The following is a 57,671-nucleotide window of genomic DNA, read 5'->3' on the forward strand; positions in this document are numbered from 1 at the left end:
AGCGGCCACGGTATCCGGGCCCTCTTCCAGAATCATGGCTTCCAGTTTCTCGGCGCAGTAAGCGGAGAACTCAAGCTCGGTCATGCCGTGCTGTTCGGCGGCGCGCAGGTAGTAGTGCGGCGCTTCGGTATGGCGAATGGTATCGATGGGCAGATCGAAGTGATCGTGAAATGCTTTCAGACCGGTCAGCGAGCCAGAGGCGATGCCGGAACCGTGGTAGCCGCGCATGCGTGAGATGACTTTTTTCTTCTGCGGGCGGCCCAGCACGTTGTTGTAGTAACGCACGATTTTGAGCTGGGTTTCGTTGGCGTCCGAGCCGGACATGCCGTAATAAACCTTGGACATGTTCATACCGGCGATTTTCAAAATGCGCTCGGAAAGCTCGATCTGCGGTTCGTTAGAGTGACCCACATAGGTGTGATAGTAAGAGAGCTCTAGCGCTTGTTTGTAGATCGCTTCAGCGACTTCGGTGCGACCATAGCCGATGTTGACGCAGTAAAGCCCAGCAAAGCCGTCGATAAATTCACGGCCATCTTTATCCACGATGTTGATGCCTTTACCGCCGGTAATCACGCGGCCCGGTGCATCGCCCTGGGCGAAATCACGCAGGTGGGTAGAGGCGTGGAAAGTGACTTTACGGTCGCGTTCGATCAAATCCTGATGCAAGCTCATAGCGTTCTCTCTATACGGTAAACCTCCCCGATCTGCGGGGAGGGTGTTGTCAATTATTTGGGGCTTGGCAGCTAGCTACCAGAAACGGAACCCAGCGCACCCAGGCAGTAATACTTCGTTTCCAGGTATTCATCGATACCCGTGGCGCCGCCTTCACGGCCAAGGCCCGACTGCTTCACGCCGCCAAACGGCACCGGCGGGCCAGTCATTTTCACTGAGTTGACGCTGACCATGCCGTACTCGAGCGCGCGCATTAGTTTCCAGATACGGCGGATATCGTGGGTATAGATATAGGCAGCAAGGCCGTACTCGGTGTCATTGGCCATTTCGATCACTTCGTCATCGGTGCTGTAAGCGGTAATACCGGCTACCGGAGCGAAGTTCTCTTCCCGCCATACCTTCATTTTTGGCGTTACGCCGGTCAGCATCACCGGCATAAAGAAGTTCTCACCGGGCGCCTGGCTTTGATCACCACCGATCACGGTAGCTCCTTTAGAGATGGCGTCATCGACAATCGCGGCGGCTTTTTCTACCGCCTGGCGGTGAATCAGCGGGCCAAGGTCTATCTCGCTTTGGAGGCCATTGCCCACGGTAAGCGCCGCCATACGCTCGCTGAAATGCTCGACGAATTCATCGTGAATGGATTCGTGCACCAGAATGCGGTTGGCTGCCAGACAATCCTGCCCAGCGGTTTGGAACTTAGCGTCTATTGCCGCAAAGGCCGCCTCTTTAGGATCCATATCAGGCCCGACGATAAACGGCGCGTTGCCCCCCAACTCCAGGGAGAGCCGCTTGACGGTATTTGCGCTTTGCTCAATCAGCAGACGGCCCACTCGGGTGGAACCGGTGAACGACAACGCCCGAATACGCGATTCGGCGCAGAGAATCTTAGAAACTTCAGCTGGGTCGCCCAGCACCACATTGAAAATCCCCGCGGGAATCCCCGCACGCTCGGCCAGCTCCGCCAGCGCCAACGCCGAGTAGGGCGTTTCATTGGCGGGTTTGACGATCACCGGGCAGCCCGCTGCCAGTGCCGCCGCGGCTTTGCGGGTAATCATCGCCAGCGGAAAGTTCCAAGGCGTAATCATCGCCGCGATACCCACCGGCTCTTTAATGGTACCGAGTGAGGCGTTGGGAATATGGCTAGGGATGGTCTCGCCGTAGGTGCGTTTGCCCTCTTCGGCGAACCAGCGCACGAAGCTGGCACCGTACTGCACCTCACCACGGGCATCAGGCAGCGGCTTACCCTGCTCCAGCGTCATAATAGTGGCGAGGTCTTCGCGGTTGGCTTGAATCAGGTCATACCAAGCCAGTAAGCGCTCGCAGCGCTCGTCGGCGCGTAGTGCCCGCCACTGTACAAAAGCTGCTTCAGCGGCATCTACGGCGGCGGTAATCTGCTCTGCTTCCAGCAACGGGATATGGCCAATGGCTTCATTGGTGGCGGGGTCATAGACAGCCTCTTCGCGACCGCCTTCCCCGTGGGTCCACTTACCGTTCACGTAGGCGTACTGCCGGAACAGACGCGGATCTTCCAGGCGTTTGGCAAGCGTGGTCGATAGTGTGGTCATGGGAACCTCTCCTCAAATGCAGTCTGGCTAACCGAGCGCTGCAGTCACTGTGTGGCATTGTCAGCAAGCGCTCATTAGCCTTGCCATCGAATGCCTCCAGGTTAATGGAGAGGAGCCACGAAGTGTTTTTGAAAACCAAGCCTTATCGCGCGACTTTTTTTGTCAGTGGGCGTTTGGCAGTGCTTTTTTTTTGTTGTACTTGGTAATAACTTTTGGTGAGGCCTAAAGAATGTCGTCGGTATCAATACCTATGGGAACGCGCTTGACGGTTTTGGTCACGATATAGGTGAAATAGCGCTCGATACCGGCTTCGGAAACCAGCCACTTATCCATTAGGCGTTGATAGCTATCGATAGTGCGCGCTTCAAACTTCACCAGGTAATCAACCCCGCCCCCCACCGCCACACACTCGGTAACTTCCGGGGTTTGCATCACCAGGGCTTCAAAGCGGTTGAAGCTTTCGGCGTTGTGCTGTTTAAGCTCGATTTGCACCCAGACAGGGTTGCGCGGTACCAATACCTCGCTATTGATGCGCGCGCTATAGCCCTGGATAACGCCGGCTTTTTCCAGGCGTTTTACCCGCTCCCAGCAGGGACTGACCGAGAGATTGATTGCTTCGGCCAGCTTCGACTTGGTGATTCGCCCATCGCGGGAGAGGATGTCGAGAATTTTCAGATCGTAACGGTCAAGTTTCATCATGCCGAGGACTACGCCTCCAGGCGTTCAACAACATCGGCAATCACCGCCAGGGTATCCCCCATATTGATCAATGAGGGTGCACGGCGAGCCATCAGAATACCGTCGCGCTCGGCTTTATAGGCAACCGGGTCGGTGCCACTGCGGGTCATGTCGTACACGTAGGCGATGGTTTGGCCTTTTTTCACCTCATCACCCAGCGCTACCAACAGCTCTAATACGCCGGAGTGCTGGCTCTGCACGTAACAGCTGGCGTCCGGCATATCGAGATACATCTGCCCACCTGTGGGCATTTCCACTTCGCCTTCTACCAGACCGTAGTGAATCAGGAAATTGCGCACGCCGCGCTCGGCAATGGCAATGCTTTGTGGAGTGGAAGTGCCGCCGCCGCCAAGCTCGGTGGCCACAAAGACTTTGCCCTGGCGCTCGCAGGCGGTGTCGAAGAGTTTTTCCGCATCCAGCTCAAACATCACCATGGCGTAGGGGGCGCCGAACGCTTTGGCGCCTTCCAGTGCGGACTGCTGCTGCGCTTTGTTATCCAGCACGTGGGACGCGCCAAAGGGCAGAATATCCAGCGTGCGGCCGCCCGAGTGAAGGTCTAGCACCACGTCCGCCATGGGCACCAACACGCGGGTGAAGTAGTCGGCAATTTGCGGCGTGACGCTGCCGTTGGGGTCGCCGGGGAAACTGCGGTTGAGGTTGCCTTTATCCATCGGCGAGGTGCGCTTGCCCGCCATGACCGCCGGAGTATTCATACACGGTACGATAATCACTCGCCCCGTGACGTCTTCTGCCTTCAGCGTTGAAGATAGCTTCAGCAGCGAGGTAATACCCTCATATTCATCGCCGTGGTTACCGCCGGTCAAAAGCGCCGTGGGGCCGTCGCCGTTTTTAACCACGGTCACCGGAATCATCACCGCACCCCAGGCAGACTCATCGGTAGAGATCGGCAGCTTTAAAAAACCGTGCTGCACGCCATCGACATCAAAATCAACGGTGGCGGAAATTGGGCTAGGCCGCAGTTGGCTCGCTTGATCGGTCATTGGATGTTCCTTTGTTTACAAACCACTGTTTACAAACCACTACTTAACAAACAGCTGGCGCGGAAAATTGGCCAGGGTTTCGCAGCCATCTTCGGTAATCAAGATGCTTTCGGTAATTTCCAAGCCCCAGTTTTCTTCCCAGAGCCCCGGCATAAAGTGGAACGTCATGCCCGGCTCCAGAATAGTGTCATCCGAGGGGCGAAGGCTCATGGTGCGCTCACCCCAGTCGGGTGGGTACGAAATACCGATGGGATAACCACAGCGGGCACCGCCGCGGTCAAAACCGTATTTATCCATGGCAGCACCTAACGCCATAGCAATATCTGCCGTGCGATTCCCTGGTTTGGCCACCGCCAAGCCGTTTTCGATGCCTTCCAAAAGGGCGGACTCCGCACGAATAAAATCCGTTGGCGGTGTGCCCAGAAACACGGTGCGCGACATCGGTGCGTGGTAGCGCTTAAACACCCCGGCAATCTCAAAGAAGGTACCTTCACCTTTGCGAAACGGCGTGTCGTCCCAGGTCAGGTGCGGCGCGGCGGCGTCTTTACCAGTAGGCAGCATGGGCACAATGGCGGGATAGTCGCCGCCAAATACTTTGCCGTTCTCATCCACAAAACCTTCGATACCAACGCGGTAAATCTCCGACACCAGCTTGCTCTTGGGCAAGCCTGGCTCAATGACTTCCAGAATACGCGTATGCATGCCTTCCACGATCTTGGCAGCAATGCGCATATAGGCCACTTCTTGCGGCGATTTGATCGCCCGGCACCAGTTCACCAGCGAATTGGCATCCATAAAGCGCGCATGGGGTAGCTCGCGCAACAGGCTTAGGTAGGCTTTGGCGGAGAAGTAGTAGTTATCCATCTCCATGCCCACTACCCCCAGATGCCAGCCGCGATCAGGCATGATCGACTGAGCCAGATACTCCATCGGGTGCATGTCCGGATTCTGTACGTAGTAATCCGGATAGTAGGTAATGTTGTCGGGATCGATCCAGCAGGTACGCAGGGCACCGTTGGCGTCCATGCGCCGTCCGAACCATACAGGTTCGCCTTCAAGGCCCACCAGCACACACTGATGCACATAAAACGACCAACCGTCGTAGCCGGTTAGCCAAGCCATATTGGAAGGGTCACTGACAATCAGTACGTCAATGCCACGACTGGCCATTTCAGCGCGCACTTTCCACAGGCGGGTAGCGTACTCTTCGCGCGTGAAAGGCAGGGAAACCTGAGTCATCGGCCAACTCGCCATTAAGGATCACCAAGAACCAGCGCACTACCTACTATAGGCACGCAACGCTGGGCCACAGGATCGACCTGGCCACCACCGATCAGGCGTCGGGGTTGCATCTGCTGCCGTTGCAGCAGGCCCGCCAATGTCGTCTTAAGCCGATACTAGCACCGACCCTTGGTTAGTGGTCAAAGGCTTTATGACAAAAAGTGTATACGGCACCGTTATTTGCACAAAGCGAGCTTGCAACAACCTTGAGTGCTCACCATGATAGCTTGCAGTAATGACACTTTTATCAAGAGGGGAACAAGATGAAAATTGTTGTGCATATTGATGAGGCTGAACAGTGGCAAGCGGCGCTTGCTGAAGCGCTACCCCAAGCCACCGTTCTCACCAGCGAAGCGCCAGCGGATGAGCGTAAAAATGCTGACTATCTCGCCATCTGGAAAGCTCCCGCACATTTGCTGCAAGAGCAGACCCAGCTCAAAGGCATCATCAATTTGGGCGCTGGAGTGGATTACCTGCTCAAAACCCCAGGCCTGCCCAGCGATGTACCGATTGTAAAATTGCGTGATGCGGGCATGGGCGAGCTGATGGCCGATTACGCCCTGTATGGCGTGCTGCACTTCTACCGCAGTATGGATCGTTACCTAGAGCAGCAGCAAAACGCCACTTGGAAGCCGCAAGAAGTGGTGGAAAAATCACAGTGGCCGGTGGGCGTATTAGGTCTGGGTGCTATTGGCAGCTTTGTGGCCAGCGCCGTGCAGCAAGCTGGCTTCCCGGTGCTGGGCTGGAGCCGTTCACCCAAGCAGATCAGTGGCGTGCACTGCTTTCATGGTGATGACGGGCTAACCGAACTGCTCGGCCAAGTGCAAAGCCTTATTACTATTCTCCCCGACACGACGGCGACTCAACATATTCTCAACGCCCAGCGGCTGGCCCAACTTCCCCAAGGCGCTAGCGTGATTAACCCAGGGCGGGGCAGCTTGATTGATGAACAGGCGCTATTAGTAGCATTGGGTAGCGACCACCAGTCGGGGCACCTGCGGGGTGCGCTGTTGGATGTATTCCAGGAAGAGCCGTTACCCACTGACAATCCGCTATGGCAACACCCTAAGGTAATCGTAACACCACATATGGCTGCCCCCACACCGCTAAATGATGCTATCGACCAGGTGATCTCCTATTTGCATGCCTTTGAATCGGGTGAAAAACTTGCCACGATCAATCCGGAGGCAGGCTACTGACGCCACACCCCGCCCCGGTTATACTGGGGGGCAGAGAACCAAGTGCTCATTATAGGCTCTTAGGAAGATACCACTTATGGAGGAAGGGCCCTTGGTCAATGTTCTCGCACGACTGTCAGGCCGCGTGGTTGCATGCATGGGGTTGAGTCTTTCCGTCTTGTGTTCTAGTGACATGGCGTTAGCAGCATACACTCTAAAAGACCCGCAGCTCTTTGAAGCCCCCAGGCCTTTTGAAGCACAATACCGGCTTGAGGTTCGCGGTTGGCCTGGGGCTACCATTACCCATAGCCTCTCTAACGAAGGGAATCACTGGTTAAGCGATATGCGCTTTTCGATTACCGTGGCACGCGGCCAGGAGTTCAGCCGCTTTTCGCTTGATGGCGATGATACTCACGCACTGCTCTTTAACAGCAGCTACTCGGTGCTGGGCATGGGTGATAGCTACCAATTAAACGAAAGTGATATTCCCACCCTAGATCGTCAAACGGCGCTGTTTGATCTCTCGCGCCGAGCGGGACACGAAAACTGTATAGAGAGCGCTCCCTGCACGATTGAGTTTGTTGATCAAAAAGGTCGCGATGAGCACTTCCAATACTACGTTACCGACCCAGGCAGCATTGAGGTTCCCGCTGGAGAGTTCGAAGCACTGAATGTGTCGCTCATTGATATCGAGAAGCCCGACCGCCTGCTAACCATTAGCTTTCACCCCGACTGGCCTGGGCTGATCCTCTCTGCTGTGTACCATAAAGAGGGCCGCCGTGAAACGCAGCTGACATTAACTCGATTCCAACCAGACGGGGGCGCGACGCCCTAAATGTTTTCCGGTTTATTGATTGTTCTACTACCGCTATTCCTCGGCTACTTGGTTCGTATTCGTTCCACGCAGCTACAGAATCTGATCAACCGAGCGGTTAATAGCTCGGTCTATCTGATCCTACTGTTCATGGGGATAAGTCTTGCCGGCCTTGAAAACCTGTCTAGCCAGCTTTCACGCTTGGGCGGTAACGCCTTACTATTGTTTAGCATTACCACGCTGTTTAACTTAGCAGCGCTATGGTGGCTTTCCCGGCGGGTGCGTTTAAGCACGGGTGACTCTCCGGTGGTTAAAGACGCCCCTACCAGCAAACTAGCCGCCATGCAGGGTTCGCTGTTGCTGGTGGGTGTGGTGGCTGTCGGCGTCACGCTCGGGCTACTGCTTGGCCCCATGGTAGGCGAAACACTTTTTACCACGGCAGACTGGCTCGCCGAATGGGTGCTTTATATTCTATTGGCACTGATTGGCTGCCAACTGCGCAACTCCGGCATGCCGCTCAAACAGATTTTGCTCAACCGTATGGGACTGGCGATTGCTGTGACGCTGGCAATAAGTTCGCTGCTAGCAGGCTTAGCCGCCGCCCCGCTGCTCTCGCTGAGCTGGAATGAAGGCCTTGCCATGGCATCAGGCTTTGGCTGGTACTCGCTTTCCGCCATCTTGATCGGCGATCAGCTTGGCCCATTGATGGGCGGCGTGGCGTTCTTCAACGACCTGACACGTGAACTGCTGGCGTTTATCCTGATTCCGCTAGTCATTCATCGCCACACCGCCTTGGCGATTGGCTACGGTGGCGCCACCTCCATGGATTTCACTCTGCCGGTGATTCAACAGCACGGTGGCGTGGCCTGCGTGCCTATCGCCGTGGTCAGTGGGTTTATTCTCTCGCTGCTTTCGCCGCCGCTGATTCTGTTTTTTCTTTCGCTGTCAGGTTAGCTGTTTAAGCAATAGAGCAAGCGTGCGCGCTCTAAGTGCTTACGCATCTCCTCTACAGCTGCTTCCTTATCGCCCTGCTCAATACAGTCAATAATTTTGGCGTGCTCCAGCAGAGTAATATCTTCATTCCCCTCCCAGTGCAGCAAGCTCGCGTGAAAACGCGCCAGCCAGCCCAGCATGGCTTGACTAGTTGCCATAAAAATGGGATTGCGGGTTATCCCGGCAATGGCGGTATGAAACGCCATATCGACCTCAATAAAGGCCTGAGCATCGCCATTTAAATGCCCGCGCTGTTGCTCCAACAGCTCTCTCAACTGAGCAATGTCTGCCTCAGAGGCCTGACCTGTCGCCTTCTCCACCATACCCAGTTCAAAAAATATGCGTGCCTCTTTAAGTTGCTCAAGCGACTGTGACGAGCTAGCTAGCATATGACGAGCGGTTAAATCGATCTGCGACATCAACCCCACCGCCGTCGGCTGCAGCACTTTAGGTCGCTGGCCATGATTTATTTCAACCAGCCCGATACGTTCAAGTGTTTGCATCGCCTCTCGAATGGCCGGCCTTCCCACACCATAGCTATCCATCAGCTCGCGCTCAGAAGGCAGCATATCTCCAGGCGTGTACTGGCCCGCCTCAATCATTTCATACAAACGATCAAACACCTCATCTGACAGCTTGCGCCGAGTAATTTTAGGGGCTGGTTGCACGGCTATTTCTCCTCGCAAGCCAAATAGCGGCTTGGTTATCCATTAAGCATCAGCAGTCTAGCGCTGCAGTTCGATAAATTTGGCAAATTTTACTTAAATACGACCAAAGCAGCATTTGACAGACTGCTATAGATATTATGTCATCATACCAGTTGCCGGGTAAACAACCTTCCTACTTTCTCCTTCGGCAACCAGATGGCTAACGCCATAAAACATCTTCACTGGAGTCTGCTATGACCAATATTGCCCTTATCGGCGCTGGCGGAAAAATGGGTTACCGCCTGTCGAGCAACTTAAAACAATCGGATTACATCGTTAGCCACGTCGAGTTGAGTAACGCAGGCCGCCAGCGCCTCTCGGAAGGCCTGGGGATTAGCTGCGTAGATGCCCAACAGGCGGTGCCTGAGGCTCAAGTGGTGATACTCGCGGTTCCCGATACCCTAGTGGGGCGGGTCGCTGAAGAGCTATCACCACTGATGGCCAGCGGCACCATGGTAATCACACTGGATGCCGCGGCGCCTTTTGCTGGCCACCTGCCCAACCGTGACGACTTAGTTTACTTCGTGACGCACCCTTGTCACCCACCGATCTTCAATGATGAAACAGATCTAGATGCCAAGCGCGACTACTTTGGCGGCGCCAAGGCTAAGCAGCACATCGTCAATGCCCTGATGCAGGGGCCTGAAGAGCTTTATGCATTAGGCGAAGCAATCGCTAAAACCATTTATGCGCCAGTGGTTCGTTCGCATCGAGTGTCGGTTGAACAGATGGCGCTGCTAGAGCCGGGCCTTTCAGAAACGGTGTGCGCCACCCTGCTGGTGGTAATGCGCGAAGCAATGGATGAAGTCGTCGCCCGTGGCGTTGACCAAGAGTGCGCGCGCGACTTTTTGCTTGGTCATATGAATATTCTGGCGGCAGTCATTTTCGATGAGCAACCCGGCGTATTCTCTGATGCTTGCAACAAAGCGATTGAGAATGGCAAACCACAGTTGATGCGCGATGACTGGAAACGCGTATTTGAACCCGAAGAAATTGCCGAAAGCATTCGACGTATTACCTAGCACTGCTGTGTCACAAACATCTGTGTCATAAACATCGTCATAAAAACCTAAGCTCTACCGCTAATTACAATAAACTGAAGTAGAACATGACCACTTACAAGCTCAACAAAATCTCAGTCAGCATTGCGGCCACCCTCGCCTCAGCCATTGCACTGACTGCCAGTACCTCAGCGTTTGCCGCCCAAGAGATGAACTTGGCGTTCACGCCGCCGCTCAACTCTCACTATGGTGAGGCAGGTCGAGCATTTGCTGAGGAAATTGATCGGCTTAGCGATGGTGAGTTTAAAATCAACCTACGCCCTGCTAGTGCGCTAGGCGGCGAGCGCGACGTACTTGAAGGCCTACAAATCGGCTCAGTGGAGCTGACACTAACGTCAACCGGCCCTATCGGTAATTTCGTCCCCTCGGTTTACGCCCTAGATTTCCCGTTTTTGTTTCGCGACTACGATCACGCCCATAAAGTGCTGGATGGCGAGATTGGTCAATCGCTACTGGAGGAATTCGAAGATGAAGGCTTAATTGGCTTGGCCTGGGCGGAAAACGGTTTTCGACACTTAACCAATAGCGTGCGTCCTGTTGAAACGCCCGAAGACATGCAAGGCATGAAGATTCGTACCATGGAGAACCAGGTGCATCTGGAAACCTTCAAAGCCTTGGGCGCCGCGCCAACGCCTATTTCGTGGACAGAAGTCATTACCGCCCTACAGCAAGGCACCATCGACGGCCAAGAAAACCCGATACCCATTTTGACCGTAAACAATATGTGGGAGATCCAGGATTACCTGACACTGACTGGCCACGTTTACTCCCCCACTGCCCTGGTGATGTCCAAGATCTATTGGGATGACTTGAATGAAGAGCAGCAGGAGTGGTTCCGAGAAGCCGCCCAGGTAGCCGCTCAAACCTCGCGCGATGCCGTACAACGTATCGAGGCGGAAGGCGTAGATCTGCTGCGCAGTAATGGCATGGAAGTGGTGACCGAGATCGATTACGAGCAGTTCCGGGCCGCCGCCGAGCCTGCCTACGAACGCTACGCAGATCAGTATGGCAGTGAGCTACTAGAGCGTATCCGCGCAACCGAGTGAGCCGTCCGTTGCTGCATGCCTCCCTTACGGGAGGCACTTTCTCCCCGACGATGAGGTTTACGCTTATGTTGTCGCTTCTCAATAGCTTGGCCCAGGGGCTCATCAAGCTCACTCATAATCTTGCTGCCATACTTCTCGCCATTGCGGTCGCTTTAGTCTCCTTCCAAGTCTTTACCCGCTTTATTCTCGGCGACCCAGCCGCTTGGTCAGAAATCCTGGCGCGAGGATTAATTATCTGGAGCGTGTTTTTAGTCAGTGCTGCGGCTTTCTGGTATGGCGCCATGATTTCCATTGACCTTTTCCTTGATCGCTTACCACCGCGCTTACGCATCTATGGCCAGCGTTTGGTGTGCACCGCCGTATTAACACTGCTCACTATTCTTGTCTGGCAAGGGTACCTGATATCACTGCGCGTCTCTGGTCAGCAAATCGCCATGCTCGAAATCCCTATGTCATGGTTTTACGCCTCTATACCCACTGGCTGTGCCGTCGCCATCGTCGCCGTGGTGGCACGTCAACTTTGTGCCGAATATCAGCATCATCAAAACCAACACCGAACAAACCCTATCCGTTCTGATGCAGGAGAAACACCATGAACCTGGCGATCGGCTCAGCGTTGATCGCGCTGTTTGCCCTGTCGATACCCATTGCGGTTGCCATCGCCTTAACCGCGGTGATTGGTCTTTACTTCTTCAGTAGCGTTCCGCTTATGGTCGTCCCACAGCGCATGTTTGTGGGGCTGGATAGCTTCCCGCTAATGGCGGTACCGTTCTTCATTTTAGCTGGCCACATTATGAGCAACGGTGGTATTGCCACTCGCATGGTTGAGTTTGCCCGCTCGCTGGTAGGTGGCATTCAGGGCGGTTTAGCCTGCACCTGCGTGGTTACCTGCATGATGTTCGCCGCTATTTCAGGCTCCAGTGTGGCCACCACCTTTGCCATCGGCGCCATCTTGATTCCCGCCATGGTCGCTCGGGGCTATCCACCGCCGATGGCCGCGTCCATCCAGGCCTCTTCCTCTGAACTAGGTATTATCATTCCGCCTTCGGTGCCGTTGATTCTCTACGGTGTCAGCACAGAAACGTCTATTACTCAGCTGTTTCTAGCCGGTTTTGGCCCTGGCTTATTAATTGGCGGTGCATTGATCGTCATGGTGATCATCTGGTGCCGAATAAAAGACTACGGTACTCACGATGGTGATTTACGCTCGCCGATTTGGCCCGCCTTTCGCAGTGCCTTTCTCGCTCTGTTAATGCCAGTCATTATTATCGGTGGGATTTACGGCGGCATCTTTACCCCCACCGAAGCCTCCGCGGTGGCTGTGTTGTATGGGCTGTTTTTAGGCATGGTGGTTTATCGCACCATCAAACTGAGTGATCTGCCGCGTATTTTTCGCGAGAGCGCCCTGTCAGCAGGTTCAATCATGCTGATTATTGCTGCGGCCTCCATCCTCAGTTTTGTCATTGGACGTTCAGGCTTGGCCAGTGATATTGGCGTCTGGGCCCAAAGCACCTTTGATAATCGCTACACCTTCCTATTAGCAATCAACATGTTGCTACTGGTGGTCGGCATGTTTATCGAAACCTCTGCCGCCATTTTGATTCTTGCCCCTATCTTGGCCCCCATTGCGATTGGGTTTGGCATTGACCCCGTGCACTTCGGCATCGTGATCGTCGTTAACTTAGCGCTGGGTATGTTTACCCCGCCCCTTGGCGTCAACCTTTTTGCCGCTGCGCAAGTCGCCAAACTGCCCGTCGAACAGCTATTTCGCTTTTTGTTGTCGCCGGTACTCACCATCATCACCTGCCTGATGCTGATTACCTATGTGCCGATGATCTCGCTGTTTCTGCGCGACCTTCTTTTTTGAACTACCGGAGTCTAATTGATGAGCACACGCATTCACGCCCGCTACCTGATTGAGACGCCCTACCCGGTTGAAAAAGCGGCTCAAGTCATGGCCGGTGAGCAGTCGTGCGGTACCTTTACTCGCTTAGCTAATGAAACTGACGCCTTGAGGGAAGCCCACGGTGCGGTCGTCGAAAACGTTGAAACACTAGATGCGGTTAGTGCACCTTCGCTCCCCATGCGCGCCGATCTGGCACCTCAAGGCCACACCCTTTTTCAGCGCGCGCTAGTAGAGCTCTCCTGGCCGCTTGAAAACATGGGCCCCTCTTTGCCCAACCTGGTTTCTACCGTTGCAGGCAACCTGTTTGAACTCAAAGAGTTTTCCGCACTGAAGCTATTGGATATCAACTTGCCCAGCGCCTTCGCAGACGCCTACCCTGGCCCACAATTTGGGATTTCGGGCACACGACAGCTAACCGGCATTAGCAACGGTCCGCTGATAGGCACCATTATCAAGCCCAGCGTGGGCTTATCTGCGGCTGAAACTGCAGATATGGTGGCGCAACTTGTGGCGGGAGGTATTGATTTTATTAAAGACGACGAGCTGCAAGCCAACGGCCCCCATAACCCACTGCGCGCGCGCGTCGATGCCATCATGCCCATTATCAACGCCCATGCAGAGCGCAGCGGTAAAAAGGTCATGTACGCCTTTAATATCAGCGGTGATATCGATGAAATGCGCGCACAGCATGACTACGTGGTGGCCGCTGGCGGCACCTGCGTCATGGTCGCCGTCAACAGTGTTGGCCTAGCCGCTGTCGCGCACTTGCGCCGCCACTGCCAGGTAGCCCTACATGGCCACCGCGCAGGCTGGGGCATGTTGAGCCGTTCACCTCATTTGGGGATGGCGTTTGACGCTTACCATAAACTGTGGCGGCTAGCGGGCGTGGATCATATTCACGTTAATGGCCTGCGCAATAAATTCAGCGAAGAGGACGCTAGCGTGATTAACAGCGCACGCGCCTGCCAAACGCCCATGTTTGAGGCGCCTGCAGCGGGTTATCAGATAATGCCGGTTTTCTCTTCAGGGCAAAGCGCCGCCCAAGTGGCTGATACCTATCAGGCATTAGGCAATAGCGATCTGATTTACTGCTGTGGCGGCGGCATTATGGCTCACCCCGGTGGTATTTCCGGTGGTGTAGCTAGCCTACGCCAAGCGTGGCAAGCCGCCATGAAAGGTATTCCGCTGGCAACTTATGCCCGTGAGCACCAAGAACTTGCCCAGGCCATGGAGACCTTTAGCGTATGAGCACGCCTCTCCTTCTCTCTTATTACGGCGATGACCTCACTGGTTCAACCGATGTCATGGAAGCGTTAAGCCTGCATGGGGTAAAAACAGTGCTTTTCCTGGCACCTCCAAGCGAAGAACAATTAGCCCCGTTTACCGATTACTCCGCGATTGGCTTAGCGGGCACCAGCCGCAGCGAATCCCCTGAGTGGATGGAAACACACCTCAACAACGCACTGGCATGGCTGAAATCCCTTAACGCTTCGCTATGTCACTACAAGGTGTGTTCAACCTTTGATAGCGCACCGAATATTGGCAATATCGGCAAGGCGCTAGAAATAGGCAAAGCCATGTTCGCGCAACGCTGCGTACCGCTGGTGGTCGGTGCCCCTCAGCTAAAGCGCTATACCGTATTTGGCCAGCATTTTGCTGCCTTCGATGGAGAGGTACACCGTATAGACCGCCACCCGGTGATGAGTCGTCACCCGGTAACCCCGATGGCAGAGGCTGACCTGAGACGACATTTGGCGAAACAAACCCAGCTCGTCATTGGTTTAGCCGATTTGCTGTGTCTCGAAGCTGACAATACCGCCACACAAGTCGACCAGCTTAGCCACGCCAATGACGTATTGCTGTACGACTCGCTGAACCGTAACCATCAGGCAAAAGTAGGCGAACAGCTGTGGCGAACGCGCTTACCCGATGGCAGCTTCGTTGTGGGTTCATCCGCTGTCGAATATGCGCTAGTGGACACATGGCGCAAGCAAGCGCTGATCCCCGCAAGTCCACCACTGTTCTCCTCTCCTGGAGCGGTTGAACAAATTGCCGTGGTGTCGGGCAGTTGCTCTGAAGTGACTGCTCGGCAAATTCGACACGCGGAAACCAAGGGTTTTCGCGCCATTGCTATTGATGTCGTCAAACTTATCGACGATCGGACTCATGCCGACGCCATGAACAAGGCATTGAAAGACGCTACCGAAGCACTCAATCAGGGCGAAAGCGTCATTGTGTATACGGCTATGGGGCCAAATAGCGATGCCGATGCTGTGCATCAGGGCGGGGAAAAGGCACGCCACCTGATTGGTCGCTCACTAGGTCAACTGTTACGTCAGATGGTAGAAGCCAATGGGCTTAAGCGCATAGTGATCGCTGGGGGAGACACTTCCAGCCATGCACTTAACCAACTTGGCGTACACGCTTTGACCACGCGCTTGCCACTACCAGAAACGCCCGGCTCCCCGCTCTGCACCGCCCATAGCAACCAGCCAGCCTTTGATGGCTTGGAAGTCGCCTTAAAAGGCGGGCAGATCGGGAGTGAAAGCTACTTTCTCAGCATTCGTGACGGCATAGTCTAGGGTCTGTTGACCCCACTAGCGTTGTAGCGACTTGGTTTGGATAGGACTGGCGTCATCGTGCGTTTCGCTGCAGTAGGCCTTAACGGTTAGACTCACCGCGCAAGGACGCGCTCAGTGCCTTGCACAGCGCTTGCCCCACCAGCCCTTGTCCAGTTAACACAATGAGCTTCGCGATGGCGGCTTCCAGGGTGATATCGCCACCAGGAATAACGCCTGCTTGATTTAGTTCGGCACCGGTGGCGTAGGCCCCCTGTACCACTTCGCCCTGGGCACACTGAGTCACATTGAGCAACGCGACGCCTTGCTCGTTGGCCGCCTTCAAGGCGTTAAGCAGCTCGCCTTCAAAACTCGGCGGATTGCCAACCCCGTAGCTGTGTAGCACCAGTCCTCTTAGCGTTTCATCCTCCAGCAGTGCCTTCGCGCGGCGCAGCGACATTCCAGGGTGCAGCGGCAATACCGCTACCGCCTCGTCGTCCACCTCAATAGGCGCAAAGTTGGGTAGACCGCTTAGCAGCGCTGAGGGCTGGGTAAAACGAATGCCAATGCCCAGCTCGGCAAGCCAGGGGAAGTTGGGTGAGTCGAAGGCATCCAAGCCTTGCGTGCGCACCTTGCACGCCCGGTTACCGCGCAGCAGGCGGTCGTGAAACGCCAGGCTGACTTCGCAAGGAGTCGCGGGGTGAGCCGCAAGCTGCAGCGCGCTGACCACATTATTCAGCGCATCGCTTCTTGGCTCGCCCAGTGGAATTTGGGAGCCGGTGAAGATCACCGGCTTGTTCAACGCACCGAGCATAAAGGAAAGCGCGGCAGCGCTGTAGGCCATGGTATCGGTGCCGTGCAACACCACAAAGGCATCGTAGCGCGGCCAGTGATTTTCCAACTGCGCCACCAGGCGGTTCCAGGCCTCAGGCATTAGCTCTGCGCTATCAATCAGCGGCTGCATTTCCAGCACATCAAACGCTGGCAGCCGATAAGGATCACCCAGGGCCAAATGCGTTGATAGACGTTCGGCCAGCCCCGCGCAGGGCACGTAGCCTTGTGGCGATGGCTGCATACCAATCGTCCCACCGGTATAGAGCATCAGTACGCGGGGCATGGGCGCTCCTCTCCTTATTAATACAATTTAGATACCCACTTACTTCGCAGGTGCGCCTTCTAGTCGCTGTTTTAACGCTGCAGCCTCTTCAGGGTCCAGTTCCCAGGCTTTGGGATCCAAATCGAGATCTGGGTGCTGGTTAGCATCAAAAATCGGCTGTTTGATGCCCTGCCGACGCTGCACATCGAAGTCTTTCAAAATGCGCAGGCCACACTTGAACAGCAGAATCAGCGCAAACAGGTTAACGACCGCCAATAGCCCCATGGTGACATCCGCAAAACCGAATACGGTGCCCAAATCGGTAGTGGCACCCCAACAAACCAGCAGCACGATGGCCACGCGGAAGGCGTTAAACAGGTTTTGGTTGTCGCGGCTAAAGAAGTTCAGGCTGTTCTCGCCCAGGTAGTAGTTATAAAGAATCGTACTGAAGGCAAACAGCAGCAGTGCCAGGCTGACAAAGGTGCGGCCCCACTCACCCACATGGTCGGCCAATGCGGCTTGAGTTAGCGCGATACCTTCAACGCCAGCGCCCGCAGTGGGGTCATAAGCACCGCTAAGCAGAATCAAGAACGCCGTAGCAGAACAAATAATCACGGTATCGATGAATACCGAAAAGGCCTGAACGATGCCCTGGTTAGCCGGGTGCGCTACGTAGGCAACGGCCGCCACGTTGGGCGCACTGCCCAGGCCCGCTTCGTTGGAAAACAGGCCGCGTTTCAGACCCATCATGATCGCCGCGCCAATCCCGCCACCAATCAACGGTTCAAGACCGAAGGCGCTTTTGACAATCAATGCAATCACGCCAGGGATTTCGGTAATATTCATGGCGATAACCAGCAGCGCAATGGCGATATAGCTCACCGCCATAAAGGGCACCAGCACCTCGGAAATACGCGCAATACGCTTAATACCACCGAAAATAATCAGCCCTACCAGCATGGCCAGGGCAATACCGCTATACAGCACCGGCACGCCAAAAGCGTCACCAAAGGAAGTAGCCACCGCATAGGATTGCAGCGCGGTAAAGGCAAAGCCGAAGGTCAACAGCAGCAGTACCGAGTAAAACGCTGCCAGCCAGCGCCACTGTTTACCCAGCCCTTTAACAATGTAGTACGCAGGGCCGCCGCGATAGGTGCCGTCGCCTTCGGCCTCTTTATACGTCTGCGCCAGGGTGCACTCCAGGAAGCTAGTGGCCATGCCCATCAAGCCCACCAGCCACATCCAAAAAATCGCCCCTGGGCCACCCAGCGTAATCGCGACCGCCACACCGGCGATGTTGCCGCCACCGACGCGCCCGGCCACTGAAAGCACCAGCGCCTGAAACGAGCTTAAATGGCCGTGTTTGTTGCGCTTAAAGGCTTGGCCGGAACCCAGGATACGAAACATCTCACCGAAATAGCGAAACTGCACAAAGCGGGAGGCAACGGTAAAACCGATGCCAACGCCAACCAGCAGCACTAGCAGAACCTTCCCCCACAGGAGGTCATTGAGCATATCGAGCATGTGATTCTCTCCGCGTTTTTGTATTAGCGTTATGTTTGAATTCGCGTCGTTTGCTATCGCGCTTGTGGAATTCGCGCCGCGGAGAATGTTTTACCAAGCGTGGGGCAGGATTAAATTTGGCGCAGCGGTGCAGTTGTGTGCACTCACTGCATCAGCGGGTGCACCAGAGTGCATCAGTCCAGCCGTCAGATCTTCTCGGCAATGCGGTGAGCTAACTTATGAATAAAGGGGCCGCTGATAAACGCGATGATCCCCGCGGCTGGCCAAGCAAGCAGCCAGGCATGCATCCAGATGCCAACAAAATCAGGATGCATGCCGATATTCACGTAGGTTATCCAGGCAGACATAATCAGCGATAGCGTAAACGACATGAGAATAGCGAAGATAATTCTGTGTTTCATGGCAGTACCTGAGGGCTGAGTTTAAGTGCAGGCAGATTAGCAAACATCTATAACGGTAATATATGCCAATATATGAGAACCAATTTTACAGAATTGCAAAATGCGCAAACCCTCTCTAGATGATCTAAACATCTTTATCGTGGCCGCCAATCAACGCAGCCTCACGGCTACGGCGGCAACGTTGAAGATGACGATTGCTACCGTATCGCGGCGCATTAGTGCGCTGGAGGCAACGTTGGGCATTGAGTTGCTCTATCGCTCAACCAAGGGGTTAACGTTGACGCCTCACGGTGAGTCCTACTACCGCGAGTGCGAGGAGCTGGTGCTCGCGCTAGACCAGCGTATTTTGGATCTGGATCAGGCGCTGCATAGCCTAAGCGGGCCGTTGAAGATTATGGCACCCGTCAATTTGGGCAGCGGGCCGCTAGATGCATTTTGGCGTCACTTTATACACCGCTACCCTGACATTGCGCTGACGATCGAACTCGATAACAACGTGGTTGATATTCGCGACCATCAAGCTGATATTGCGCTTCGCTCCGGGCCACAAAAAGATTCAACGCTGATCCAGAAATACCTGGGTTATATAGAGCCGGTTTTGGTGGCTTCACCGACGATGAAGCACTCTCTTCCCCATACGGTTGAAGAATTGCAGGCGTGCCCCAGCGTGGCAGCAAAGATGTTTAGCGAGTGGCAGCTGTTCCACCAAGCGGGTAGCCAGCACGCTTGTCATAAGGGCCATTTTCATATCAGCAACGATATGAATATTGTGCTCAATCTCACTAAATCGGGCGCAGGCATCGCATTGATGCCCGCCAGTATGGTGGCAAACAGCTTACAAGCGGGAGAGTTAATACGGGTACTCCCTGAATGGCGGGGGCGCCACCGAGAGATCTTCTTGGTATGGCCCTACCGGCGTAGCCTTTCAGCGCGGGCCAAGCTGTTTCGAAGCGAGTTAATCGAATTTCTCAGCCAACAAGCCTGGTTCCACTCTGCTGGTTAGACCATCTGTTCGGAGCAACTGCACAAAGCTAGCTTTGCTGGCGCCATAACGCCAGCAGAGATCTATTGCCACGTTTGGGTAATGCTTAGATACCCGCCTTCGCCGCCCGTGCCGCGTGAAGCTTCTTATAGCTTTCGATCAAGCGCTGGTGGCGCTCAAGGCCTTCCAACTGCATGTTCGTTGGCGTTAGGCCGTGGAAACGTACCTCACCACTCACAGAGCCAACCACCGCCGCCATGGTCGCTTCGCCGAACATGCGCTGGAAGTTGTGCAGGTAATCGTCTAGTTCCAGCTCGTCATCTAGCACTATTTCCAGCACCGCGTTCACTGCTTGGTAGAACAGGCCGCGCTCGACGGTGTTGTCGTTGTACTGAAGGAACATCTGCACGCAGTCCAGCGCCTCTTCATGACGCTCCAGCGCCAGGTAGACCAGCAGCTTCAGTTCCAGAATGGTCAGTTGGCCCCACTCGGTGTTCTCGTCGAACTCGATACCGATCAGGGTGATGATATCGGCGTGGTCATCCATCTGGCTCTCTTCCAACCGCTCGACCAGATCGGTGAGCTGGTCGTCGTCAAGGCGGTGCAGGTTGAGAATATCTTCGCGGTAATCCAGTGACTTATTGGTGTTATCCCAGATCAGATCTTCTATCGGGTACACCTCGGAGTAGCCCGGCACCAGAATACGGCACACCGGCGCGCCCAGGTCTTCGTGTACCGCCATATACACTTCGGCCCCCAGCTCTTCAAAGATACCAAACAGCGTTTCGGCCTCTTCATCGTTGCTGCCGGAGAAGTCCCATTCGCTGAATTCAAAATCGGGTTTGGCGCTAAAGAAGCGCCAGGAGACCACACCTACAGAGTCGATAAAGTGCTCAACAAAGTTATTGGGCTCAGAAACCGTCTGCGAGTTAAACGTCGGTATCGGCAAATCGTTCAGGCCTTCGAAACTGCGGCCTTGGAGCAACTCGGTCAGGCTGCGCTCCAGCGCTACTTCAAAGCTTGGGTGGGCACCGAAGGAGGCAAACACGCCACCCGTTCGCGGGTTCATCAAGGTGACGCACATCACCGGGAACTGCCCGCCCATGGAGGCATCTTTGACCAACACTGGGAAACCCTGGGCTTCCAGAGCGTTAATGCCTTCAACAATGCTGGGGTATTTCGCCAGTACCTCTTGCGGCACATCCGGCAGGGTTAACTCCTGCTCGAGGATTTCACGTTTTACCGCCCGCTCGAAGATTTCTGACAGGCACTGCACCTGGGCTTCCACCAGGGTATTGCCAGCGCTCATGCCGTTACTCAGGAACAGGTTTTCGATCAGATTGGAAGGAAAGTAAACCGTCTCACCATCGCTTTGGCGCACAAAAGGCAGCGAGACGATGCCCCGGTCTTCGCGTCCGGAGTTGGTATCGATCAGGTTGGAGCCGCACAGCTCGCCTTCCGGGTTATAGATCGACAGGCAGTGCTCGTCGAGGATCTCCGCAGGCAGTTCGTCGTTCGGGCCCGGCTTGAACCACTGCTCATTGGGGTAGTGAACGAATTCGCTATTGGCAATCTGTTCGCCTAAGAACTGGTCGTTATAGAAGAAGTTGCAACTCAGGCGCTCGATAAACTCGCCCAATGCCGAACACAGCGCGCTCTCTTTGGTCGCACCCTTGCCGTTGGTAAAGCACATCGGCGAGGCCGCATCGCGAATATGCAGCGACCAAACGTGAGGCACGATATTGCGCCATGAGGCGATCTCGATTTTCATGCCCAGGTCAGCAAGTATCGCGCTCATATTGGCGATAGTTTGCTCCAGCGGCAGATCCTTACCTTCAATGTAGGTGCTACCGCCTTCCGGCGCGCCCATCAGCAGCGCCTGGGCGTCCTCATCGATATTCTCCACCGTCTCGATCTGGAAGTCAGGGCCAGTTTGCACCACTTTCTTAACCGTGCAACGGTCGATGGAGCGCAAAATGCCCTGGCGATCTTTTTCAGAAATATCCTCCGGCAGTTCGACCTGAATTTTAAAAATCTGCTTATAGCGATCTTCCGGGTCGACGATGTTGTTCTGGGAAAGGCGGATATTTTCGGTAGGGATATCGCGGGCGTTGCAGTACACCTTAACAAAGTAGGCCGCACACATGGCAGACGATGCTAGGAAGTAGTCAAACGGCCCAGGTGCCGAGCCGTCACCCTTGTAGCGAATCGGCTGGTCGGAGATGACCGTAAAATCGTCGAACTTGGCCTCCAGGCGGAGGTTGTCGAGATAGTTAACTTTGATTTCCATGAGCGGGCGTCCGGGGTAATGAGTGTGCCTAAGCCGTGAATGCCATCAGCAGATAGGCGAATGGCGGCCATTATCCAGTTTTTTACCCGCTTCGTCTTGGGCAGTCGCCCAAATCATCTACCACACATCGAGCCAAAATGGTCGTGCTTGCTACAGCAGCGCCTTGGCGATCTCGTCAGCAAATGGCCAAACTATTGTGCTTGCATCATACGCTCTGCCTCGGTTTCGCTGACCCCGAGCATCAGTAAAATCTGGCGCTGTGTGGCTATCAACACCTGCTTTCGCTCCACCTCCCCCGGCAGACTTTTGGCAATGGCGACTGCCCCTACCAGGGAGGCCAATATGACGCGGGATTTATCAGAAATCGCTTTGCGGTCATTGGTAAAGGGGAGTTGTTTCAACTTACTCAGCGCTATCAACCGGGTCTCAAGCATCTTTTTCATACTCATATATGACGCTTCAAACAGGGTGCGGATTTCTGCTTTTTCACTGCCTATTTCGTTGAACAGAACCGCTTCAGGCCCCGGCTTATGCTTAGCTTCCAGCTCCTGGAGATTGCAGTAGTTGGCGACTAATTCTGTTAGGTGCTGTAACGAAAGCGGGCCTTTTACCAGTCTAGCCGCCCGGCTGTTATCAATGGTCAGGCGAACAGACTCATTGTAAAGGGCCTCTTTTGAGGCGAAATGGGCATAAAAGGCACCGTGCGTCATCTTCGCTAGCTTCATGATCTGGCCAATCGATACTTTTTGAAATCCATTGCGGCTGAATAGCTCCGTCGCCGAAGCCAAAATGCGCTCTTTGGTTTTCAATTTATGGCTCTTGGGATAAGGCATATCTACCTCGTCGTGCGTCAGCTAAATATTATCTTGATCATATACTGCCCATTGCTAGGGTGACCATATCAATAAATTAGGAGTCACTATGCACTCACCTATCGTGATTACCGGCATGGGTATGGTCAGCCCACTAGGCAACAGCGTCAGTACAAGTTGGCAGCGGCTGATTAACGGCCAGTCTGGCATCAGCACCATTGACCGCTTTGATACAAGCAATATCCCAATCAAAATTGCTGGTGTGGTGCCGAGCATTAGCCATGACCCCAGTGGCGGTATTGACCTGGATGAGATAGCCGATCCCAAAGAACAGCGCAAAATGGATTTGTTCAGCCTTTACGCACTGGCGGCAGCCAAAGAGGCACTGTCACAGGCCAACTGGTTCCCCGTTGAGCAGGCCCAAAAACGCAGAACAGCGACCATTATTGGTTCTGGTATTGGCGGTTTCCCTACCATTACTCAAGCTCAAAGGACCCTTGCTGAACGCGGCTATCGCAAACTCTCCCCCTTCACGGTGCCCGCCTTCCTAGCCAATTTGGCTGCTGGCAATCTGTCCATTCGTTATGGCTTTCAAGGCCCGCTGGGTTGCCCGGTAACGGCTTGCGCGGCAGGTCTACAGGCGATTGGCGACGGCATGCGCATCATACGCAACGGAGAAGCTGATGTTGCCCTCGTCGGCGGCGCCGAGGCGTGTATTGACCCACTTTCGCTTGCCAGCTTTAACGCCTTGAAGGCCGTTTCCACAGAAGCAGACAACCCTGAACGCGCGTCCAGACCCTTTGATAAAGCCCGTAATGGTTTTGTGATGGGAGAAGGCGCTGGCGTTATGGTGATCGAAACGCTTGAGCATGCGGTCGCGCGGGGCGCGACGCCATTAGCGGTAATTAGCGGCTACGGCACCAGCGCGGATGCCTACCACCTAACGGCAGGCCCAAAGGATGGGGCCGGCGCAGCAGCCGCGATTCAAGCGGCACTAGGCATGGCGAACCTTACCACTGATGCTATTGACCATATCAATGCTCACGCCACCTCGACGCCCGTTGGTGACCGAGCTGAAATTGCCTCATTACGTAACGTATTCGGTGGGCGCTTGCCAGCCATCCCTATTTCGGCCACAAAAGCCGCCACAGGCCACCTATTAGGCGCAGCGGGAGGCATCGAGAGTATTTTTTCTGTCTTGGCCATCAATACGCAGCAACTACCACCCACCATTAATCTTGAGCACTGCGATGAGGATATGCAGGATTTAACCTTCGTCACGGCGACTCATCAAAAGCACATTACCCAGCATGTCTTGTGCAACGGGTTCGGTTTTGGTGGCGTCAATGCAGCGCTGATCATTAGCAGTATTGAACGTTAAAGACGGGAGTCGAAAACCGATCTGCCATCTGGCTATGATCGGTTTTTCTAAATCCTATTGTCACCCTTCCTTACATAAAAACGGCAGTGCTTCCTCAAGCAATATTTCAGGGATTTCCTCGGCGATATAGTGACCGCAAGGGAGCGCTTTGCCGTCTACTTGGGTGGCTACCTTGCGCCATTCAGCCAAGGCATCGAAGCAGGATTCAATGGCACCTTCAGCGCCCCACATCACTTTTAGCGGGCAGGTGAGTTTAACGCCTGCGTCGATATCTGCCTGATCATGCACTAGATCAATCGTGGCGCTGGCGCGGTAGTCACCGCAAATACCGGTGGCGGTGCCAGGGAGTGAAAGGCAGCGCTCGTATTCCGCTAGCACTTCTGGGGAGAAAGGCGCCATACCGGCGCTGCGGGCGCCCATTACGCTTTTAAGGTATTGAGCAGGATCGCTCTGAATTAGCCTTTCTGGCAGTGGCTGGGGGCGAATCAGGAAGAACCAGTGCCAATAGCTGCGCGCAAAGGCCTCGTTAGTGCCGCAATACATGGCAAGCGTCGGGGCGATATCCAACAGCACCATACGCTCTACGCGCTCAGCGTGGTCAACGCCTAAGCGGTGGGCGACCCGCGCCCCGCGATCATGGGCTAACACCTTGAAACGCTCAAAACCCAGCGCAGTCATTAATTCAGCCATGTCGGCAGCCATAGCACGTTTGGCATAATTAAAGTGCTCGGGGTCGTCGTCAGGTTTACTGCTGTCGCCGTAGCCGCGCAGATCCGCCGCAATGACAGTGAAGTGCTGGGCCAGCGTCTCCGCCACTTTGTGCCAAATCACATGGGTCTGAGGGTGGCCGTGGAGCAGCAGTAGCGCAGGCCCGCTGCCGCCCTTGCGAAACACAATCTCGACGCCGTTAACCTGGCGCTGCAATTTTTCAAACCCGTGAAACATGGCTTACTCCTGGTTTGTTGCAGAAGTCTTTTGCTGTGCATGTTATTAATGTAGCTGACTATTATATAGCATGGCTTTATTCGCCAGTGAGCCACGACGTCGCGGGTTGCCCGGCAAACGGGAAAGCGTTGCACTCTTTGGCGCGAGGCATCACATTAGGCAGCCACGACACTAAAAGAATCGAGTCACCCCATGCATGACGATTTTGTGGCCAACCTGCGCCTGCTCTGCAGCTACTACCCGTCTATTGCTGAGGTTTGTCGGCGTTTATCGATCAACCGTGCTCAGTTTAACCGCTATCTGAGTGGGCGCTACCGTCCCAGCCACGCGGCACTGCAACGCATTTGCCACTTTTTTGGCGTCACTACTGAGGATATCGCTCTCCCTCACCACGATTTTCGTGCCCTGGTGCAAACCGGCCAATTGAATACAGAAGTCACTCCGGCAACACTACCTTGGCCGAACGCGCTGGTTCAGCGCGGCAGCGAAGGCATGGAGCGCTATATCGGCCGCTACTTTGAGCTTTATCACTCAATGTCGCGGCCAGGGCAGTTAATGCGAACCTTGGTTTGCTTAGAAGCACGGGAAGGTGGCATGGTCTATCAGCGCACCGAGCGGATGCAAACCACACCCGACGCCCGCCCGTGTCACAATCGCTATGTGGGCACCGCGGTGAAGCTTGCTGATCGGCTGTTTTTGGTCGACCACGAAACCCTTAACGGCCATGAAATCACTCAAACGATTCTGTTTCCGAGCTATCAAAGCCAAGTGACGCGTTTGACCGGCTTAAAAATGGGTGTGGCGGATAATAGCGAGCGCATGCCCTGCTGTGTGCGGGTGGTATATCAGCGCCTGGATGAACAGGTCAGCCTACGTGAAGCGCTGGCCCAGTGCGGTTTAATCGCACTGGATGACCCTTCACTTGATGACGCCCTAATAGCCGCAACCCGCAACGATGTAACCGATGAAGAGCATCACTTTCGTGCTCGCCACTAGAGCACAAGTGTTTAGGTAGGCAAGCGTTAAGAGGAAGACACCAGCACCTGCTGAAACAGAATCTTTTCAAAGTGCTCCATGGGCTCGACGGACTTCAACGTCTTGGCACGCAGAATAGCGCCTTCCCAGCCGGTAAGAATAAAGCTGGCGAGTGCTTCTGGGGTCGTATGGGTGGCGATATCTCCCCGCATCTGGGCATCTTGCAAGCAGCGCACAAAGCACTGCTCCCAGCGCTGAAACACTAGATTTAGCGCATCGCGGAAGGTGTCACTCTGACCCGAAAGCTCTTGGCCAAGGTTGCCGATTAAACAGCCAGTGGCGTGGTCGCACTCAAGCATCTGCTCACGGCCAGCCGCAAAGTAGCGTCTTAGGCGTTCAAGTGGCGGCGTGTGACTATCTTCTAGCAGCGCCACCAACATTTCATCGTAGGTGGTGGCAAAGCGCTCGATCACCGCCAGCCCGAAATCTTCTTTGCTGGAGAAGTAGTGATAAAAAGAGCCTTTAGGCACACCGCACGTTTTTAAAACGGCATTAATGCCCGTCGCGTTGTAGCCTTGCTGACTAATCAGTTGGGCGCCACTATCGATTAGTTTGTCGCGCGTTGAGGTATTTTTCATATGCCTAAAGTAGACCAGTCAGTCTATTGCTTTCAAGTGAAAGAAAGCCAAGTGAAAGAAAGCCAATTTGTAAGAAAGCTAAGCTAAGTAGAAATTGCATGTTATTTGCACATTGTTTGACTAATGGCTGCTTAACGATGCGCGATGCTAGCATATTACGCTTATTTTTCTGGAATTTTCGCTCCTAATGGATGACGCGCGGTAATGACTCTTTCTCGCTTTTACGCTACGAATCAACACGGCCGCATTCGCTTGGGTGCCGTGATTGCATTATTGATTCTTGTTGCCACATTGGCGCTTGCCTGGTGGATTATTACCCAACCGCCCCGCATAGAACGTACCCCACCGCCGGAGCCTCTGCCTACTATGGTAGACGTCGTCATGGTGACCGCAAGCTCCCAGGCACCGAACTTATACGGTTTTGGCCGCGTTGAGGCGGAGCAGGAAACCATGCTGGCCAGCCGTGTGGCGGGACAATTGGAGCGTTTTGCCGACGGCGTTGTGCCCGGCCAGGTCGTCGAACAGCAAGCCCCTGTGGCCTATATTGACCAAGCCGACTTGGCCCTGAGCCTTGAAGATGCCGAGGCGCAGCTCGCCAATGCCCAGGCGCAGCTTGCACTTGAGCAGGCAGAGCAGCAGCGGGCGCGCAGCGAGTACGAGTCCTTTGGTCGCCAGCTCTCTGCAGAGCGACGGTCACTGGTACTGCGCGAACCGCAGCTGCGCCAAGCCCAATCCCAGGTAACCCAGGCGCGGGTGGCCCGCGACCAGGCGGCATTGAATGTAGAACGCGCCACCCTCACAGCTCCCTGGCGTGCCATGGTGCAAGAGCGTTTGGTAGGCGCTGGCAGCCTCCTCAGCCAAGGCACAGAAGTAGTGCACCTGGTGGGTGTCGAGCAATTTTGGGTGCGCGCCTCGCTACCCGGCGAATGGATAGAGTGGCTGGGAGGGGGGCGGCGCGTCAGCTTAACCAGCCGTGGCTGGCCCGAAGGCACGACTCGCGAAGGGACGCTCGTCTCGATGCTACCCAGCCTTGAGGAGAATGGCCTCCAGGCGCAACTGTTGATCGCTGTTAACGACCCGCTAGCCCTAGAAACCGACGGCCCTGCCCTGCGCCTGGGCGATGTTCTGCGCGCCTCGTTTCAACCGGCTATTCAGGAGCAACTTATTTCACTGCCTTCTGCGGCCCTTCGCCCAGGCGACGTGGCGTGGCGGGTAGATGAAGAAAATCGCCTGCGCCGAACATCGGTCACCCTGGCTTTCCGCGGTGAAGATGATGCTTTGATTCGTAGCGGTTTGGAAGACGGCCAGCAGGTCGTCACCGCAGGTTTGGCACAGCCCAGAGAAGGCCAGCTAGTGCGCATCCGCCGCCCCAACGACACCCCGGCTCAAGCGGGAGATAAACCGGGAGACGAATCATGAAGGTGCCACGCGGCCCATTAGCTTGGATGGTGGATCACGGGGTAGCCCCCAACTTACTGATGGTGCTGTTTATCGTCGGCGGCCTAATGGCCTCGCTGGCGATTAAAAAAGAAGTGTTCCCCGAATTCGATATTGAAGTCGTTCAAGTCACTATCAGCTACCCCGGCGCCACGCCAGAAGATGTGGAACAGAGCCTGCTGCTGCCGATGGAAGCCGCCATTGCCGATGTAGAGGGCATTGATGAGCTGACCGCTATCGCCCGCGAAGGCAGCGCCAGCATCAACGCCACGCTGATTGACGGCGTGGATGTGATGCGCGCCTATCAGGATATCCAGCAGGCGGTAAACGCCATCACTACCCTGCCCAGCGCTGCCGACCCACCGCGCTTTACCTTGGCGGGGCGCTCCCGCAGCGTGTTGAGCCTGCAGGTATACGGCCAAGTCGGCCTGGCGGCGCTGCACGACGCGGCCGAAGATGTGCGTGGCGAACTCCAAGCCACCTCGGGCATCTCCCGTGCGGAGCTCTCCGGCAACCGTGAGCGGGAGATTCAAGTCTACCTGGACGAAGAGGCCATTGAGCGCTACGGCCTCGACCACCAGGAATTGGCCAGCCGTATCGCCGAAGAGGCGTTAGATCTTGCCAGCGGCCAGCTCACGACAGCCGAAGGGGAATGGCTGATTCGCTATCAGGGGCGGCGTAACAGCGCCGAGGCCTTTGCCGAGCTACCGATTCTGACCAGCACTCAGGGGGCACCAATTACACTGGGCGAGATCGCCAGGGTCAGCGATGGCTTTGCCGAAACCGACCGTGAAGAGTTTTATAACGGCCAGCCCGGCCTCTCTGTGGACGTTTACCAGATTGGCGACCAAACCCCGACCAGTATTTCCCAAGCGGTCAACGCTGAGCTTGAGCGCCTGCGCGCGAACCTGCCCGAAGGCGTCAGTCTGGACATTTCCCGCGATAGCTCAGAAGTTTACGAAGATCGTCTTAGCCTGCTGTTAAAAAATGCCTGGATGGGGCTAGCGCTGGTATTGGTACTGATGGCGCTGTTTTTGGAAGCGCGGTTGGCATTCTGGGTCACCCTGGGCATTCCAACGGCGTTTCTCGGCGCGATGCTGTTTCTGCCCTGGATCGGCGTCTCGATCAATATGATGTCGATGTTCGCCTTTATTATCGCCCTGGGGATCGTCGTTGATGACGCCATTATCGTTGGCGAAAATATCTACAGCTACCGTGAAGAGGGCTATTCGCTGCGCGATGCGGCGGTTAAAGGCGCCAGCGAAATCGCCACCCCGCTCACCTTCGCGATTCTCTCCAATATTGTCGCCTTCCTACCGCTACTGTTTTTACCCGGCTTTTTGGGTCTGATTTTTGCCACCGTGCCGGTGGTCGTTGTCACCGTCTTTTTAATCTCCTGGCTGGAAGCTCTGGTCATTCTGCCCGCTCACCTGGCACATAGCCGTAAACCCCGCCAAACCCCGGCGTGGCAGCGCCCCCTTGAAGCGCTGCGCCAGCGTCTTCAGGGCGGCTTGCACCACTTCACCTACCGCCAGTTCGAGCCGTTCTTGCAGCGCGCCCTTAACCAACGCCTGCTGAGTATTTCACTGGGCATCGCGATTCTGCTCATCGCGCTCTCCTGGGCGATGAGCGGGCGGCTGGGCTTTTCGCTGATGCCACGGGTTGAATCGGATCAGGTACAGGCCACGGTCACCCTTCCCATTGGCAGCAATATCAGCGTTAGCCGCGCGCTAAGCCAACAGCTGCTCGACGCCGCCGAGGCCCTCAGCGAGCGCGAAGAGACGCTCAGTTTCAGCAGTTCACGCAGCCGCCTGGACGGCGAAAGCCTGGAAGTGAGGTTGGATATTGCCAGCGAGAGCTTGGAAGCTTGGCCACCCTCGCGGATTGCCCGAGAGTGGCGTGATCTCACCGGCGATCTGCTCGGCGCCCAGTCGGTACGTTTTGAAGCCGATGTCGGAGGGCCCGGTAGCGGCGCGGCACTTAGCCTGCGACTTTCGCACCCGAATACTCAGGTGCTGGAAGCCGCCGCCGAACGGCTAGCAGAAACGCTGGGCGGCTACGGCCTTACGGATATCGACAGCGGGCTGGGCGACGGCAAACCACAGTTAGAGATGCGCCTTTCCGCCGAGGGCCGCGCCCTGGGGCTCACGGGTAACAATTTAGCCCAAGCCCTGCGCAGCCCCCTCCAGGGCGCCACCGCGCTTGAACAATACGTAGGGCGTAGCGAAATCAGCGTTGAGGTGCGTTTGCCCAACGATAATCGCGACAGCTTGAACGCGCTTTACCGCATGCCGGTGCGCACCCCCGACGGGCTGAGTGTGCCGCTATCGCGGGTCGCTGACATTACCCTCAGCCAAGCCTCCAGCAGCCTTGAACGCATTAACGGACGGCGGATTATTACTGTCACCGCCGACTCGGGAAGTGATCTGGCCATTAACCAAGTGCTTGCCACACTACAAGAAGAAGAGTTCCCCAACCTGGAAGCGACCTGGCCGGGGCTGGAAGTCAGCATGGGCGGTCGTCAGCAAGACACCGCCGACAACCTGGCCACGCTAAAAACCTCGATGTGGTTAATGATTGCCGCGCTCTATGCCCTGCTCGCTATTCCCTTCCGCAGCTACCTACAGCCGCTGCTGGTGCTGGCCGCAATCCCCTTTGGCATTGTCGGCGCCGTCGCTGGGCATATGATCATGGGCTTTGGGCTTTCGATTATCAGCCTGCTGGGGATGCTCGCGCTCTCCGGCGTGGTGATTAACGATGCGCTGGTATTGATCGACTACGCCAACCGCAAACGCCGCGAAGGCATGACCGCCCGGGAAGCCATTGTGGCGGCGGCCACCCGCCGTTTACGGCCGATTATGATGACCACGCTGACGACCTTTCTCGGTCTGGCGCCAATGATTTTGGAAACCTCGCGGCAGGCGCGCTTTATGATCCCCATGGCAATATCGCTAGGTTTTGGCATGCTGTTCGCCACGGTTATCCTGCTGATCCTGGTGCCCTGCCTCTACCTGGGTATGGAGAATGTTCGCGAGCGGCTCAGCGCGCCGCGCCAACCCGCACTGGATAAAAAAGAGGGAGCCCACTGATGGCCTTGCTCACAGCCATACGTCAATGGCGGCCCTCTCGGCTGGGGCTAAAACTTTTCGTGATTATTCTCAGCGTCAATGTAGCGATCTCAGCCAGTATGTTTCTTGCGGTCTCGTACAGTATTGACCGAGGCTTTCTCGATTACCTCAATCAGGCCCAGGAGCGCCGTGCCACATTGCTGGCCGATGGGCTTGTCACTCGCTGGGAAACCCAGCAGAGCTGGGAGTGGTTGGAGCAGTCACCGGAGCGCTGGCCGTATATTGTGCGCTTTGAACTAGGCCAGGAGCACCGTGAGCGCCCTTCTCCGCTAGGCGAGGCACGGGATTTCACCCTTCGCGCAGCGGATGACCGCTTTGTGGTGCCGCCCAGGAGTGGGCGTGAAGGCTCGGGGAGTTGGCATTGGCTGACGCTACGTAGCGGTGATACCCATATCGGCTCGCTGGGTTTCCGCCCTCCCCGAGAAATGATGGAACGCATGGAGAGTCGCTTCCTGGAACGTCAGCAGCGCAACCTGGTGCTTATCGTGGTCTCCCTCTGCATTGCGTCACTGCTGCTGGCGGGCGGGCTCTCCTGGTGGCTGGGGCGGCGTACCCGAGCACTGGCGGGCGCCACGCTACGCCTTACCGAGGGCGACTATCGCACCCGACTGCCCGAGCGTGGCCGCGATGAGCTATCGCGCTTGGCACGCGACTTCAACGTCTTGGCGGCAACCCTGGAAGCCAGCCGCGATGCCCGCGCCCGCTGGGTTTCTGACACCGCCCACGAACTACGCACGCCGCTGGCGGTGCTGCGCGGCGAGATCGAAGCCATGCAGGATGGCATTCGCCCGCTGAATCAGGAGAACCTTAGCTCCCTCGCCCAAGAAGTGGGGCAGCTAGAGCGCTTAGTCACGGATTTACGCCTGCTGTCACAGAGCGACGCGGGCGCGCTGGATATTCAACTGGCGCCGATGGACCTTAGCGACTGCCTGGCTAGCCGCCTGGCCGACGCTGATCGCTGGTTGGTCGAGAGCGGGTTAACGCTGACCGAACAGATCGAACCTGGCATTATGATTCGTGGCGATGCCCAACGTCTTCGCCAGCTGTGGAACAACCTGTTGGATAACAGCTGCGCCTACACCCAACCGCCGGGCGAGCTGCGTGTCACACTCGCCACGCAGCAGGGGATGGCAGTGGTCACCTGGGAGGACAGTCCGCCAGGCGTTCCGGAAAGTGAATTGGCGCGCTTGACCGAACGGCTCTATCGCGTGGAAGGCTCCCGCAGCCGTGCCAGCGGCGGCAGCGGTCTAGGGCTCTCCATTGCCAGCGCCTTGGTCAATGCACACGGTGCAACGTTAACGCCCACTATCTCAACGCTAGGTGGGCTACGCTGGACGCTGCGCTTTCCGCTGTTGGCTGCTGATTAATATTTCCGGGAGTAATGTCTCCAAAACTGATATGACAAGAACCGTTAAGCCCTGCTTTCACGTTCACTGTTAAGCGAGTCTACTTCTATGTCTCATGCTGCCTCTCTACTGATTGTTGAGGATGAACCGAAGATTGCCCGCCTGATGGCGGACTACTTAACCACCCATGGTTTTGAGGTAACTACCCTGGGCCACGGCGACGAGGTAATGCCTTGGCTGGCGCAGCACTCCCCTGCTTTGGTGCTACTCGATATCATGCTGCCGGGTAAAGATGGCCTTACCCTTAGCCGGGAAATACGTCAGCATTGGCCGGCCATTGCCATCATTATGGTCACCGCCAAGGTAGAAGAGGTCGACCGCTTGCTAGGGCTAGAACTAGGCGCTGACGATTATATTTGCAAACCGTTTAGCCCCCGGGAAGTGGTCGCCCGAGTCAAAGCGGTACTACGTCGCAGCCACGCGGCGGCCGATGCCCCAGCCGAGGTGCAAAACGCAGCGGTGGTATTAAACGAAGATGGCTGGCAGGCGCTCGCCCACGGGCAGGATTTAGGGCTGACGGCAGTGGAATTTCAGCTATTGCGGGTGATGATGCAGGCACCGGGGCGAATTTTCAGCCGCGAACAGTTAATGGATCATATGTATCGCGACAACCGCATCGTCTCGGAGCGCACCGTGGACAGCCACATTAAAAAGCTACGCAAAAAGATCCACGAAGCACTTCCGGAGCTGGAAATCATTCGTTCTGTCTATGGCGTAGGGTATAAGTACCAGCCAGAGGGCTAACAACAGGGCTGCTTATGAAGGCGCTTGTAGTTGAAGACAACATTAATTTAGCCAACTCTATTGCAGCCACACTTAGCGAGGCTGCCTTTAGCATTGATGTCGCCGAAGATGGAAGAAAAGCACTCCATATGCTCGAACAAGGCGGCTACGACCTGTTGGTGTTAGATCTTGGCCTACCTGAATTGGATGGCATTTCTCTGTTACGCCAACTACGCCATCAGCAGAATACAATCCCCGTATTAATCATCTCCGCGCGGGACAGCCTGGATCAACGTATCCATGGTCTTGAAGTCGGCGCAGACGACTACTTATGCAAGCCTTTTTCGTTGGAAGAAGTGACTGCACGTGCCCGAGCGTTAGTGCGACGTGCCAAGCACTTTGGCGGAGAAACGCTGCAGTGTGGGCGTTTAGAGTTTTTACCTGATGCCATGGAGCTCCGGCTTGACGGTAAACCCTTGCTATTGCATCGCCGTGAGTTAGAGGTCATGGAGTACCTGTTGATCAACCAAAATCGCCTCGTCAATAAGGATCAAATCATCGATCGACTATCCACCGCTGATGAGTCGGTCAGCTATGCAGCGGTGGAAACTTACATCTCACGGATTCGTAAAAAAATTGGCTACGATTTCGGTTTAAAAACAGTACGCGGTCTGGGTTATTACCTTGACTCTAAAGGCTATGATTCTAAAGGCTACGAATCTAAAGACGCGAAAGGCCCAGCGCATGAGTAAGAACCAATCGATCCGCAGTCGCCTGCTATTATGGATTGGTCTACCTTTCACCGCCCTCGCGATTTTGGCGTTGCTCTCAAGTCACCTGCTGCTATCCCGGCAAATTAATGCCACCTTTGATGACCTGCTACTTAACGCAGCTCAGCGGCTGGAGCGTCGAATTTACACAGCGGACGGCGAGCTGCGCATCAATATGCACTATTTCAGCGTCAGCACACTTGGCAGTAGAGGCGAAGGCAAAATTTTCTATCGCATTAAAGAAAGTGATGGTGACATGGTCGCAGGTTTTAGTGGCTTGACAGCTCCACCCGAAACGTCGCAAGAGCCAATTTTTTATGATGTAGACTATGCGGGCAATGCATTAAGGGCCGTTGCGCTTACCCTTCCATTCCGGCGCGGAGGCGAACCGGTCAACATTGAAGTCGTAGTCGCCGAATCAAAGGAAGCACGCCACACTCTTACTAACGACTTTATGATAACCCTCACAGGGTTAATGGTCGTTACCGGCTTATTAGCCATATCAATTGCACTTTTAGCCATTCATCTCGGGCTAGCACCTCTTAACGCAGTTAGCCAAGCCTTACGACAACGTTCACCGAATGACTTGCACGCATTGGATGATGCAGCCCCAAAAGAGATCCTGCCGTTAATCCAGAGTATTAATCATTTAATGCAGCGCATGCGACGCAGTATTGAAAGCACTCAGCAGCTCAATGCCGATGTCTCGCATCAGCTTAGAACCCCCATCTCAGAGATTCGTGCTTTAACGGAAATGTCGCTTAAAGACGCCTCCCAATCACCCGCTCATACTAGCCTGCGAGAGATTCAACGTATTGCTGAACATGCAAGCCATACCGTTAAGCAACTGCTTAAATACGCCAAAACACGTAGCGAATTAGTTGATACGTCTCATCTAGAAAATGTCGATTTAATTGCCATTTGCCATGATGCCTGCGCTCAGACTGCACCTAGTATTTATACAAAAAACCAAGAACTCGCCTTTGATCAACACAAAGCAATACCTAATATTTTGGGCGACCCCATTTTGTTGCGCTGGTTAGTCACCAATTTGATCGAAAATGCCAGCCTCCATGCAGGTGGTGACCATGCCTACCAAGGTGTCATCACTGTTGCATTAACGGCTGAAGAAGACCATGTGGTGTTAACGGTAAGTGATGAAGGTATAGGGATTGATGAAGAACTCCTCCCCAAACTGACAGAACGCTTTTTCCGCCACAACAGACACTCCCCAGGTAGCGGGCTAGGGCTGGCAATTGTGGAACAAATTGCAACGACGCACTCTGCCCTGCTGTCGTTAACAAATCGGCCGCAAGGTGGCTTTGAGGTCACGGTGATTTTCCGCCCTGTTTAGGCGGCTGATTTACCAGTCGCAGCATTAGCGGGGTCATAAAGATCAACAGCAGCAAACGCAATATATGATGAGAGACAACATAAACCGGGTCGATACCCATAACCATGGCGATCACCGCCATTTCTCCTACCCCACCAGGAATTAACGCAAGCAGGACGGCAACAAAGGCTAGTTGGGTAAAACTTGAAACTAACCATGCCATTAGGGCCGCCACCACCAGGGCAAATAGGGCAAAAGTAATCCCATAACGCCCCATGCTGATCACCTGTGACCATTGGGTTCCCGAAAAGCGCGCCCCCACCGATGCACCCAATACCAGAAATGCCGTCAGCACCATCCAAGTAGGTAACGATGTATCAACCCCCAGATTGGCGATAATCGCCCCTGCTGCCATTGGCCCTAGAAACTCCGGCAAGGGTATTCTCAATAAGCGCCCTAACCACCAACAAAGCGGTGCTAGCAGAAAGAGTAAGCTACCTAGCAAGGTTAACGATGTTGACGTGCTGTTCAGCGTCACATCATCGACAAAAAAACTAGCTAATATCGCCGCCCCCGACACAACCGTCACTAAACGCAGCGAATGCGAGATAGCGATCCAGCGCAAATCTCCATTAGCGCGTTCAGCCAATACCAACGCTGAATTCATACTCCCAGGGTATGAGCAAAACATCGCATTCATGCGCCCTACTCTGGCACGGGTAAAAATCCAGTAGCCGCCAACTAACATCAGCACCATATAGACCAGCATTGCCAGCACACTGGGGTACCAAAATACTAACCCCGCAAGCTCATCAGCATGAATTCGGCTACCGATAAAAAGCCCTAACAGGGCAATAGCGCCTCGGTGTAAGCGCTTATCGACACCGGTCTTCACGCCCATCAATGATAAGCACATCACCATAAACAGAGATCCCAGCATCCATGCCAAGGGCAATGAAAATAGGGTGGCCACCCAGCCACCCACAAAACCCAATCCAACGGTAATGACGGTTCTTTTCAACATATCAGATAATGAATTTAGCAATCATAATTTAATTTAGACATCATGATTGGGCAGCCTCTTGACGCGCTTTAAGCTTCTTCATTAGCGGCTGACTAAATAACGAGATCAGCAGGAGGGCAAAAATAGCCAGTGTCACTGGGCGCTCAAACACATAGGTAATGTCGCCACCGCTGATTTGGTAGGAGTGAAGTAGCGACTTTTCAGCCAACGAGCCTAATAACATACCGATCACAGCGGCGGGTACAGAGTAACCGTAGTGACGAAATATCCATCCAATCACGGCAAAAATCAGCACCGTAGCGGGACCTGTCATATTGCCGGTTAAACCGAATGACCCCATCACTGCTAGCACCAACACCGAAGGTATCAAGTAGCGCATGGGCACCTTGACGATATTGGCCAACAGAGGAATAAACAATAAGCCGATAATCACCAGTAGAAACACCTGGGCAAAGTTAGCAAAAATGATCGCGTAAACCACGTCAGTTTGTTGGCGAATAAACTGCGGCCCACCGGTGATGTTATGCATAGCAAATGCCGCTAACATGACCGCGGTAGCCCCGCCACCGGGAATCCCTAATGCTAGTAACGTTGCCATTGAGCCCCCTTCGGAGCTGCTGTTAGCCGCCTCAGACGCTACTACCCCTTTTGGATTGCCTTTCCCAAATGAATCGGGATCCCGGTCACGGCGCTTAGTTTCAATGTAAGAGAGCAGGTTAGACACGGACGAACCAACGCCAGGAACCGCTCCTACTAACACTCCGATCAAACCACCCCGAATCATTACTACGGGGTAGCGAAACGCCATCCTGCAGCCTTCAAAGATTTCGCTCACCTTGACCTTGCGGGCATCGGCAGATTCAACGATGAAGCCTTTATTGGCTAGTTTGAACAGTTCAGAAGCAGCAAACATTCCCATCATGGCAGGGATGACGGGGACACCGTCTAACAGGTAAGTTTGCCCCATCGTCCCGCGAGCCAAACCAATTTCGCCAAACCCAATCGTCCCCACTAACAAACCAACAAACCCTGCCACCAAGCCTTTAAGTACCTGTTCGCCTTTTAAGCTCGCAATCAGCGTCATGCCCCAGAGAATAACCACAAACATCTCTGCTGGCCCCAGCCTCAGCACCATGTAAGAAAGCGGCTGTATCATAAAGAACAGCACCACGTAGCCCATCAGCGCGCCAATCACCGATGAAGCTAACGCAACGCCTAATGCCTGATTATGCTGACCTTTACGCGCCATGGGATAACCGTCAAACGCGGTAGCGATTGCCGAAGAGGTACCCGGTATATTCATCAAAATGGCTGGAATGCCAGCGCCAAATGAACCACCCGTAAAAATGGCGGTGAGAAACAACATGGCTTGAATAAAGTCCATGTACATGGTCATCGGCAGGAAAATGGCCATCGCCATTGAGATCTGCAGGCCTGGCGTTGCACCAAAAATAAGTCCCAGAACGATACCCGGCACTACTACCAGCCAAGGGCCAAAATTAGAAAAAAGCAGATCCAAACTCTGCCCTACTGCGGCAAAATCAATCATGGTATCTCCTCAGCTTGGAAGCAGTAGCAGTGTCATCGGGTACGGCAGCATCTGCGAGAAAAAGAGCGCGACACTCAGTCCAAAAGCGACGCTATAGCCACCTACCAACCACCAATTTCGCTCACCCTTAAGGATCAAGAAAAGCGCCAGAAACACGACAGTGGCAATATCAAAGCCCAAGGTTTCAAGTGACAGTACATAGGCGGCGAAGAGACCCACAACAGGTAATGTTTTATGCAGAGGTTCTTCTTCAGAAGAGCGAAACAGCGAGCCATGTTTAATACGCAGGAACAATTCAAGTGCGATAATTGCTAACACGATAATGGCAAGTGGCAGTATAAGCAGCAGATTCTGTGGTGTGGCCGATACACGAATGGCGTCTAATAAATACCATAGCGTAAAGCCAGCCAGACCCGTGAGAACGATAAAGTCCCCATAGTCACGTTTACATTCAGACATAGTAAAACCCCATGCTGGCCCCTCATTAATGTGAAGGGCCAGCTATCATGGAAGGATTAGCTCGGAAAAAACCAGTTCTGAAAAAGCCTGGTCATAAAAAACTGGTCGTAATAATTAGTTAAGCAGGTGTGCGTACTTTTCAAATACTTGATAGTTTTCGCGCATCAGCTCGTTGGAGCGCTCTGGGCCTACCCAAACGCCGCCCATTTCGTTGCGCTCAAGCTGTTCTTGAACATCTTTACGGGCAAGCGCGCTTTGAATAGCAGAGGAGAGTTTCTCAAAACGCTCAGGATGCTGGCGCTCCATTTCACTGGTCACTGCAAATCCGCGCATTGAGCCCTGAAGAATGGGTACCTCAAGATTCATCGGCGCCAGCGCTTCATTGATCGGGAGCGCATCCCACTGTTCGATGCGCTCATCACTGACGATCGCCAACGGGGTTAGAAACTCACGGATTCCCTCACTGCCCTGGGCACTGATAGAGACGAAATCCACCTGTCCACCCGCCACAGCTGAACGGGCTTCGCCACCGCTGTTATAGGTCACCAAGTTGAGGTTATCCTGGGGGATGCCTGCCTCATCAAGTAACAAACGCACCATTAAGTGGCCAGCAGAGCCTTGAACCACCGCCCCGCGCACTTGACCACTCTCTTCGCGAATCGCTTCGAGAAGGCTTGGCAGATCTTCATAACCGCTGTCTTTATTTGCAGCAATGAGATCCAAATCAAACCATTGGAAGTTGATATAAGAAAAGTCATCAACACTAAACGCTGCATCCCCAGTAAGAATCGAGTTGGTTAAATAAGGAGCAAACGTCGAGGCATAGACGGTATAGCCATCATCAGGCATGTTAAGAACGTAATTAGAGGCAACCTGAGTGCCCGCACCAGGACGATTCGTCACTTGTATCGGTACACCTACCTCTTCTGAAAGAGGCCCTGACATCATACGGGCCATACGATCCGCGCTTCCGCCAGTGCCAAAACCGACCACCACATTAAGCGGGCGAGTGGGAAAGTCTTCAGCTGCAGCAGGAAGCGCCATTGATAGAGAAGCAATGGCGGCCGTTGCTCCTACCAATATGGATTTGATATTAAACGATAAAGAAGCACTGGAAGTGTTAAGCATAGCGAGGCTCTCTTTTTATAAGTTTGTTGGGTTTTTGACACAGGGCCTTACCCTGTGTGCTTACGACGCTACCCCACGAAACTGTCACCAACCTTGCATAGAACAAGAACGCAACTAAAGTCTAATCCTTGCTTAACACCTGCCGATTAAGAAACGCGATGCCCGCATCAATGGCCATGCAGTAAAAACGACAATCACACCTTCGATGATATCAGGCTACCTAGATGTTGCTTAGCAAAAGCTAAAGTATTGTATCAAACTGTCGATAACACTATTAGCCTGCTTAAAACCTGTCTATCTAAGCCAGCCTGCGCAGTCGCTGTTGCGCCTGCTTAAAATAGCCTTTAACACTATCGAGAGATTGCCATGACCATCTCTTTATCTACCGGAAGTGTCTCTTTAGACGCATACCCTTTACGTAGTGAACCGTCAAATGTCGAGAAGGTAACGACAACACCGGCCGCGTCTAACACTGCCCCAAAGGATGCCGATACCAGCATTCATTTGGATCTGTCACCCCTAGCCAGAGGCATCGCCTCTGCCTCAGAAAAGGCTGGCAGTACCCAGGAAGCGAAGAACGCCAAAATTGATGAAAGTGATTTTCCAATGGAAATTAAGGAGCTACTAAAGCGAATTGTTGAATACAGAGAAAAATTAAAAGAGAAACAGCAGGAACTGGAAGATGTTATGCGCGACCAGTCCCTAAACGATGAACAACGCCAAGCAAAACTCGACGCTCTGCAACAAGAAATCAGTAGCCTTAATAGCTCGCTTCAAGAGGCCATGGGCCAACTAAACAAACTTGTCGCTCAGATGGATCTTGATGATGGTGCTGTTATCGAAATGATGTCGTTGGCCATGTCTTGATGAAGTTAGGGGACATTAAGGATTGACCTGCCGATTAAGAAACGCGATGCCCGCATCAATGGCCATGCAGTAAAAACGACAATCACACCTTCGATGATATCAGGCTACCTAGATGTTGCTTAGCAAAAGCTAAAGTATTGTATCAAACTGTCGATAACACTATTAGCCTGCTTAAAACCTGTCTATCTAAGCCAGCCTGCGCAGTCGCTGTTGCGCCTGCTTAAAATAGCCTTTAACACTATCGAGAGATTGCCATGACCATCTCTTTATCTACCGGAAGTGTCTCTTTAGACGCATACCCTTTACGTAGTGAACCGTCAAATGTCGAGAAGGTAACGACAACACCGGCCGCGTCTAACACTGCCCCAAAGGATGCCGATACCAGCATTCATTTGGATCTGTCACCCCTAGCCAGAGGCATCGCCTCTGCCTCAGAAAAGGCTGGCAGTACCCAGGAAGCGAAGAACGCCAAAATTGATGAAAGTGATTTTCCAATGGAAATTAAGGAGCTACTAAAGCGAATTGTTGAATACAGAGAAAAATTAAAAGAGAAACAGCAGGAACTGGAAGATGTTATGCGCGACCAGTCCCTAAACGATGAACAACGCCAAGCAAAACTCGACGCTCTGCAACAAGAAATCAGTAGCCTTAATAGCTCGCTTCAAGAGGCCATGGGCCAACTAAACAAACTTGTCGCTCAGATGGATCTTGATGATGGTGCTGTTATCGAAATGATGTCGTTGGCCATGTCTTGATGAAGTTAGGGGACATTAAGGATTGACCTGCCGATTAAGAAACGCGATGCCCGCATCAATGGCGCCACCGCGCAGCAAAAAGCTTGTAATGTGACCACGCCAGCGCTGCAGATACAGCTCGCTTTGAATGTTATTGTCCTGCAGCGCTTGGTAGAGGTCTGTGGCATGATCCACTGGCACCAGTTGATCCCACTTGCCGTGGAACAGAAAAAACGGTGGCGCCTGCGGGGTAATTTGCCGTGCAGGTGAAGCTAGCCGATATGCTTCATTTTCTTCAGCGCGAGTACCGCCGATAAAGTCGACGACCAAGCGCCCATCATCAAATTTGAGCAAATCACTGGGCAGCCCTCCAGCCAATACCGCGGCTAAACGGCTTTGCTCGCCACCGTAAGGTTCGGACAGCGGCCCTTCTGCTCCTGCCACCGCCAGTAAACTTACTAAATGCGCGCCAGAGGAAAACCCCACCCCAACAATGCGGCTTGTATCTACTTGCCACTCGTCGGCATGGGCGTGAATCCAGGTCATCGCCTGCTGCAAATCATGCAGTTGGCTGGGGAAGCGATATTGAGGCGCAAAGCGGTACTCAATATTCACCGCTACATAGCCCTGGCCCGCTAACTGTTCAGCGATGCCCTGCATATCTTCCGGCGTGCGATTGCGCCAGCCGCCGCCATGCACCACCAAGGCAGCGGGTCGCAACGCACCGCTGGGCTCGTCGGGTAGATAAACGTCAGCCGTTAACGACTGGGGCCACTCTTCAGGCGTATAGACGCTTGGTGCCAAGCGAGTAAAGGGCAGGGGTTCACTTAGCGCACTGTTTTCAATGGCCGGTGCACCTTCGCTAACGTGTTGAGAAGCGCTACAGCCACTCAGCATTAAGGCAATTGCCCCCAGGCCAGTAGCGCGGCAAAGGGTGGTAAACGCGCGACGCTGTTGGCACACGGGAGTTTGCTCGGTTCGCGACATTTTGCTTCTCCTTGATGATTAGGTGACCCCTCACCTACCGACTACGACCTGCAACAAGCCAATATGATCATGATTGTTGCACACTATCTGCAAACGGTTTGCACACCACCTAGAGATACTGTCATCGTCAACTCACCAGGAGAGAACTTATGAAAATTTCAAGTGCTAAGAAACTGTCGATTCGCCAACTGTTTGCTCCTGCCCTGCTGGCTATCGCCATTATGCCATTAGCGTTTGCCGCACAGGCGCATAGCCACGGCGATCGTGAAGGCCAAGGCCCTGATCATGAACGTATGGAAGAACGTATGGAAGAGCGCATGGAGGAGCGTCGCCAAGAGGTGTACGAGCGCGCCGATATCTCAGCAGAGAAACAGGCCGAGCTTAACCAAGCACACACCGAACATCGCGAGGCCATGAACGCCCTACGTGAAGACCACCGCGGGCGAGTAGCTGAGATTCTCACAGAAGAAGAGCAGGAAGCGCTGCGCAGCGCCATGCAAGAAGCCCATGAAGAGTATCGTGGTAAGCACGGCAAACGCGGCTACCTCAATAATAGCGACGAGAATGCCGATAGCGAATAAACGCAGGCAAAACGTCAAACCTAGATCCAACGCCCGGTTTTTCCGGGCGTTTTTGCGTCTGCACGTTCGTCAGCGCATTGCTAACTTCACGCTAATTCAACTCAAATAGGGGAGGTTAACTTGAAGGGGGACGCTTAATCGCGTATTTTATTTGAACGTTCATTCAAAATAAAATCATCTTTCAACAACAGGAGTCCGCCTGCATGGCGAAAGACAACCCCATCCTCCCCTCCCGAGACCGCCTCAATCCCGTGGTTTTCCACGGCAGCGTGGCCGGTATTGTCGTTTTTCTTGTGCTCACGATGCTGTTTACCGAGCAAGCCGGTGCCTTTTTTGATGCTGGCCTAGCTTGGGTAAGCAAAACCTTTGGCTGGTACTACATGCTCGCCATTGTGGCGTATCTGGTCTTCGTCATTGCGATTGGTATGTCCCGCTTTGGCAGTATCCGCCTGGGGCCAGATCACTCACGACCCGAGTTTTCGCTGCTCTCCTGGTCGGCCATGCTGTTCGCCGCAGGTATCGGTATCGACCTACTGTTCTTCAGCGTTGCCGAACCGGTTGCCCACTATTTGGCACCACCGGATTTAACCCCGGAAAGCCAGGCAGCGATGCGCAACGCCGTCGTTCAAACCTATCTGCACTGGGGGCTCTCCGGTTGGGGGCTGTACGTGCTGATGGGTATGGCGCTGGCTTACTTTAGCTACCGTCACCGCTTGCCGCTGGCGATTCGTAGCGCGCTCTACCCGATTCTGGGTAAGCGTATTCATGGCCCTATTGGCAACGCTGTCGACATTACTGCGGTGATCTCCACCGTGTTCGGCATTGCTACCAGCCTGGGTATTGGGGTGATGCAGCTCAATTACGGCCTCACCTATATGTTCGGCGTGCCGGAAACGCTTACCGTACAAGTGATTTTGATTGTCTTGGTGGTCGTATTGGCGACAATTTCCGTGGTGACCGGTGTTGAGAAGGGTATTCGCCGCCTTTCAGAGTTCAACATGCTGTTGGCATTGGCACTGTTGCTGTTTGTACTCTTCTCCGGCGACACCCTGGTACTGCTGGATAAAGTGGTCAATAACGCCGGTGATTATCTATCTGGGTTTGTCGGTGCCAGCTTCGACACCTACGCCTTTGCCGATGAAGGCGCCCAAGAGTGGAAAATGTGGTGGACGATTTTCTTCTGGGGCTGGTGGATTGCCTGGACACCGTTCGTCGGTCTGTTCCTGGCGCGTATTTCCCGTGGCCGTACCATTCGTGAATTTGTCGCAGGCGCCTTGTTTATTCCGCTGGCCTTTATGATGGTGTGGATGTCGGTATTCGGTAACACTGGTATCGAGCTGGTGGCCAATCAAGGCGCTGTTGAACTAGGCCAACAAGCGCTCAACACCCCGCAAACTACCCTCTACACCTTGCTAGAGTACTTCCCTTATGCTGGCCTAACCGCCGCTGTTGTCACGGTCCTTGGCATTGTGTTCTTTATTACCTCAGCAGACTCTGGTGCGCTGGTACTGGCCAACTTCACCTCTATTTTGAGCGACGTAAACCACGATGCCCCGGTAAAACTGCGTATTTTCTGGTCGGCCGTCATAGGTTTGATCACCATTGCCCTACTCATGGCCGGTGGCTTGAACGCGCTACAGAGTGCCGTCGTTATCACCGCGCTGCCCTTCTCATTAGTCATTTTCGCGGTGATGGTGGGTATGTATAAGGCGCTGAAAATGGAAGGTAGCAAAGCCGATGCCCGCCGCATGATTGCCGGTGGCGCGCCAGGCGGTGACTGGAAAGAGCGCTTGGATCGCGCTCTGGATACCTCCACGCGAGCGGGTGCGGCGGCAACCCTTGAACACTCTATTCGCCCGGCCATGACTCAGTTTGCCCAGGAGCTTGAGAGCCGTGGCCAAACAGCCAATGTCACCGAAGAGCACCTTGAAGGCGAATCGCTACCTAACCTAATGCTCCAGGTCGACTTCGGCGAAGCGACCAGCTTTGTCTACCAGGTCTGCCCGCACCGCATGCGCACGCCTAGCTTTATCCCGGCGGATGATGACTTCTATGTGCGTCTCGACGTCTACCTGGCGGAAGGCGGTCAGGATAAAGACCTTAACGGCTATACCCGTGGTCAGGTAATTGGTGATTTGGTGGCCGAGTATGAGCGCCATCTACACTTCCTCACTCTGGCCGGTGAGCAGATGGGTCATGTGCAGGCAATGCCCGGCACCATCGGCGAACCGCCTGAAGATTCCCAAATGTAGCGGCGTTAGCATTTGAGACAAAAGATCAATCCCGGCCTGAGTGCCGGGATTTTTTGTGCGCAAACGACTCCGCGACTAACGCCTTGTTGTGCAAATTTCACCGCAGGCGTAGCGTAATAGCTTGTTTTCCCTATCACTTAGGAGGCTCGCCCCATGTCCCGTGCCCATCGCTCTTCGGGTTACGTTTTTCCGCTGCCTGGCAGTGCGCTAGTAAACGCATGGCGTGAAGGGTATACGCTGGCCAAATTAAAGCGTGATGTGATGGCGGGGCTAACGATTGGCGTGGTGGCAGTACCGCTTTCCATGGCACTGGCAATCGCCACTGGCGTGCCGCCTCAACATGGGCTCTACACTGCCATAGTGGCGGGGGCGGTGATCGCCTTAACAGGCGGTTCGCGGTTTAATATCTCCGGCCCCACCGCCGCTTTTGTGGTGATTCTGTTTCCCATCGTGGCCAACCACGGCCTGGGCGGGCTACTGATCGCCACGCTGATGGCGGGCGCTATTTTGGTCGCGCTGGGATTGTCGCGGTTGGGTAGCCTGATTCAGTACGTGCCCTACCCGGTGATTCTCGGCTTTACGGCGGGTATTGGCGTGGTGATTGCGCTGCTGCAGCTACCTGACTTTCTTGGCTTGGCCGGGGTGGAGCTAGGCGATAGCACCTTGCATAACCTAATGCTGATTGGCCGAGCGTTGCCTAGTCTTTCACCAGCAGAGATCAGCGTTGGGCTTGTCACCTTGGCGACGCTGTTAATCTGGCCCCGCCTGAATACGCCAGTCCCTGCTCCGCTGGTTGGCTTAGCGGTGGGCACCCTGACCGCCTCGCTGCTATTGATGGGTGGCGTTGAGGTCGACACCATCGCCTCGCGGTTTAGCTGGGAGTTCGAGGGTGATAGCGGCAGTGGTATTCCACCCTTTGCGCCTAGCTTTACCGCACCGTGGCATTTTCCAGGTGCTGATGGCACACCGCTTGAGATCAACTTTGCGCTGATTCAGGCGCTGCTCGGCCCGGCACTGGCGATTGCACTACTGGCGGCAATTGAGTCATTGCTGTGTGCCGTTGTCGCAGATGGCCTTACCCGCACCCGCCATGATCCTAACGCCGAACTAATTGGTCAGGGGCTAGGCAATATAGTGGTGCCCTTCTTTGGTGGTATTACCGCCACGGCGGCCCTTGCCCGCACCGCGACCAATATCAAAAGCGGTGCATTTTCACCTGTCGCGGCGGTAGTGCATTCGGTAGTGGTGCTACTTGCTGTGGTCGTGCTAGCGGGAGTGCTGGGATATGTACCTATGGCTGCTCTGGCCGCGCTGCTCTTTATCATCGCCTGGAACATGAGCGAGGCGCGCCACTTTATGCATACACTGAAAAGCGCCCCCGCCAGCGATGTTTGGGTGTTGGTGATCTGCTTCGCGCTCACGGTGATTTTTGACATGGTGATCGCGGTGGCCGTGGGTATTGGCCTAGCCGCAGCACTGTTTATCCGACGTATGGCACAATTGACCCATACCCAGCGCTTGGCCGCACCCGACACAGACGAACACTTCCCGCCAGAAGTGGCACTTTATAAAATCAGTGGCCCGCTTTTTTTTGGCGCGGCAGAAAAAGCCATCGCCACACTAAGAGTGATTGATCACAGCGTACGAATTGTCGTTCTGGATATGCGCGATGTGCCCAGCCTCGACACCACTGCCATGGTGGCACTGGATACGCTGCGCCGCGAGCTGGGCGAGCATAACGTAGGGGTGATATTTGTGGGTCTGCCGCCGCGCATGGCATTGAAAATTAAACGCGCAGGCATTAAACGCGAAGCGGGTAGACTAGCGGTCGTCAGCAACCTTGCCCACGCCGAGCGTATGGCGCGACGCTGGTTGGGCTGATTGGATAGCAGCGAGGTAACTGCGAGGATTAAATAAGGGGAGTTGCCTCCCCCAGCAAATAGGTTGCTCAGCTAGCCATATCGAGCACGATACGGCCCTCTATTTTGCCGTCGATCATGCGCTGGAAAATGTCGTTGATATTGTCCAGCGTGTCGGTTGCCACCGTCGCTTTGACCTTGCCTTCGGCGGCAAAATCCAGTGCTTCCTGCAGATCGCAGCGTGTGCCAACGATAGAACCACGAATGGTAATGCCGTTGAGCACCGTGCTGAAGATCGGCAGCGGGAAGTCACCCGGCGGTAAGCCGTTGAGCACCAGCGTGCCGCCGCGACGCAGCATATTCTGCGCCTGATCAAATGCCTTTGGCGACACCGCAGTGACCAGTGCCCCGTGAGCGCCACCAATGGTTTTCTTCAAGTACGCCGCCGGGTCAGTTTTCATGGCGTTAACCGTTACCGTGGCGCCTAAGCGCTCGGCCAGGGCTAGCTTTCCGTCATCAATATCCACCGCCGCTACGTTGAGCCCCATGGCTTTCGCGTACTGCACCGCCATATGCCCAAGGCCGCCAATACCCGAAATCACCACCCACTGACCGGGGCGGGTATCGGTCATCTTCAAGCCTTTATAGACCGTCACCCCCGCACACAGCACCGGGGCTATTTCGATGAAATCGACGGCATCCGGCAGGCGCCCGACATAGCCCGCATCGGCTAGGGTGTAGTCCGCAAATCCGCCGTTAACGCTGTAGCCGGTATTTTGCTGGGACTCGCACAAGGTCTCCCAACCGCCTAAGCAATGCTCGCAGTAGCCGCAGGCAGAGTAGAGCCAGGGCACGCCGATGCGATCACCCTCTTTGACATGGGAGACACCTTCACCCACCGCCACGATATGCCCAACACCCTCATGGCCGGGAATAAACGGCGGCGAGGGTTTTACCGGCCAATCGCCGTGAGCAGCGTGTAAATCGGTGTGGCAAACTCCAGAGGCCGCCACTTTCATCAACACTTCGCCCCGCTTTGGACGAGGTACGTCGACTTCTTCAATGACCAACGGCTGGCCAAACTCACGAACGACCGCCGCGCGCATTGTGCTATCCATGATGCAACTCCTAATAGTTTTCGATACAGCAGTTTAAGAACTGCTCTTATCGCTAGAATCAGCGTCAGGGAAACTGACAAAAACGCCCGGCGAATACCGGGCGGTGTGGCTGGCAGAACGCTTAGAAGAAGCCCAGTGGGTTGATGTCGTAGCTGACCAGCAGGTTTTTGGTTTGCTGGTAGTGCTCAAGGGCGACTTTGTGGGTTTCACGGCCAACGCCGGATTTCTTGTAACCACCGAACGCCGCGTGGGCGGGATACTGGTGGTAGCAGTTGGTCCAAACGCGCCCGGCTTGAATGCCGCGGCCCATGCGGAAGGCGACGTTGATATCGCGGCTCCACACGCCAGCGCCCAGGCCAAACTCGGTGTCGTTGGCAATCGCCAGCGCTTCCTCTTCGTCTTTGAACGTGGTTACTGCCACCACTGGGCCAAAGATTTCCTCCTGGAAAACGCGCATCTGGTTGGTACCCTTCAGCAGCGTGGGCTGAATGTAATAGCCGCTGTTGAGGCTGTCGTCCATGGTCTCTTTATTGCCGCCAGTGAGGAACTCCGCCCCTTCGTCGCGAGCGATATCCATATACGACATGATCTTGTCGAACTGTTCTTGAGAGGCCTGCGCCCCCACTTGAACATCTGTATCCAGCGGATTGCCCCGCTTGATGGTTTGGGTACGCTCGATCACCTTGGCCATGAACTCTTCGTACATGCTCTCTTGAATCAGCGCGCGAGACGGGCAGGTGCACACTTCGCCCTGGTTAAAGAACGCCAGTACCAAGCCCTCTACTGCTTTATCAATAAACGTTGGTTCGGCGTTCATAATATCAGCGAAGTAGATATTGGGAGATTTACCGCCCAGCTCTACGGTGGAGGGGATAATATTTTCCGCCGCGCATTTCAGAATATGTGAACCAACGGGGGTAGAGCCGGTAAAGGCAATTTTGGCGATACGTTTGCTGGTGGCTAATGCTTGGCCTGCTTCAGCGCCAAAGCCATTGACGATATTGAGTACACCAGGCGGCAGCAGATCGCCAATCACTTCCATCACTTTCAAAATCGACGCGGGAGTTTGTTCTGCGGGCTTCAAGACCACGCAGTTACCCGCCGCCAGTGCAGGCGCCAGCTTCCAAACCGCCATTAGAATCGGGAAGTTCCAGGGGATAATCTGGCCCACTACGCCCAATGGCTCATGGAAGTGGTAGGAGACGGTGTTAGCATCAATATCCGCCGCCGTGCCTTCCTGCGAACGTAAGCAGCCCGCAAAGTAGCGGAAGTGGTCAACGGCCAGCGGAAGATCTGCATTGAGGGTTTCGCGTACTGCTTTACCGTTATCCCACGTTTCCGCGACGGCAAGCATTTCCAGGTTTTGCTCAATGCGATCGGCAATTTTCAGCAAAATATTGCTGCGCTCTTGAACGGAGGTTTTCCCCCAGGCAGGTGCCGCTTTGTGGGCAGCGTCCAGCGCTTTATCAATATCTTCTGCCGTTGAGCGGGGAATTTCGCAGAAAACGTGGCCGTTGACGGGGCTAATATTGTCGAAATACTGGCCTTTCACCGGGGCGACAAACTCGCCACCGATATAGTTGCCATAACGTTTTTCAAATGACACCAAAGAGCCAGTATCACCAGGGTTGGCGTAGATCATTGTCATGCTCCTGCGTATTATGATTATTTAAGGTGCATTGACAGTGTTGTTCACTAAAGCGAATGGCGATATAGCCCGATGGCAGGATTAGCCCTCATCCCTTGGTAGGAGACGCCATGTATTCCCTGTTGGTGGCGGATGACCATCCGCTGTTCCGCGACGCGCTACAAACCGTGATTAGCGGGGGCTTGGCTGGTAGCCAGCTATTGGAGGCAGAGAGCCTCGCTGATGCGATAGCGCTGGTTGAAGCGAACGCTGAGTTAGATCTACTGCTGCTGGATTTAAGCCTGCCGGATGCGGAAGGGCTAGAGGGGCTAACACGACTGCGCGAGGAATTTCCCTCGCTGCCGGTGGCGGTTGTGTCTGCGCATCAAGAGCGCCAACTGGTACTCGATGCCATTACCCTCGGCGCGGTGGGCTATATCCCCAAATCCACACCCCGGGAAGCCCTGCTGGCCGCGTTAACGCAGATTCTTGAAGGCCAGCTCTACTTGCCACCCGATGTTATGCGTCGCCCAGCACCGCGCGCTTCTTCGGTGCCATCCGCTGTCAATCCTTCTTCGACCAGCGAGCGTTTAGCACGCTTAACCGATAAGCAGTTAGAGGTGTTGGCTTGTATGACAACCGGCATGTCGAACAAGCATATCGCCCGGGAATTATTGATTGCCGAAACCACCGTTAAGACTCATGTTTCGGCGATTTTGCGTAAATTGAACGCCACCAGCCGAGTTCACGCGATCGTTATCGCCGGCGAGGAGGATCTAAGTTTTTATCGGGCCAATCGCACGCGCTAGGCTGCACCCGTTCGAATTTATTCAGCAGCGTGCCTAGCAGCATGCGTAGCCGCAGAGGCTTTAAGGGTTTGAGCAAGCAGTGCATGCCTGCTTCACGGGTTGCACGCTTAATTTCCGCCTCGTGATTGGCGGTAATCACTACCGATGCCAGGCCTGGATAACGGCGCTGCAGTCGGGCGGCCAACTCAATGCCGGTTTCGCGGTGCTCGCCCAAATGGTAATCCACTAGCAACACCGCCGGTCGCTCACCGTCGCTGGCGGCCTCCAAAGCACTTACTGTGGCGGCGGCTCGCACCCGGCAGCCCCAACTGCCCAGCAGTGCTTGCATACCTTCTATAATCGCCAGGTCGTCATCAATCACCCAGATGACACTACCGTTCAACGGATCCTCTGCATTGTCAGGCAGCGGCGCGGTGCGAGTGTTATGCACTATGGAGATCGCCGCCGTTGCGTAGGGCACGGTGATCGAAAATAGCGCGCCCACGCCTGGGCGCGAGGCGAGCGTTATCGGCTGTCCCAGCATGGCGCTGATACGGTCAACGATAGCTAGCCCCAACCCCAAGCCGCGGCTGTGAGCACCGTTAGGCTGGTTAGCGCGACGAAACTCGAGAAAGATCGCTTCCCGCTGCTGCTCGGGTATCCCAGGGCCGGTGTCGCCCACGGTAATTTCTAACCCTTTTTTGCGCCGCCGACAGCCCAGCAGCACGCGACCGTGCTCGGTATAACGCACCGCATTGCTTAAGAAGTTGCGGATCACTCGAGCCAGCAGCGCTAGATCCGATTCGACCACCGCACTGGAAGGCACGTAGTGCAATGCCAGACCCCGCACTCCGGCTACTTGGCGATACTCTTCGGCTAGCGCATCTAATAGCGTGCTCACCGCGAACGGTGCTTTATCGGCGTGGAGTACGCCAGCATCCAAGCGCGAGATATCCACCAGCGTTCCTATCAGTCCTTCGACATCCTTTAGCGAGCGACCAATATGGCTTACTAACATTTGCGAGGTTTCAGGCAGTGAGTGCGTTTCTAAAGCACTGGCAAACAGCCGAGCGGCGTTTAATGGCTGCAGCAGGTCGTGGCTGACCGCCGCCAGGAATTTCGTTTTGGATAGGTTGGCGGCTTCGGCTTCGGCTTTCGCGGCCAGTAGGCGCGTATTGACTTGGCTTAGCTCGTCCAAGGTGCGGTGCAGCGCATCGGTGCGCTCACGCACCTGTTCAGCAAGCAACACCGAGCGCTCAAACGCCGCATAGGGGGCTGGATCAGCACCGCCGCCCGTTTCCACCCGCTCCATCAGCGCTTGGCACACTTTACGCAGGCGGCGGTTCTCCTCCCGCAGCGCCGCGACATCAGTTGCACTAGTGCTATTGGTCGCTTCGGTGCTATGAGTTGAGTCATTGCTAGTCGTTAGCTGGAAGAGATCCAAACGCCACCCCCGTAAACGTTTGATTCACATGCATGCCGTGATGCTGTTCGCCGTAGGTATTGAACCCCACTACGCCTGCTTGGCGCAGTAGCTGCGACGCCTGATCCAGTTGCTGCAACACCTCAAGCTCCATGCGGCGCAGAAAACAGTCGCAGCCAATAATCATACTAGGCGCCCCCAGCCTTGCGTTCACCCCGGCAAGCATCACTTTGAGATCATCCAGCAGCGGTGTTGGCTGCATGGCAGTTAATACAATGCCGTTTTCCACTGCACAGTAAAAACTCAAACTACTATCGCTATTAACACCCTGGATAGAGCGCACATAGTGCTGCCCGCCGATGCGCACCGCCAATGGATGGCGGGCAAAAACGGCGGCGCTAAGCTGCGCAGGTGCAACGCCTACTAACTCAGCATAAACCTGGGCGGCGGGCAAACCATTGAGTTCTATCACCCGCCGCTGCTCACGGTCAGCCTCAGTCACCACAAGTTTGTGGGCCAATGGAATTAAGTGATGGGTTGAAAACACCTCAAAGGGCAGACGGGTGTTGATCATTACGACCACCGCCGCACGGGTATAAAAGCGCCCGGCGGTATACACATGGGTATGGCTAAGGTGATTATCGTCGCCGGCCGAGCCGCCAAAGCTGGGGATGCGCCCTAGCGCGGCATCTAAGGTGGCGAGCACCTGCTCTTCACGGCTAGATAAGCCATCCAATAAGGTCAGCGCAAAACTATGTTCGTTGATCGGCGCGATGGCTTGTTGACGGCAACGCTCCAACAACGAGTCGACCAGCGGCTGAGCATTGGCTAACTCAAAATGGTCAAGGTCGTCGATCAGCGCCGTTTCAATGGCGAACATACGGCGATCAAACCCGATAGCCACGATGGAGCCGCGATCATAGCCTTCAGGCGTTATTTCCCCAGCGGTGGTACAGCCACTTAGCGGCGTGGTAGGGAAGCTACTTTCCAGTGCGTCCGCGAGGGCCGCTAAATCATACTCCGCGCTGCAGAAGAACAGCACGAATCCCAAGTGTTCGTGGCGTAAGGCGTCGGCTAGATCCGCCGCTGCCCGGCAAGTATTTGTCTGCCGACTGGCTGCAGTGAGAATACCCTGCTCAACTTGATAAGTGGTCACGGCTCCACCTCTCCAGCGCGGAATGCGTATGCGCCGCTGCAAGCCTCAATGTGCTGAACGCTTCATCAAGCTGCTCGGAAGTGGCCCGCTGCGTTTTGGCTAATAGCTCAATCTGTCTTGCCAGTTCGGCAAGCTGGTCGGCCCCCATGCTCAATGACTCGCCGCACAACTGGTGGGCAAGCCGCACGACTTGCTGTTTCTGCTCTGGCGTTAATGGGGTTGCAGCCAAGCAAGAAGCCAATTGCGCGGAGTAATCACTTACTTGCTGGTGGTAAAGCATGATTAGCTGGATCATGCTCGCTTCCCCCAGCGTCGTTTTCAACATGTTAAGGGTGTCGCCATTAAGCAACGATTGCTCTCCGGTTAGCGTCGGAGACACTGCTAACGCCCTTAAAGGTGCGTCCGGGGTCGCAAAAAGCTGCAACGCCAGTACGTTACTTAATGCAGAGAGCGACAGTGGCTTAGTGATGTAATCATCCATACCCGCCGCCAAGCAGCGTTGTCGGTCATCTTCGGCGCCGCCGGCCGTCATGGCGACGATCGGCACATTGGCTAACCATCCGCCCTGTTCGCGCAAACGCTGAGTGACGGTTAGGCCATCCATATCGGGCAATTGGATATCCATAAAGATCAGATGCACCTGCTGTGACTGGGCCATGGACAAGGCGTCATGGCCACTCTCTGCCCAGACTATATCGCAACCCAAGCGCGCCAATAAGCCCATCGCGACTTTGCGGTTAACGGCATTATCCTCTACCAGCAGCAGCGTTGTGCCAGAAAAATCCCGTTTAGGCGCTGGGGGCAGCGATGTTGTTACGGGATCAGCGGCTATCAAGGGTAACTCGCACCAGAAAGTGCTTCCTTGGCCTAACTGGCTTTTTACCCCTAATCTCCCTTGCATGGCTTCGCTTAGCCGTTTGCAAATGGCTAGCCCTAGCCCCGTGCCACCATATCGACGTGCCACTGACTCATCCGCTTGTTGAAAAGGCTCAAAAAGGCGTTGCTGTTGCTGTTCACTTAGCCCACAACCCGTGTCACTAATCTCAAAGAGTAACTGCTCCACTGTGGAGGAAACCCGAACGCTGATTTCACCGTGGTCGGTGAACTTGATCGCATTAGCGATGAGATTAAGCAAAATCTGCCGAAGTCGACCTGCATCGACCAGCACCCACGTTGGCACCAGCGCATCCACGTTAACCGTCAGCGCCAGCCCTTTCTTTTTTGCTCGGGGCACAAATAGCACCACCACGCTATCAACTAGCGGTTTGAGTTCCGTGGGCGATGTTTCAAGGGTTAAGTGCCCTGCTTCGATTTTTGAGAAATCGAGAATTTCATTGATCATCGCCAACAACTGATTGGCACTATCGTGGATCGTATGAGCGTAATCTTCTACCTGAGCAGGGCTCGCTGATTCGCGTAACAGCTCACTCATGCCGATAACGCCGTTTAGTGGCGTGCGAATTTCATGACTGACCATGGCTAAAAAGTCAGACTTGGCTTGATTCGCCGCCTGGGCCTGTTTAGCGGTGACTTCGAGTTGGCGACCAAGCTGTTCTTGATTCCGCCTAATCGCCGCACTTTCACGCATTTCACGTACCAAAAAGGCAATCACCAGAAAGGCCGCTAAGCTCATGCCAATAATCAGGGTCATGAGTAGCTTGTAAAGCAAGCTAAGCTGGGCACGCTCTGCCGTCGCCGATTCAGCTAAATAACCGTTAATAGCAATTACCAGTCTTTCAGTTAGCCGAGTTAGCGCCTGTAGCTCATCTTCCAACGCTGCTACCGGCAACTGATCAAGCTTGAGCGCATTGTAGGGCGTAAACATAATATCCAGCACATCAAGCTGCTGGTGGATTTGACCTAGTAGCTCACGGGCAGTATTGATCCGTTGCATAAGATTGCTGACTTCGCCGTCGTTAAGCAACGTTATGCGGCTATAGAGCAACTCAAAGCGAAGATTTAACTCATCGTGTGCCCTAGGCGATAACGGCTCCCGGGTCACTGCCAATAAATGGTTCAGTAACTGTACCGCATCACGATCCAGCTTATAGACAACCCAAGCGGTATCTTCCCGCAGGCTTTGAGTGAGATTTTCCTGCCGCCAAGCGGCCAAGGTGGCAACTACCAGTGCCGCAGCAAGCAGTAGCACCGCAACAATGGCAACGAGCTTAAAACGACGAGGATAACGCAGTAGGCTTGAGGCCTGCGCACTAGAAGCGCTAGAGAACATTAATATGCATAACCTGCCATACCGCTCTAAAGCGTATTTTTTCGCTTAAAAGCGTTTCATCTTGATCAAAGGGATAAAGCACCCATAAAGGGCCATATTCTCGAATTGGGATCGCCTCACCATTCTTTTCCATGGCTAAGATGACATCGTGATCATTAAAATCAGTGACCGGAATTTCCGCTTCGTAGCCGTTCAGCGCGGATACGTGAACTGCATCACTTTCTGGGCTTAATAGCGCCAGCAAATCACGCATTAAAGGGCCACTATAGTGGCTATTGCCCTCTGTCCAAGGCGTACGGGTCTCAAACTCATGCTGTGGTAAAGACGCTAACATGGCACGGTCAAACTGGGCTTCATTCCCAACGTTCGAATGGTCAATGTTACCGCTCACGGTCAAGATAACGGGCCCGTTAGGCACGTTTAAGTCGTCGGCTGATTCAGCAAGCCCCGCTAGGGGAGTACTGAACATCAGCACGATCCACCCCATTAACAACGCTTTCACAGTAAACACCTCACGCAAGATCACTCTCTGGCTTTACCAGCCAGGAGCAATAAAAGAAGATAGCGTAAAGACTACGCTATCTTCTTGAAAAGGTCAGGGTAAATACTGTTTTTCGTCGCTATTCTTAGCAACCAGAGCGTTATTAAGTGTTTACTGTTGAGTTACGATTTAATTTTCTCAAACGGTTCAATGCGCACTAAATCCTCATAGGCGTGCCAGCTAGCGTGGCCTAATACGGGCAAGATCAACGCCAAACCAATGTAGAACGTCATCACACCCACCAACACACATAGGGTAAGAATTATCGCCCACAACAGCATCACGCGAAAATTACGCGCGACACAGCGCACGCTGGCTTCAATACCTTCCATAAAGGTTAAGTCTTGATCCATCAGCGTGGGGATGGCTACAACGCTGATAGCAAAGGCGCCAAAGGCAAGAATACCGCCCGCCACCGTGCCGACTGCCAGCATACCCAGGCCTTCGGAGGTAGTCAGCAACGCGGTATAGAGCGAAGCGGGGCTGGGTACTTCAAAACCAAAAAATAGCGCAAACAGCAGCGTGGCCAAACGAATCCAAGCGAGGAAGAAGATCATCATCATGACGCCCATCATCGCCAACTGACCAGCATGGGGTTTCCAGCTGCCGAACGCATCACCTAGGTTAGGCACTTGGCCGCGCTCCAAGGCTCGACTGATACCATAAGAGCCAACCGCCACCAGCGGGCCAATAAACATAAAGCCTGCAATCATGGGCAGTAGCCAGTACCAATACCCCATTGTGAAAGCGCCTAGGGTAATAGCGATACTAAGACCCACCCAAAACATGCCATAAGAGAGGCTCACTACGGTCGCACGGCGAAAATCTTCAACACCTGCAGCCAACCACGCCCTGGGTCGATCCAACCCTACCTTATTGATACTAATTTTGACGCTGGGCTGATCCGAATGGTGGTTTGTTTTTGTTGTAGCCGCATTCATGGCATCACTCCTGTTGTTCCTGATATAGATCCTGGATTCAGGATTTACCTCTACCGCACCAACGCTCGTTACCCGCTGATGGTATTAATGCCAATTTAATGGCTTAACGTTATTTGTTAATACCCTCTTAATGTAGCTGACCAATGGTCTTTGAGGGTGGCACTTTGAGATACGCGTACAAAAAATCCACGAAACAGCTGCAAAGCGCCAATTAAATTGCTGCGTTAGCAAAAGCAAATGTAGTGAAATTGATGTACCAACCATAAAAAAACTCCGAGCTAGCTGCCCGGAGTTTTTGGTTTTCCTTACGTGACTCTCTGTAAGCTAGCGCACAATCATTACCGACATTTTGGCATGGTGAACTACGTGTTCTGCATTGGGGCCTAGCACATAATCGACAAACTTACGCTTATTGTGTGAGGCCATCACGATCAGATCCACATCCAGTTTCTTACCGGCCTTGATAATTGCCTCCCACGGCGAACCATCCACAATGACGCTTTGCGCCTGGATGTCATCAGGTACATTCGTTTTGATGAAGTCGTGAAGCGCATCGGAGATCGCCGCATGCGCTTTTTTGGCGAAGTCCTTGGGGAAATAGGAACCCACCATGGGCATGCGATAGTCCGGTAGTACAGTCACCACATGTAGCGAGGCGCCGAAAGTGCGACATAGCGTCAGGGCCGTCGGTAGCGCCTTCGTCCAGGAAGATTCCTCGTTCAGATCTACCGGCAACATGATCTTGCTGTACATGGCATTCTCCTTCATGCGGTTGCGGTAGCTGACGTGTTATCACGGCGTCGGCGCTGCATCAATACAATCAACCCAAAGACTAAGAAGGCAGGAATCCACATTAGCTCTTTAGTCCAGCGGTCAACGGGGGCCAGTACCTCAATGATTTCTTGATCAAAGTCGAAACCGAGATCTGCCGCTTGGCTGCCGTAAGCCACCATATCAACAGTCATCCTGCCATCCTCAATAAAAAGCTCCATGCCCAGATTATCGAGCCGCTCCTGCCCCGTTTCACCTTCCGGCACCGGTAG

Annotated in this window: 51 protein-coding genes (1 of these 51 cut by a window edge); 24 read left to right on the plus strand and 27 right to left on the minus strand. The window is 54.4% G+C overall.

Translation table 11 applies throughout. The features are described 5' to 3' along the window. The 5 genes from KUC_RS20070 to doeA all read right to left on the minus strand — a co-directional run. The coding region (locus KUC_RS20070) for an aminotransferase class III-fold pyridoxal phosphate-dependent enzyme (RefSeq protein ID WP_244264798.1) at window positions 1-672 on the minus strand (672 nt) is incomplete at its 3' end. 71 nt (window positions 673-743) lie between these two features. Further along, complete coding sequence (locus tag KUC_RS13190; protein WP_007113708.1) at window positions 744-2,240, minus strand: NAD-dependent succinate-semialdehyde dehydrogenase; 1,497 nt, start codon at window positions 2,238-2,240, stop codon at window positions 744-746. 222 nt (window positions 2,241-2,462) lie between these two features. After that, on the minus strand, window positions 2,463-2,939 hold the full coding sequence (locus KUC_RS13195; protein ID WP_007113710.1) for an Lrp/AsnC family transcriptional regulator: 477 nt from the start codon (window positions 2,937-2,939) through the stop codon (window positions 2,463-2,465). Window positions 2,940-2,947: 8 nt separating this feature from the next. Then, on the minus strand, window positions 2,948-3,979 hold the full coding sequence (doeB, locus tag KUC_RS13200; protein ID WP_007113711.1) for a N(2)-acetyl-L-2,4-diaminobutanoate deacetylase DoeB: 1,032 nt from the start codon (window positions 3,977-3,979) through the stop codon (window positions 2,948-2,950). 39 nt (window positions 3,980-4,018) lie between these two features. Further along, the gene (doeA, locus tag KUC_RS13205; RefSeq protein ID WP_040480868.1) at window positions 4,019-5,218 is read right to left on the minus strand and encodes an ectoine hydrolase DoeA; all 1,200 of its coding nucleotides are present in this window, start codon (window positions 5,216-5,218) and stop codon (window positions 4,019-4,021) included. A 305-nt stretch (window positions 5,219-5,523) separates the two neighbouring features. Between doeA and KUC_RS13210 the strand changes: the two genes are divergently transcribed. The 3 genes from KUC_RS13210 to KUC_RS13220 all read left to right on the plus strand — a co-directional run bounded on the left by KUC_RS13210 (window position 5,524) and on the right by KUC_RS13220 (window position 8,206). After that, complete coding sequence (locus KUC_RS13210; RefSeq protein ID WP_007113714.1) at window positions 5,524-6,459, plus strand: 2-hydroxyacid dehydrogenase; 936 nt, start codon at window positions 5,524-5,526, stop codon at window positions 6,457-6,459. 172 nt (window positions 6,460-6,631) lie between these two features. Beyond that, window positions 6,632-7,273: a hypothetical protein gene (locus tag KUC_RS13215; RefSeq protein ID WP_007113715.1), complete on the plus strand. Its 642-nt coding sequence runs from the start codon at window positions 6,632-6,634 to the stop codon at window positions 7,271-7,273. Further along, on the plus strand, window positions 7,274-8,206 hold the full coding sequence (locus KUC_RS13220) for a LysO family transporter (protein WP_007113716.1): 933 nt from the start codon (window positions 7,274-7,276) through the stop codon (window positions 8,204-8,206). It begins immediately after the preceding gene. On the opposite strand, the gene KUC_RS13225 is transcribed toward KUC_RS13220, so the two are convergent. Then, window positions 8,203-8,913, minus strand: a complete 711-nt coding sequence (locus KUC_RS13225; protein WP_007113717.1) for a transcriptional regulator NanR — start codon at window positions 8,911-8,913, stop codon at window positions 8,203-8,205. The genes KUC_RS13220 and KUC_RS13225 overlap by 4 nt on opposite strands. Window positions 8,914-9,134: 221 nt before the next feature. On the opposite strand from KUC_RS13225, the gene KUC_RS13230 reads away from it, so the two are divergent. The 6 genes from KUC_RS13230 (at window position 9,135) to KUC_RS13255 (ending at window position 15,547) form a co-directional block, all read left to right on the plus strand. After that, window positions 9,135-9,974: a phosphogluconate dehydrogenase C-terminal domain-containing protein gene (locus KUC_RS13230; RefSeq protein WP_371827738.1), complete on the plus strand. Its 840-nt coding sequence runs from the start codon at window positions 9,135-9,137 to the stop codon at window positions 9,972-9,974. Between the two features lie 86 nt (window positions 9,975-10,060). After that, window positions 10,061-11,059: a TRAP transporter substrate-binding protein gene (locus tag KUC_RS13235; protein ID WP_007113719.1), complete on the plus strand. Its 999-nt coding sequence runs from the start codon at window positions 10,061-10,063 to the stop codon at window positions 11,057-11,059. A gap of 65 nt (window positions 11,060-11,124) precedes the next feature. After that, window positions 11,125-11,655, plus strand: a complete 531-nt coding sequence (locus KUC_RS13240; protein WP_007113720.1) for a TRAP transporter small permease — start codon at window positions 11,125-11,127, stop codon at window positions 11,653-11,655. Then, the gene (locus KUC_RS13245; RefSeq protein ID WP_007113721.1) at window positions 11,652-12,926 is read left to right on the plus strand and encodes a TRAP transporter large permease; all 1,275 of its coding nucleotides are present in this window, start codon (window positions 11,652-11,654) and stop codon (window positions 12,924-12,926) included. Before KUC_RS13240 ends, KUC_RS13245 begins: the two co-directional genes overlap by 4 nt. Before the next feature lie 18 nt (window positions 12,927-12,944). Continuing rightward, window positions 12,945-14,213: a ribulose-bisphosphate carboxylase large subunit family protein gene (locus KUC_RS13250; RefSeq protein WP_007113722.1), complete on the plus strand. Its 1,269-nt coding sequence runs from the start codon at window positions 12,945-12,947 to the stop codon at window positions 14,211-14,213. Next, window positions 14,210-15,547 (plus strand): four-carbon acid sugar kinase family protein, encoded by a 1,338-nt coding sequence (locus tag KUC_RS13255; RefSeq protein ID WP_007113723.1) that lies wholly within the window; start codon window positions 14,210-14,212, stop codon window positions 15,545-15,547. The genes KUC_RS13250 and KUC_RS13255 overlap by 4 nt, the downstream gene beginning before the upstream one ends. A gap of 79 nt (window positions 15,548-15,626) precedes the next feature. Here KUC_RS13255 and KUC_RS13260 read toward each other — a convergent pair whose 3' ends face one another. The 3 genes from KUC_RS13260 to KUC_RS13270 all read right to left on the minus strand — a co-directional run bounded on the left by KUC_RS13260 (window position 15,627) and on the right by KUC_RS13270 (window position 18,544). Continuing rightward, window positions 15,627-16,640, minus strand: a complete 1,014-nt coding sequence (locus tag KUC_RS13260) for an asparaginase (RefSeq protein ID WP_007113724.1) — start codon at window positions 16,638-16,640, stop codon at window positions 15,627-15,629. Window positions 16,641-16,679: 39 nt separating this feature from the next. Further along, entirely contained in the window at window positions 16,680-18,143 is a 1,464-nt protein-coding gene (locus KUC_RS13265) for an alanine/glycine:cation symporter family protein (RefSeq protein WP_007113725.1), read from the minus strand. Between the two features lie 185 nt (window positions 18,144-18,328). Beyond that, window positions 18,329-18,544 (minus strand): DUF2798 domain-containing protein, encoded by a 216-nt coding sequence (locus KUC_RS13270; protein WP_040480873.1) that lies wholly within the window; start codon window positions 18,542-18,544, stop codon window positions 18,329-18,331. Between the two features lie 100 nt (window positions 18,545-18,644). Here KUC_RS13270 and KUC_RS13275 point away from each other — a divergent pair, with 100 nt between their 5' ends. Next, window positions 18,645-19,547, plus strand: coding sequence for a LysR family transcriptional regulator (locus tag KUC_RS13275; protein WP_007113727.1), 903 nt, complete (start codon window positions 18,645-18,647; stop codon window positions 19,545-19,547). Between the two features lie 85 nt (window positions 19,548-19,632). On the opposite strand, the gene KUC_RS13280 is transcribed toward KUC_RS13275, so the two are convergent. After that, window positions 19,633-21,816 carry an OsmC domain/YcaO domain-containing protein gene (locus KUC_RS13280; protein ID WP_007113728.1) on the minus strand — a complete coding sequence of 728 codons (2,184 nt, stop codon included), beginning with the start codon at window positions 21,814-21,816 and terminating at the stop codon, window positions 19,633-19,635. 191 nt (window positions 21,817-22,007) lie between these two features. Then, window positions 22,008-22,649 (minus strand): TetR/AcrR family transcriptional regulator, encoded by a 642-nt coding sequence (locus KUC_RS13285; RefSeq protein ID WP_007113729.1) that lies wholly within the window; start codon window positions 22,647-22,649, stop codon window positions 22,008-22,010. 88 nt (window positions 22,650-22,737) lie between these two features. On the opposite strand from KUC_RS13285, the gene fabF reads away from it, so the two are divergent. Beyond that, window positions 22,738-24,009, plus strand: a complete 1,272-nt coding sequence (fabF, locus tag KUC_RS13290) for a beta-ketoacyl-ACP synthase II (RefSeq protein ID WP_007113730.1) — start codon at window positions 22,738-22,740, stop codon at window positions 24,007-24,009. Between the two features lie 60 nt (window positions 24,010-24,069). Here the strand turns inward: fabF and KUC_RS13295 are convergent, their stop codons facing one another. After that, window positions 24,070-24,954: an alpha/beta fold hydrolase gene (locus KUC_RS13295; protein WP_007113731.1), complete on the minus strand. Its 885-nt coding sequence runs from the start codon at window positions 24,952-24,954 to the stop codon at window positions 24,070-24,072. 192 nt (window positions 24,955-25,146) lie between these two features. Between KUC_RS13295 and KUC_RS13300 the strand changes: the two genes are divergently transcribed. Further along, a complete protein-coding gene (locus tag KUC_RS13300) occupies window positions 25,147-25,950 on the plus strand; it encodes a helix-turn-helix domain-containing protein (protein WP_007113732.1) in 804 nt (267 codons plus the stop codon). Window positions 25,951-25,976: 26 nt separating this feature from the next. Here KUC_RS13300 and KUC_RS13305 read toward each other — a convergent pair whose 3' ends face one another. Continuing rightward, window positions 25,977-26,567, minus strand: a complete 591-nt coding sequence (locus KUC_RS13305) for a TetR/AcrR family transcriptional regulator (RefSeq protein ID WP_007113733.1) — start codon at window positions 26,565-26,567, stop codon at window positions 25,977-25,979. A 204-nt stretch (window positions 26,568-26,771) separates the two neighbouring features. On the opposite strand from KUC_RS13305, the gene KUC_RS13310 reads away from it, so the two are divergent. From KUC_RS13310 to KUC_RS13335, 6 genes are all read left to right on the plus strand, one after another. Then, window positions 26,772-27,986 carry an efflux RND transporter periplasmic adaptor subunit gene (locus tag KUC_RS13310; protein WP_007113735.1) on the plus strand — a complete coding sequence of 405 codons (1,215 nt, stop codon included), beginning with the start codon at window positions 26,772-26,774 and terminating at the stop codon, window positions 27,984-27,986. Beyond that, window positions 27,983-31,093 carry an efflux RND transporter permease subunit gene (locus tag KUC_RS13315; protein WP_040480875.1) on the plus strand — a complete coding sequence of 1,037 codons (3,111 nt, stop codon included), beginning with the start codon at window positions 27,983-27,985 and terminating at the stop codon, window positions 31,091-31,093. Before KUC_RS13310 ends, KUC_RS13315 begins: the two co-directional genes overlap by 4 nt. Next, window positions 31,093-32,499 (plus strand): ATP-binding protein, encoded by a 1,407-nt coding sequence (locus KUC_RS13320; protein WP_007113737.1) that lies wholly within the window; start codon window positions 31,093-31,095, stop codon window positions 32,497-32,499. The genes KUC_RS13315 and KUC_RS13320 overlap by 1 nt, the downstream gene beginning before the upstream one ends. A gap of 87 nt (window positions 32,500-32,586) precedes the next feature. Then, window positions 32,587-33,282, plus strand: coding sequence for a response regulator (locus tag KUC_RS13325; protein WP_007113738.1), 696 nt, complete (start codon window positions 32,587-32,589; stop codon window positions 33,280-33,282). A gap of 14 nt (window positions 33,283-33,296) precedes the next feature. Then, window positions 33,297-34,013, plus strand: a complete 717-nt coding sequence (locus KUC_RS13330) for a response regulator transcription factor (protein ID WP_007113739.1) — start codon at window positions 33,297-33,299, stop codon at window positions 34,011-34,013. Beyond that, entirely contained in the window at window positions 34,006-35,385 is a 1,380-nt protein-coding gene (locus tag KUC_RS13335; RefSeq protein ID WP_007113740.1) for a sensor histidine kinase, read from the plus strand. Before KUC_RS13330 ends, KUC_RS13335 begins: the two co-directional genes overlap by 8 nt. Here KUC_RS13335 and KUC_RS13340 read toward each other — a convergent pair. From KUC_RS13340 to KUC_RS13355, 4 genes are all read right to left on the minus strand, one after another. Next, window positions 35,360-36,388 carry an AbrB family transcriptional regulator gene (locus KUC_RS13340; protein WP_007113741.1) on the minus strand — a complete coding sequence of 343 codons (1,029 nt, stop codon included), beginning with the start codon at window positions 36,386-36,388 and terminating at the stop codon, window positions 35,360-35,362. The two genes, KUC_RS13335 and KUC_RS13340, sit on opposite strands and share 26 nt — an antisense overlap. 40 nt (window positions 36,389-36,428) lie before the next feature. Beyond that, window positions 36,429-37,937, minus strand: a complete 1,509-nt coding sequence (locus KUC_RS13345) for a tripartite tricarboxylate transporter permease (protein WP_007113742.1) — start codon at window positions 37,935-37,937, stop codon at window positions 36,429-36,431. A 9-nt stretch (window positions 37,938-37,946) separates the two neighbouring features. Continuing rightward, window positions 37,947-38,396 (minus strand): tripartite tricarboxylate transporter TctB family protein, encoded by a 450-nt coding sequence (locus KUC_RS13350; RefSeq protein WP_007113743.1) that lies wholly within the window; start codon window positions 38,394-38,396, stop codon window positions 37,947-37,949. A gap of 114 nt (window positions 38,397-38,510) precedes the next feature. Next, the gene (locus KUC_RS13355; RefSeq protein ID WP_007113744.1) at window positions 38,511-39,524 is read right to left on the minus strand and encodes a Bug family tripartite tricarboxylate transporter substrate binding protein; all 1,014 of its coding nucleotides are present in this window, start codon (window positions 39,522-39,524) and stop codon (window positions 38,511-38,513) included. Between the two features lie 366 nt (window positions 39,525-39,890). Here KUC_RS13355 and KUC_RS13360 point away from each other — a divergent pair, with 366 nt between their 5' ends. Both KUC_RS13360 and KUC_RS13365 read left to right on the plus strand, forming a co-directional pair. After that, window positions 39,891-40,391, plus strand: coding sequence for a hypothetical protein (locus KUC_RS13360; RefSeq protein WP_040480877.1), 501 nt, complete (start codon window positions 39,891-39,893; stop codon window positions 40,389-40,391). Between the two features lie 254 nt (window positions 40,392-40,645). Further along, the gene (locus KUC_RS13365) at window positions 40,646-41,146 is read left to right on the plus strand and encodes a hypothetical protein (protein WP_040480877.1); all 501 of its coding nucleotides are present in this window, start codon (window positions 40,646-40,648) and stop codon (window positions 41,144-41,146) included. A gap of 15 nt (window positions 41,147-41,161) precedes the next feature. On the opposite strand, the gene KUC_RS13370 is transcribed toward KUC_RS13365, so the two are convergent. Beyond that, complete coding sequence (locus KUC_RS13370) at window positions 41,162-42,112, minus strand: alpha/beta hydrolase (RefSeq protein WP_040480879.1); 951 nt, start codon at window positions 42,110-42,112, stop codon at window positions 41,162-41,164. A 149-nt stretch (window positions 42,113-42,261) separates the two neighbouring features. Between KUC_RS13370 and KUC_RS13375 the strand changes: the two genes are divergently transcribed. The 3 genes from KUC_RS13375 to dauA all read left to right on the plus strand — a co-directional run bounded on the left by KUC_RS13375 (window position 42,262) and on the right by dauA (window position 46,826). Further along, window positions 42,262-42,693 carry a hypothetical protein gene (locus KUC_RS13375; RefSeq protein WP_007113748.1) on the plus strand — a complete coding sequence of 144 codons (432 nt, stop codon included), beginning with the start codon at window positions 42,262-42,264 and terminating at the stop codon, window positions 42,691-42,693. A 203-nt stretch (window positions 42,694-42,896) separates the two neighbouring features. After that, the gene (gene betT / locus KUC_RS13380) at window positions 42,897-44,945 is read left to right on the plus strand and encodes a choline BCCT transporter BetT (protein ID WP_007113749.1); all 2,049 of its coding nucleotides are present in this window, start codon (window positions 42,897-42,899) and stop codon (window positions 44,943-44,945) included. A gap of 153 nt (window positions 44,946-45,098) precedes the next feature. After that, a complete protein-coding gene (dauA, locus tag KUC_RS13385) occupies window positions 45,099-46,826 on the plus strand; it encodes a C4-dicarboxylic acid transporter DauA (RefSeq protein WP_007113750.1) in 1,728 nt (575 codons plus the stop codon). Between the two features lie 67 nt (window positions 46,827-46,893). On the opposite strand, the gene adhP is transcribed toward dauA, so the two are convergent. Both adhP and exaC read right to left on the minus strand, forming a co-directional pair. Continuing rightward, on the minus strand, window positions 46,894-47,922 hold the full coding sequence (gene adhP, locus KUC_RS13390; RefSeq protein WP_176459012.1) for an alcohol dehydrogenase AdhP: 1,029 nt from the start codon (window positions 47,920-47,922) through the stop codon (window positions 46,894-46,896). 121 nt (window positions 47,923-48,043) lie between these two features. Beyond that, window positions 48,044-49,564 (minus strand): acetaldehyde dehydrogenase ExaC, encoded by a 1,521-nt coding sequence (exaC, locus tag KUC_RS13395; protein ID WP_007113752.1) that lies wholly within the window; start codon window positions 49,562-49,564, stop codon window positions 48,044-48,046. A gap of 116 nt (window positions 49,565-49,680) precedes the next feature. Here exaC and KUC_RS13400 point away from each other — a divergent pair, with 116 nt between their 5' ends. Further along, on the plus strand, window positions 49,681-50,358 hold the full coding sequence (locus tag KUC_RS13400; RefSeq protein WP_040480881.1) for a response regulator: 678 nt from the start codon (window positions 49,681-49,683) through the stop codon (window positions 50,356-50,358). Here KUC_RS13400 and KUC_RS13405 read toward each other — a convergent pair. The 7 genes from KUC_RS13405 to KUC_RS13435 all read right to left on the minus strand — a co-directional run. Beyond that, window positions 50,306-51,781: a hybrid sensor histidine kinase/response regulator gene (locus KUC_RS13405; protein WP_007113754.1), complete on the minus strand. Its 1,476-nt coding sequence runs from the start codon at window positions 51,779-51,781 to the stop codon at window positions 50,306-50,308. The two genes, KUC_RS13400 and KUC_RS13405, sit on opposite strands and share 53 nt — an antisense overlap. Continuing rightward, a complete protein-coding gene (gene nosP, locus KUC_RS13410; protein ID WP_007113755.1) occupies window positions 51,756-52,916 on the minus strand; it encodes a nitric oxide-sensing protein NosP in 1,161 nt (386 codons plus the stop codon). Before nosP ends, KUC_RS13405 begins: the two co-directional genes overlap by 26 nt. Beyond that, window positions 52,897-55,146 (minus strand): hybrid sensor histidine kinase/response regulator, encoded by a 2,250-nt coding sequence (locus KUC_RS13415; RefSeq protein ID WP_007113756.1) that lies wholly within the window; start codon window positions 55,144-55,146, stop codon window positions 52,897-52,899. The genes nosP and KUC_RS13415 overlap by 20 nt, the downstream gene beginning before the upstream one ends. After that, complete coding sequence (locus tag KUC_RS13420) at window positions 55,136-55,633, minus strand: putative pterin-binding protein (protein ID WP_050804869.1); 498 nt, start codon at window positions 55,631-55,633, stop codon at window positions 55,136-55,138. Before KUC_RS13420 ends, KUC_RS13415 begins: the two co-directional genes overlap by 11 nt. A gap of 176 nt (window positions 55,634-55,809) precedes the next feature. Continuing rightward, complete coding sequence (locus KUC_RS13425) at window positions 55,810-56,628, minus strand: DUF2189 domain-containing protein (RefSeq protein WP_007113758.1); 819 nt, start codon at window positions 56,626-56,628, stop codon at window positions 55,810-55,812. Window positions 56,629-56,952: 324 nt separating this feature from the next. Beyond that, a complete protein-coding gene (locus tag KUC_RS13430) occupies window positions 56,953-57,381 on the minus strand; it encodes a universal stress protein (RefSeq protein ID WP_040480885.1) in 429 nt (142 codons plus the stop codon). 11 nt (window positions 57,382-57,392) lie between these two features. Next, on the minus strand, window positions 57,393-57,671 hold the 3' end of the coding sequence (locus KUC_RS13435) for a TRAP transporter permease (RefSeq protein WP_040480887.1). 2,316 nt of this gene lie beyond the right edge of the window; only the last 279 of its 2,595 coding nucleotides appear in the window; its start codon lies beyond the right edge, outside the window; its stop codon occupies window positions 57,393-57,395.

This window comes from Vreelandella boliviensis LC1, assembly GCF_000236035.1.
Lineage (GTDB): Bacteria > Pseudomonadota > Gammaproteobacteria > Pseudomonadales > Halomonadaceae > Vreelandella > Vreelandella boliviensis.

Bases quoted from the DNA above. Each gene is read 5' to 3' on its own strand.
- KUC_RS13425 (WP_007113758.1), bottom strand. From the start codon at position 56,628: ATGAATGCGGCTACAACAAAAACAAACCACCATTCGGATCAGCCCAGC.
- KUC_RS13345 (WP_007113742.1), bottom strand. From the start codon at position 37,937: ATGATTGATTTTGCCGCAGTAGGGCAGAGTTTGGATCTGCTTTTTTCT.
- KUC_RS13215 (WP_007113715.1), top strand. From the start codon at position 6,632: ATGGCGTTAGCAGCATACACTCTAAAAGACCCGCAGCTCTTTGAAGCC.
- exaC (WP_007113752.1), bottom strand. From the start codon at position 49,564: ATGATCTACGCCAACCCTGGTGATACTGGCTCTTTGGTGTCATTTGAA.
- KUC_RS13400 (WP_040480881.1), top strand. From the start codon at position 49,681: ATGTATTCCCTGTTGGTGGCGGATGACCATCCGCTGTTCCGCGACGCG.
- KUC_RS13235 (WP_007113719.1), top strand. From the start codon at position 10,061: ATGACCACTTACAAGCTCAACAAAATCTCAGTCAGCATTGCGGCCACC.
- KUC_RS13375 (WP_007113748.1), top strand. From the start codon at position 42,262: ATGAAAATTTCAAGTGCTAAGAAACTGTCGATTCGCCAACTGTTTGCT.
- KUC_RS13195 (WP_007113710.1), bottom strand. From the start codon at position 2,939: ATGATGAAACTTGACCGTTACGATCTGAAAATTCTCGACATCCTCTCC.
- KUC_RS13365 (WP_040480877.1), top strand. From the start codon at position 40,646: ATGACCATCTCTTTATCTACCGGAAGTGTCTCTTTAGACGCATACCCT.
- KUC_RS13325 (WP_007113738.1), top strand. From the start codon at position 32,587: ATGTCTCATGCTGCCTCTCTACTGATTGTTGAGGATGAACCGAAGATT.
- KUC_RS13190 (WP_007113708.1), bottom strand. From the start codon at position 2,240: ATGACCACACTATCGACCACGCTTGCCAAACGCCTGGAAGATCCGCGT.
- KUC_RS13300 (WP_007113732.1), top strand. From the start codon at position 25,147: ATGCATGACGATTTTGTGGCCAACCTGCGCCTGCTCTGCAGCTACTAC.
- KUC_RS13260 (WP_007113724.1), bottom strand. From the start codon at position 16,640: ATGCCCCGCGTACTGATGCTCTATACCGGTGGGACGATTGGTATGCAG.
- KUC_RS13240 (WP_007113720.1), top strand. From the start codon at position 11,125: ATGTTGTCGCTTCTCAATAGCTTGGCCCAGGGGCTCATCAAGCTCACT.
- KUC_RS13270 (WP_040480873.1), bottom strand. From the start codon at position 18,544: ATGAAACACAGAATTATCTTCGCTATTCTCATGTCGTTTACGCTATCG.
- doeA (WP_040480868.1), bottom strand. From the start codon at position 5,218: ATGACTCAGGTTTCCCTGCCTTTCACGCGCGAAGAGTACGCTACCCGC.
- KUC_RS13305 (WP_007113733.1), bottom strand. From the start codon at position 26,567: ATGAAAAATACCTCAACGCGCGACAAACTAATCGATAGTGGCGCCCAA.
- KUC_RS13370 (WP_040480879.1), bottom strand. From the start codon at position 42,112: ATGTCGCGAACCGAGCAAACTCCCGTGTGCCAACAGCGTCGCGCGTTT.
- KUC_RS13245 (WP_007113721.1), top strand. From the start codon at position 11,652: ATGAACCTGGCGATCGGCTCAGCGTTGATCGCGCTGTTTGCCCTGTCG.
- KUC_RS13275 (WP_007113727.1), top strand. From the start codon at position 18,645: ATGCGCAAACCCTCTCTAGATGATCTAAACATCTTTATCGTGGCCGCC.
- KUC_RS13320 (WP_007113737.1), top strand. From the start codon at position 31,093: ATGGCCTTGCTCACAGCCATACGTCAATGGCGGCCCTCTCGGCTGGGG.
- dauA (WP_007113750.1), top strand. From the start codon at position 45,099: ATGTCCCGTGCCCATCGCTCTTCGGGTTACGTTTTTCCGCTGCCTGGC.
- KUC_RS13335 (WP_007113740.1), top strand. From the start codon at position 34,006: ATGAGTAAGAACCAATCGATCCGCAGTCGCCTGCTATTATGGATTGGT.
- KUC_RS13340 (WP_007113741.1), bottom strand. From the start codon at position 36,388: ATGTTGAAAAGAACCGTCATTACCGTTGGATTGGGTTTTGTGGGTGGC.
- KUC_RS13330 (WP_007113739.1), top strand. From the start codon at position 33,297: ATGAAGGCGCTTGTAGTTGAAGACAACATTAATTTAGCCAACTCTATT.
- betT (WP_007113749.1), top strand. From the start codon at position 42,897: ATGGCGAAAGACAACCCCATCCTCCCCTCCCGAGACCGCCTCAATCCC.
- KUC_RS13350 (WP_007113743.1), bottom strand. From the start codon at position 38,396: ATGTCTGAATGTAAACGTGACTATGGGGACTTTATCGTTCTCACGGGT.
- KUC_RS13315 (WP_040480875.1), top strand. From the start codon at position 27,983: ATGAAGGTGCCACGCGGCCCATTAGCTTGGATGGTGGATCACGGGGTA.
- KUC_RS13210 (WP_007113714.1), top strand. From the start codon at position 5,524: ATGAAAATTGTTGTGCATATTGATGAGGCTGAACAGTGGCAAGCGGCG.
- adhP (WP_176459012.1), bottom strand. From the start codon at position 47,922: ATGGATAGCACAATGCGCGCGGCGGTCGTTCGTGAGTTTGGCCAGCCG.
- KUC_RS13355 (WP_007113744.1), bottom strand. From the start codon at position 39,524: ATGCTTAACACTTCCAGTGCTTCTTTATCGTTTAATATCAAATCCATA.
- KUC_RS13310 (WP_007113735.1), top strand. From the start codon at position 26,772: ATGACTCTTTCTCGCTTTTACGCTACGAATCAACACGGCCGCATTCGC.
- KUC_RS13360 (WP_040480877.1), top strand. From the start codon at position 39,891: ATGACCATCTCTTTATCTACCGGAAGTGTCTCTTTAGACGCATACCCT.
- fabF (WP_007113730.1), top strand. From the start codon at position 22,738: ATGCACTCACCTATCGTGATTACCGGCATGGGTATGGTCAGCCCACTA.
- KUC_RS13250 (WP_007113722.1), top strand. From the start codon at position 12,945: ATGAGCACACGCATTCACGCCCGCTACCTGATTGAGACGCCCTACCCG.
- KUC_RS13295 (WP_007113731.1), bottom strand. From the start codon at position 24,954: ATGTTTCACGGGTTTGAAAAATTGCAGCGCCAGGTTAACGGCGTCGAG.
- KUC_RS13430 (WP_040480885.1), bottom strand. From the start codon at position 57,381: ATGTACAGCAAGATCATGTTGCCGGTAGATCTGAACGAGGAATCTTCC.
- doeB (WP_007113711.1), bottom strand. From the start codon at position 3,979: ATGACCGATCAAGCGAGCCAACTGCGGCCTAGCCCAATTTCCGCCACC.
- KUC_RS13265 (WP_007113725.1), bottom strand. From the start codon at position 18,143: ATGCTCGATATGCTCAATGACCTCCTGTGGGGGAAGGTTCTGCTAGTG.
- KUC_RS13255 (WP_007113723.1), top strand. From the start codon at position 14,210: ATGAGCACGCCTCTCCTTCTCTCTTATTACGGCGATGACCTCACTGGT.
- KUC_RS13280 (WP_007113728.1), bottom strand. From the start codon at position 21,816: ATGGAAATCAAAGTTAACTATCTCGACAACCTCCGCCTGGAGGCCAAG.
- KUC_RS13220 (WP_007113716.1), top strand. From the start codon at position 7,274: ATGTTTTCCGGTTTATTGATTGTTCTACTACCGCTATTCCTCGGCTAC.
- KUC_RS13415 (WP_007113756.1), bottom strand. From the start codon at position 55,146: ATGTTCTCTAGCGCTTCTAGTGCGCAGGCCTCAAGCCTACTGCGTTAT.
- KUC_RS13285 (WP_007113729.1), bottom strand. From the start codon at position 22,649: ATGCCTTATCCCAAGAGCCATAAATTGAAAACCAAAGAGCGCATTTTG.
- KUC_RS13420 (WP_050804869.1), bottom strand. From the start codon at position 55,633: ATGGGGTGGATCGTGCTGATGTTCAGTACTCCCCTAGCGGGGCTTGCT.